We start from the raw sequence: 57,671 nt of genomic DNA on the forward strand, positions 1-57,671 counted from the left end.
TTGCCCTCACAATCGTCTGCATGAACCCATTCATGCATCGCCATTCGATCGAGCATCCCGGACATAAAGTAGTCGTAGTATTTCCGGTTCGGATTTTCTTCAGGAATACCTTCACCCATCCGCCAATCTGCTTCAATTCGCAAGTCGTACATCTGATCAGGCGTCAGATAACACGGACCGATCGCCACGTCATACGCAAGCGCCTTTTCCGCATGGTCCGGGTTGGTCATCGTCGTCGAGTGGTTCGTCGGGCTGTTCGTCGTACCGCGATCAAGCCAATCCACGATCTGTTTGTCTCGCCATTCCTTGTAGCCTTCAGGTAGAGCGCTTTTGCCGTCTTCACCGATGACGTGACCGTCGCTATCGAGCCACTCCGTGTTCAACGTGCGGCGCGCTTCCATCCGCATCAGGGCGCGGTCTTCGTAACGTTGCCCGGCTTCACTCGCGGCCGTACCGTGCGCGTCACCGTCCTTGTTCTTCGCCTTGTACTGGTCGTAAGGATCGTCGACCCGTTTGTCCGCGTCGGCCTTGCTCGCATCGCGCCATGCGGATGGCGGATCGTTGCCTTCGTTGAAGGTACTTGTTGCTTCGCCATCCTCGGTCAGAATCGGCTTGTCGAACCTCAACGCCTGTGGCGTAAACGTCTCGTCCAGCGCCGGTGCGTCCGCCCAGATCTCCCAACCCTTCGGCGGATCGGCATTCACGCGAAACATGTTCATTGCCGAACTGAACCCGGTCGCGACGAACATGATCGGCGCCGAGAACAGCGTTGCCGCCATCCCCCAGATCGACTCGTTTCCCTTGAGCGCACCAACCAGATTGAACTTCGCCGGCGGCGACGGCGGATACCAGAAGCCCCGCTTCGTGCCTTTCTTGCCGTAACGCCAGTCGTCTTCCCAATAGCGATAGCGCTTCTGCACACCGAGATCGAAGCCGGACGCGAACACGCGCTGCGTCAGGACACCGTGTACGCCGATATCCGCCAGTTCGTGCCTGTCGATGCCGCGCCAGCCGATACCCTGCACGGTGATCGCCGAAATCACTTGATCGTGCGGACAGCAATAAGCCGTGACGCGCCCATACGTCGATCCGTTCAGACCGTGGCGTGCACGGTCAGCCTGTGCGGTAAACGACTTGTCGCTGGTCGGCGATACCCGGTTGTTTGCCATGTCGGCATCGACTGTGTCGGGCGACGGTTCATGGTCGGCGCGGTCGCCAATCATGGACAAGAACGTGCGAAGCGTTTGAGTGCGCGACGCGTAGGTCTGCCGGCCGCGACGGCCCGTGGCGTCCTTCGTCAGACGTTGCGACCACGCGTCCATGAACGTGTCGGATTTGTGCGGGCCTTCGCTGTTTGCCAGGCTGTACGGTGCATTCGCCAACACATAGGCATCCGCGACGCAGCGCCCCTTGCGTCCCCACGGATCTTCCACTTCCGGGAACGCGTCACCGAAGAACGCACCCGTGAGGCCGACGATATTCCCCTGGCTGTGACACACGACGGTGATCGGCACGTCGGCGCGCATCTTCCGGATCGACTCGATCAGTTTGGCAAGCCGCAACGCGGCAAGCACGCCATAGGCACGCGGCGGCGCGCGATACAGGGGCCGGTTGGTCGGGTTGATCCCCTGTACGGTTATCCAGCCCATGGCGCGGTCGTCGAGGCCGCCGTGCCAGAGATCGGGCAAGCTCGAACAGCCATTGGTGAACGGGCCGCCTCCCCAATAATCCTTCTCGTTGAGAAAGATCTTGTCGCCGTATTCCTTCAGCTCTTCCAGTGTCGCGCGGTAGCCCCAACGAAAATGGATGACGGGCGAGAACGATGGATCGGGGATGACGTAATTGTCCGGCAGCAAGTCCGGATTCAGAAACCCCTCCGGCGTCACGCTCTCGGTGTACTTCGCAGGCGTCAACTGCCCGGCATCGACCCCGTGATACTTCATCTGGTCGTCCAGCCGTCCCAGCCGACGATTCAGGCCTTTGCACAGTCCCTCTTCGGACGCCTTGTACCATTCGCCCTCGGAGTTGACGCCGTGGACGAAGATGACGACGCCGGGCAACGGCAGTTGCTTGACGCAGATGAGCCGCTTGTCCTTGTCGAACAGCATCGGCCCTTGGGTTCGGCCGACGACGATAGGCGGTGGGAAAGAGCGCGATGCCGTCGCGTCGGGAGCATCAGTCTTCGTGACCGGCGCATGGACGTGCGCACTCGCTACCGGCCGAGGATCGAGAATCGAATCGGTCATGATCTCAACCATCCTTCTTGATGAACTGCACCGACAGCGTGTCGAACCGATCGCCATGCACCGCCGGCAGTTCACCGGCCGCGTCGGTGGTCAGGTGCGACGGCGCACCGGCCCCCCTCTGCGTTTGCCCGTCGAACCCCGCCACCGCATCGCCGTCGGTCGAGCGAACGAGTTTCGGCACACGGCCGAGCGGGGCGTGGTCGAACGCCGGCATATCGGTGCTCATGCTGGCCGGGCCGCCCCACGCATGGCCTGCCGACTTCACCGTGAACGTGCCGGGGCACCCGAGTTCGATGTCGCCGCCGTTCAGCTTCAGGTACGCCCCGCCCGACGTGACGAACACGACCTGATCGTTCGCCATGCCGGCAAGCTTGCCGCCGGCCGCGGTCAGCTGGATGTTCTTCGCGGAATCCACCTGCGTGTCGTCGTCCTGCGACTGGATCGTCACCTTCCCGCGATTCGCGATGGCCGACACGCCGCCGCTGTGCGCGAACATCGCGACGCCATGGCCGGCGTGCAGATTGATGCGTTCGCCGCTCGCGACCTGCACGTGCCGCTGGGCAATCTGGTCGATGTTCTCGCCCGCATACATGACATGCGTCCTGGGCGTGACGTGCAGCGATCCTGCCTGTGCGCCGAACGCCATCAAGGCGGACGTGTCGCCGGCCGAACCGGCTTCCGCAAGGTCGGGCTTCCAGTGACGGAACGCATCGACGATCTTCTCCTGCCCGGCGGTATCCGCGGCCCGTCCGCCGTGCTGGCCGGCATAGTCGCCGAGCGAGTTGAACAGCATCATGCACTGGTCGAGCAACTGAATCAGTTCGTCACGATCGAGCTGACTACCGTTCGCACGTGTGCGCGCATAGGTCGAGAACAGGATGCCCTGGGCCGCGCGCAAGGCCGCCGCGGCATCGGTGCGCAACTCCGCGCCTTCGCCCCGATCGGCACCGTGTCCATCCTTGCGGGGCTGCGTCAGATAACCCAGGTTCAACTGGGTATGCGCATGCTCGCTCGCCAGCTGCGCGGATATTTGCGACGGCGTATCGTCCAGGCGAAGCTGGTTGTACCGATCGCCGTTGATTTCCTTTGTCTTGATCCCGGACACGTAGCGGTTGCCCGGCAGCGCGCCGGTATGCGTGAACGTCGCGGGCGGGTTCGCGCCGTTGCTTAGCACTCCGATGATGACCAGGCGATCCGGATCGCCCGACAGGCAGCCCAGCAAGACTTCCATCCCGACGCGGGGCAGAAAGAGCGTGCCGAAGTTTCCGCCCGCGAGACTCGCGCCGACGCGTATCGGTGCGCTGTCGCCGGCCGATCCGTTCGTTCCGGCGCCTTGCGCGTGTTCGTGATCGGCGGGATCGAAGCCATGAATCCGTACGCGCACGCGGCCGGCCGCGTCGCAGAATACTTCCTCACCCTGCGTGCCGACGATCGTGCCGGTCAGCAGGTGAGCCGGTGGGAGGTCGATTCTCGGATCGTAGGACGGCGTGAGCGGCACGCCGCGACGCACGCACGTGAAATGGTTTTCATAGCGCGTGTCCGACTGCTCCGGCGCATCGCCCGGCGTGGCTGGGTCGGCTTGCGCGAGGTTCCGGCTGGCCGCGTACAGCATGGTCACGCGGCTCGTCAGGTCTTTGGGAAGGTTGTTCCGGACATCGTGCCGTACCGACGTCACGACGAACTGCCGCTGCTCGGCCGGCTTCATGTCGAGTTCAGGGTCGCCCGTCAGCGTGAACCAGCAGCCGACCGGCATGTCGCGGACGTGGCCGATTCCGTCGTAGCGCTCCGCCGCGAACTGGTGGGCGAGTATCCGATCATGCGTGATGCGGTCGTGATCGTTCCACGAGTCGCCGACGTGCGGAATGTCGATCGCGACATCGGTCAGCAGCCGGGCCAGGTCATTGCCGGCGTCGCCCTGATCGGTGCTCGTCGCGATCGCGGAATCGTCCATGCGCGCCTTCTTGTAGTCCCACGACGGACGGCCGGCTTTGCCGGGGGACAGGCGCTGACGATGCGCAAACAACGTCACCGTATCGCGTTGTGCGGTTCCCGAATCGCGCGGATGCAGGCGTACGGTACCGGCAGGCGATTCCGGCAATCGCAGCGGGTCGTCGCAGAACACGAGCGTGTGGACCGGCCGCTCGTCGGCGGAGCCACGCGCGTTGTCGACCGCCCACGCCTTGGCAAAAACGGTGATGCCTTCGCGTCGCAACAGCCGGCGCACGAAACGGGCGTCCGACTCGTTGACCTGCCGCGTCAGTTCGCGCGCCGGATAACGTTCGGCTCGCAATCCCGACAGGTCGAAATCGAACGCGCGCGCGAGTGCGGCGCTGCGTTGCCGCCATTCGTTCAGCAGCGTGCCGAGGATGTCGATGACGTTTCGCGACCGGAAGACGCGGGAATTGATGCGGCGGTCCATCAACGACAGCGCATCGCAGATGCGCAACTGGTACACGGTCAACTCGCCGTCGGATTGGCCGGCCTGCACGTCGTGCACGATCGCATTGATCGCCCGCACGTCGCCCCGGTCGGTCGTCAGCCGGACCGACACCGGCAGGCCGAGAAACAGCGTGGGCGCCAGATGAGCATGGGTGGAGATGCAGGTCAGCTGCCCGTCGATTCCCGACATCAGTCCTTCGCGAATATCGGCGTGATGAAGCGCCAGCAGATGGCCGACCGCGTGTTGCGCCTGCCCGAAGTGCAGGGCGACGGGCCGGGTGTTCCAGTCGACCAGACCGGACGCAAAGTTTCGTAATGCTGTTGCTATCGACATAACGGCAATCTCGTTGCTTTTTTGGCTTGGTTTTTTTTAGTCGGATTCTCGGTGCGATAAAGAAGCGGTGACCGTGATTTCGCTGCGCAGAATATCAAACAATGGGGCTTTTAAAGGTTTATTGGTATTTTGAGATGAAAATCAATTCGCTCTGAAACGGTGTTCGACATTTTTATGACTTGGTTGAGTCATTTGTTTTAATTGGAAAAGTCTTATATCGGTTCGTCAGGGGTGGTATTTGTCGCTATCCCTTTCTGGAAGGCTGGGAGATGAAGGTTGCGGGCAGCTATGCTGAACCGGATTGGATGTTTTTAACTGGAAATTAGATTTGTCTTAATTCGATTATGGATAAGGCGGATTTGAAATATAAAAATCGATGTGTTCAGGATCGTGCTCGTGCATCCGGTATGCGCTATCTGCTTGACAGCAGTTTTGCCGTTTTCGGTTTTATAGTGTGGAAGGCGGTTTCCGTCACGGCCCACCATGGCGTAACTGCATGAGTGCGAAGATCGAAAACGCATCTTTTGTCATACGAAATGTGTTGCCCGCACGTATCGTCCGGCCTCGCCGGATCGGGTGCATGCCGGGCGTGAGCGAACCAGCCCCCGGTCATCCGGATGTCCATGAGGGATTTCCCCCGTGACGCACAATCGCGCGTCACGTCACCCCCACGGCCGTTCCTTGCGCGCCTTCCCACCGTCGCTTCCGCCCACCGCCGCCGATTATTTGCATATCGCGAATGGCGCGTTCGCCGCCCGTTCGATACCCGATCCCTGGCGTTGCACCTATCGTTGTGCCGTCGGCTCGCCGGATTCGATACGTCGAACCGGAGTGGAAGCCGGCGCTTCCCGGCGATTCACATCGCACACAAAAACCATCGGACCTGGCTGATGCGCAGGCGCTCCGTCGCGCGCAGGCGAACCTGTGTCCACGGAGACGGAAATGAAAGCAAACGAGTGGGATACCTCCTATGAGTGGAAGGCGGTCACGCTGCTGGCGCTCGGCTTCGGGCTGGTCGGCCTCGACCGCTGGCTGATCGCGCCGCTGTTCCCTTCGATCATGAAGGACCTCAACCTGAACGCGCAGGACGTCGGCAACTGCATCGGCGTGCTCGGCTTGTCGTGGGGCATCTTCGCGGCGCTGATGGGCGGCATCTCCGACAAGGTCGGCCGCAGGAAGGTGCTGATTCCGGCCATCATCGCGTTCTCGCTGCTGTCGGGCTTCTCGGGGCTCGCGGGCGGGCTGCTCGGGCTGATGGCGATTCGCGGCCTGATGGGTGTCGCGGAGGGCTCGTTCTGCCCGACGAGCTTTGCCGCGACCGCCGACGCGTCGCATCCGCGGCGGCGCGGGCTGAACCTCGGCCTGCAGCAAAGCGGCTTCGCGCTGTTCGGGCTCGCGCTGTCGCCGATCATCGCGACGCAGCTGCTCGGTTTCGTGTCGTGGCGCTGGGTGTTTGCGCTCGTGGCCGTTCCCGGCCTGATCCTCGGCGCGATCATGTTCTTCGTGATCCGCGAGCCGAAAGTCGCGAAGGAAGTCGCATCGGAACATGCGCCGGCATCGCTCGGCCACGTGCTCAGGAGCCGCAACATCCTCGTGGCGATGGCCGCACTGTGCTGCGCGATGACGGGCGTATTCGTGCTCGGTGCGCTGCTGCCGCTGTACCTGACCGACTACCTGGCGCTCGGCACGCAGAAGATGGGCCTCGTCGTGTCGGCGATCGGCTTCGGCGGCTTTCTCGGGCAGTTCGGGCTGCCGGGCCTGTCCGACCTGGTCGGCCGCCGTCTCGCGAGCATCGTCGGCTTCGCGGGAACGGCCGTGATGCTCTATCTGTTCCGCGGCCTCGGCCCGGAGCCGTTCGCATTGTTCGGGGTGCTGTTCGTCGCGTCGTTCTTCACGCTCGGCCTGGTGTCGCTGCTGTCCGGCCCGGTGGCGACGGAGGCCGCGCCCGTCGGTCTCGTGTCGACGTCGATCGGCGTGGTGGTGGGCGTCGGCGAGATCTTCGGCGGCGGCATCGCGCCGGCGCTGGGCGGCTACGTCGCCGCACACTTTGGCATCCAGAACATTCTGTGGCTGCCGATGTGTGCGGTCGTGCTGGGCATCCTGGTCAGCCTGCTGCTGAAGGAAACCGCGCCGGCCGTGCTGCAGCGCCGCGTGGCCGTGCAGCCGGAACTGGCGGCCGGCGAGCAGTCGCGGTAAGGCCCGCGCGAACAAAGCAGGGCATGCGGCGAGCGGCGGGTGCCGCCGCCGGCGATTGACATCGATTGGGTGACACAGTGACGCCTCCCGCATGACACAACCCGATATCCGCACGGGTAGACTGCCGGTTTCGCTGTCGAAAAAGGGCGCGGCATGGACCGGTTTCTGAGCATCGAGGCATTCGTCAGGGTGGCGGAGGCGAGCAGCTTCGCCGAGGCGGCGCGGCAGCTCGGCGTGACCAGCTCGGTCGTGACGAACCGCATCCAGCAGCTCGAGAAGTTCGTCAACGCGCCGTTGTTCCATCGCAGCACGCGCCACGTGCGCCTGTCGGAAGTGGGCGAGGCGTTTTATCGCGAGTGCGCGGAGGTCGTGGGGCGCGTCAACGAGCTGACGGACCAGATGCGCGAGCTGCGCGCCACGCCCACCGGGCGGCTGCGCATCCAGATGCTGCCCGGTTTCGCCCTCGATCATTTCGGCGCGCCGCTGATGGAATTCAACCGGCGCTACCCGGGCATCCAGATCGACGTCATCGTCAACGACCGTGTGGTGGACCCCGTCGAAGAAGGGTTCGACATCGCGTTCCAGATCTTTCCGCCGATCTCCGAGTCGCTGATCGAACGGCGCCTGTTCACCGTCAGGCGCCTCTTTTGCGCGTCGCCCGCCTACCTCGCCGCGCATGGTGCACCACAACATCCGCGCGACCTGCTGCAGCACACGACCGCGCTGTATTCGGGTTATCCGTCGCGCAACCGCTGGACGATGACGCGCGGCGACGAGGTCGTCGAAATGGAGCTGCCGGGCATGATCCGCTCGAACTCCGTCCACCTGTTGCGCGAATACGCGCTGACCGGCGGTGGCGTCGTGTGCCTGCCCACTCTGGTGGCGAGCGATGCGCTCGTCGCGGGCCGCCTGGTACCGATCCTGACCGACTATCAGCTCGCGCCGCTGAACTTTGCCGCCGTGTATCCCGCAACGCAGCGACAGGCGCTGAAAGTGAAGGCGCTGGTCGAATTCCTCGCGGAATATATCGGCGACGAATCCCCGTGGGATCGTCCCCTCGTGGAGCGCGGCTGGGTGCGTTGAACCGTGCGGATTATTCGCGAAACGCAAATGCCGTAATCGCCGTCCGTTGCCTTGTTGCTGCTGTGCGTTGCCCCTAGAGTTGAATCCAACAAGCAGTTCAACTCAGGAGACAGCAATGACCGACACGGCATTCCACACCGTCTTTGGCTCGCTCGACCATTACCGGAAGGGCGAGATCGAAATCACCAGCGGCAGCGCCCGGCACTACGCGTTCTCGAACGTGTTCGAGGTCGCATCGAAATCGGCGCCGTATGAAAAGGTCGTCGCCGGCAAGAACCTCGAATACGTGATCGAAGTGCTGCGGACCGACGGCCAGTCGCCGTGGTTCGCGTGCTCGCACGACGAGTTCGCGATCCAGATGGACGGCGAGGTCCGGATCGACTTCATCAAGCTCGATTCGCCGCCGAAACTGGGGCGCGGCACCGTGAGCGCCGGCGCCCAGCCGGCCGGCCGCAAGATGGGGTATGTCGTGCTGCGCAAGGGCCATCAGGCGCTGCTGCCGGCCGGTTGTGCATACCGCTTCACCGCGAGCCGGCCGGGCGTCGCGCTGGTGCAGACCGTCCTTGGCGAGCTGTCCGTGGAGAAGTGGGCCGAGATCTGCCTGCACTGATTCGTCCGACCTCATTCGACATTCCCAGGAGACACGTTATGGCCACCCTCGACACCCTCGACCTTTCCACGGGCTTTGCCGCCGATCTGGTGCGATCGACCGAAGCCGATCCCGTCACCGGCTACCGCCGCTTCCAGCTCGGCGAATTCGCGTTCCAGCGCGACGAATACTTCGTGAAGATCAGCTGGCCCGCGAAAGGCCGGACGCGCACGCATGCGATGCCGGCGGACGCGTTCCTGCGCGCGATGATGCGCGACGTGGCGTGGGGCTTCTTCTACGGCTGGGTGAATTTCGACCACGTGTTCGGCACGCGCAATCACTACGGCAAGGTGGACATGTATGCGGGCACGTTCAACGGCATCCTGAAGGACGCCGGGGTCGACTACACCGAGACCTTCGAAACGCCCACGATCATGGCGACCTTCAAGGCGATGCTGCACGACTGGACGAACGAAGGCTTCGATCCGTTCGCGGCGCCCGAGGAAACGGGCACGGCGTTCGGGCGCAAGCATGGCGAGAACGGCGCGGCGATCGAGCGCACGCGCATCGCGACGCGCCGCATGCCGGGCCTCGAAGGCGACTCGCCGCTGCGCGACGACCTGCCGGTCAACCGCGCGTTCCTCGACGTCGCGCAGGACGAACCGGAGGTGCATGTCGAGCCGGGCTTCGAGGGCGAACTGCACGCGTTCAACCTGTTCAAGTACCTGTCGCGTTCGGACGTCACGTGGAATCCGTCGGTCACGTCGGTCTGCGGGCGCAGCCTGTTCTGCCCGACCACCGAGGAATTCATCCTGCCGGTGTTCCATGGCAACGACCGCGTCGAATGGTTCCTGCAACTGTCCGACGAAATCGTATGGGACATCGGCGACAAGAACACCGGCGCACCGCGCGCACGCGTCACGATGCGCGCCGGCGACATCTGCGCGATGCCCGCCGACATCCGGCATCAAGGCTATTCGACGAAGCGCTCGATGCTGCTCGTCTGGGAGAACGCGACGCCGGACCTGCCGCAACGCTACGAGAGCGGTGAGCTCGCGCCGTATCCGATCGCGTTCTGAGCAACGCAGCCGCTTCTGCTTCAGCCCTGTACCGAGGACGATTCATGCAAACCCAACTCTTCATCGACGGGCGTTTCGTTGACGCCGTCGACCGCGCCACGATCGACGTGCTGAACCCGCACGACGGCTCCGTCATCACGAAGATCGCCGCAGCCGACGCGGCGGATGTCGATCTAGCCGTCGAAGCCGCCACGCGCGCGTTTCCCAAATGGTCGGCCCTGCCGGCCGCCGAACGCGGCCGGTTGCTGCTGCGCCTCGCCGACGCCATCGAGGCCAACGCGGAGGAGCTGGCGCAGCTCGAATCGCTGGACACCGGCCACCCGATCCGCGATTCGCGTGCGCTCGACGTGCCGCGCACGGCGGCCTGCTTCCGCTACTTCGGCGGCATGGCCGACAAGCTGCAAGGCTCGGTGATTCCGGTCGAAACCGGCTTCCTGAACTACGTGCAGCGCGCGCCGATCGGCGTGGTCGGCCAGATCGTGCCGTGGAATTTTCCGCTGATGTTCACGAGCTGGAAGATGGGCCCGGCACTTGCCGCCGGCAACACCGTCGTGCTCAAGCCGTCGGAGATCACGCCGCTGTCGACGTTGCGCATCGTCGAGCTGATGGCCGAGGTCGGGTTCCCCGCCGGTGTCGTCAATATCGTCCCCGGCTACGGGCATACGGCCGGCCAGCGGCTCGCCGAACATCCGGGGGTCGGCAAGATCGCGTTCACGGGATCGACAGCCACCGGCCGCCGGATCGTCGAAGCGTCGCAGGGCAACCTGAAGCGCGTGCAGCTCGAACTGGGCGGCAAGGGCGCCAACCTCGTCTTCGACGATGCCGACCTCGACGCGGCCATCAACGGCGCCGCATGGGCGATCTTCCATAACCAGGGGCAGGCGTGCATCGCCGGTTCGCGTCTCGTGCTGCACGAACGCATCGCGGATGAATTCCTCGAGCGATTCGTCGCGCTCGCGTCGTCGATCCGCATCGGCAACCCGCTCGACGCCGATACCGAGATGGGGCCGCTGACCTCGAAGCAACACCTCGATCGCGTGCTGTCGTACGTCGACGTCGCGCGCGAGCAGGGCGGCCGCGTGCTCACCGGCGGCAGCGCGCCGCAGGACCCGGCGCTCGCCGGCGGCTACTACGTGCGCCCGACGGTCATCGAAGCGAGGAGCGCGGCCGATCGCGTCGCGCAGGAGGAAGTGTTCGGCCCGTTCGTCACGGTGCTGCGCTTCGGCAGCGACGACGAAGCGCTGGCCATCGCCAACGCGACGGAATACGGGCTGGGCAGCGGCCTCTGGACGAAGGACCTCTCGCGCGCGCACCGGATGGCATCGCGGATCAACGCAGGCATGTGCTGGATCAACTGCTACAAGCGCGTCAATCCGGGCAGCCCGTTCGGCGGCGTCGGCAAGTCGGGTTATGGCCGCGAGATGGGCTTCGAGGCCATGCACGACTACACGGAAGCGCGATCGGTGTGGGTCAACGTCGACGGCAACGTGCCGCCGCACTTCAAGCGCTGAGGTTTTCCATGGATCGCTTCGTCTATCAGGGCACGCCTTCCCGCGTGGTGTTCGAATGGGGCGCGCTCGCGAGGCTGCCGGACGAGCTGTCGACGCTCGGCGCCCGCCGCGCGCTTGTCTTGTCCACGCCCGAGCAGCGGCCGCTCGCCGAGCGCGTGGAGGCGATCCTGGGCGAGCGTGCGGCCGGCATCTGTGCGCAGGCGGTCATGCACGTGCCGGTCGAAGTCGCGCATGCCGCGCGCGAGATGGCAGCCGAGCTGGACGCGGACTGCTGCGTCGCGATCGGCGGCGGCTCGACGATCGGGCTCGGCAAGGCCATTGCGCTCGAGTCGGTGTTGCCGATCCTCGCCGTGCCGACCACATACGCCGGCTCGGAAACGACGCCGATCTTCGGGCTCACGGAAGGCCGGCTGAAGCGCACCGGGCGCGACGCACGGGTGCTGCCGCGTACGGTGATCTACGACCCGTCGTTGACGGTGTCGCTGCCACCGGACATTTCCGCGGCGTCTGGCATCAATGCGATGGCGCACGCCGTCGAGGCGCTCTATGCGGAAGACGCGAACCCGGTGATCAGTCTGATGGCGGAAGAGTCGATCCGCGCGCTCGGTGAAGCATTGCCCGTGATCGTGCGCGATCCTGAACATCGCGCGATGCGCAGCCGCGCGCTGTACGGCGCGTGGCTCGCCGGAACCTGCCTGGGCGCGGTCGGCATGGCGCTGCACCACAAGCTGTGTCACACGCTCGGCGGCACCTTCAACCTGCCGCACGCGCAGACGCATGCGGCGATGCTGCCGCATACCGCGCACTACAACCATGCCGCCGCGCCCGATGCGCTGCGCCGCGTGGCGCGCGCCTTGGGCGGGAACGACGCAGCCGAAGCCGGCCCGCTGCTGTTCGCGCTGAACGCGCGGCTCGGCATCGCGCCAGCGCTCGCCGATCTCGGGATGCCGGAGAGCGGTCTCGACGAAGCGGCCGACCTCGCCTGTCGCAACCCGTATGCGAACCCGCGGCCGATCGAACGCGCGGCGATTCGCGCGCTGCTTCAGGATGCATGGGAAGGACGCGCGCCGCGGTGAGCGGCTCGCGCGTCAATGGAGACAGACATGAGCGATGACCACCATGACGGCGATGCCGGGTTGACCGGGCAGGTCGCCGCCGGCTTCGACGGCACGCGAGGCGCGCGCCTGCGCGTACGGTGCCTCGTACGGCCTCTTCGCGCGTTCGTCCTCGACCGGAGTTGATCGACATGGCGCGATTTTTTGCGGTGTTTGCGACGGACCAGCCGGGCATGCGCGACGTGCGCGACCGCATGCGGCCGATTCATCGAACCTACCTGCGCTCGGTTGACCAGCACGGCGTGGTCGTGCGGCTCGGCGGGCCGACGCTGGACCCGCACGGTGACGCGATGAACGGCACGCTGCTCGTCGTGGAGGCGGACGACATTCACGCGGTGATGCAGTTCGTGGGCAACGATCCGTACGTGAAGGAGGGGCTGTTTTCGCACGTCGAAGTGCGGCCGTGGGACTGGAGCCTCGGCAATCCCGAGCAGCGGGTGTGAGACATGGAAGCCCGACAACTCTGCCGTTTCTCCGATGTGCCCGACGGCGGCGCGCGGGTCGTCGACGAGGCCTGCATCGGACGCCCCGTGATCGTCGTGAGGCGCGGCGGGCAGGTGTGGGCGTACGTGAATCGCTGCCCGCACTTCTCGGTGCCGCTCGATTTCGTCCCGGGTAGCGTTTCCTGTTACCGGTCGCAGGTGTTGATGTGCGCCCATCACAGCGCGCTGTTCCGGTTCGACGATGGCGTATGTATCGACGGGCCTTGCTCTGGTTCGGCGCTGGAGGCCGTGACGGTCGAGGTGGATTCCACCGCGTGGATCATCCATCGGAGCGCCTGATTCACGCGTTTCGATGAGCACGAGCGGGGCCGATTGATGTGGTAGTTGTCGAGTTAATCAATCAGTAAAGCTAATCATGGTTCGGGCGCTGTTCGATTCCGCCTGAATGAGCGCGATTCCTTTGAAGCACCGGGCGAGCACCCGCCACGTAGCGGGTGGCGGCCTCGCATTTTCATAAAAAAGACGGAGACGACATGAAACTCAGGTTTGGAGCGGTGATGATGCTTGCCGTGGCGCACGGTGCATCGGCGCAGAGCAGCGTGACGATGTTCGGTCTGATCGACGCGGGCATTTCTTATGTCAGTAACGAGGGCGGCGGAAAGAACGTCAAGTTCGACGACGGCATATTCGCGCCCAATCTCTTCGGCTTTCGCGGAACCGAAGACCTCGGAGGCGGGTATCGCGCGACGTTCGCGCTCGTGAACCAGTTCTCGATGGCGAACGGCAGCATCGTCGGGACGGGGATTTTCGGACGCAACGCGTATGTGGGCCTCGAAAGCAACCGGTTCGGCAGCATCACGCTGGGCAACCAGTACGACTTCATGGTGGATTCGCTCTTTTCGAAGGGCAATGCGATCGCGCGGGACATCTCGGGGCTGTACGGCTTTCGCAACGGCCCGTTCCTGCGTCTCGCGCTACCGGGCAATCCGACCGGTGCGTTCGATTGGGATCGCACGGCTGGCAGCAAGCCGATCGCGAATTCCGTCAAGTACAGTTCTCCGACGGTCGCGGGTTTTTCCGGCGGCGTGATGTACGCGTTCGGCGGGGTGGCCGGCTCGGTCGGCGCGGACAATGCGGTGAGCGCCGGGGTGAGCTACGAGATGGGGGCGTTCGGGGTCGGTGCGGCCTACACGAACGAGAAGTACGGTCCCGCGCCTGGCGTGCCGTCCACCAGCGTGCGCAACTGGGGTGTCGGGATGCATTACGACTTCGGCGCCGTGACCGCGAGTGCGCTGGTGACGACCGTGCGCAACGCGTTCAACGACGCCGGCGTGTGGATGGCGGAGACCGGCGGGCTGTGGCACATCAGGCCCGATGTCGTGCTGGGCGCGAAGTACATGTACATGAAGGGCAACGAAGCGGTGAACGACAACCACGCGCATCAGGTCAGTGTGGCGCTTCAGTACCTGTTTTCGAAGCGCACGATGGTTTATGTGTCGGCCGACTACCAACGCGCGAACAGCGGCGCGAATGCACAGGTCAATGGCGTGCTCGATCCGAACGGGGCTTCAGGTTCGGCGAACCAGACGGTGGCGCGGGTGGGGCTGCATACGGTGTTTTGACGGTGCCAAGGTCGGCCCGCCAATGGATTACCCCGCCGCTGCGGCCGCCTCTTTGGCCTTGTCCTGTTCCGTCGCCAGGGCGGCATCTGCCGCCTGCGCGCGCTGGATGGCCGGGCGTGTTAGCACGCGGTCGATGTAGGCGCGAATGCGCGGCGTCTCGGGCACCAGCTTGAACATCGTGGTCCAGTTCAGCGCCGAGCCCCACAGCACGTCGACGGCGGTAAAGCGCTCGCCCAGCAGGTAAGGCCCCTTCGCCAGTTGCGCATCGATTGTGTCGACGACGGTATCGAATTCGCCGTAGGGCGACGTCGAGTAGGGCGCGGGCGGGCGATTCATCGATCGGTCGACGACGGCCGGCTCGAAACACGAACCATAGAACGTCATCCAGCGCAGATAGGGGCCGCGCAGCGAATCGCCCGGCGCCGGCGACAGGCCGGCTTCCGGATACAGTTCGGCCGCGTACATGTAGACGGCCGCCTGCTCGGTGACGATCACGTCGCCGTGACGCAGCGCGGGAACCTTGCCCAGCGGATTGATGCGCAGGTATTCGGCGTCGTGGTGTTTTCCGGTGGAGAGATCGAACGCGTGTAATTCATAGGCGGCGCCCAGTTCCTCGAGCAGCATCCGCACGCCGGCCGAGCGGCTGCGCGGAGAGTGGAACAGGATCAGGTGACGGTCTTGCGGCATGGCGGGCTCCGGTGGTGCGTTCGTCGGCAGGGATTCGAATGTAGGACGGTTGCGCGCCCTCGTCTTGGAAAAACCCGCTGTGGCGGTGCATCATTGCGCCTTCACCTCACCGGTTCCCCGACCATGGCCGACCTGCGTAACGTGACCGACACGCCCAAGGGCGTGGTCGGCCCGAAGGCGATCAATCAGCGCTTCCGTCTCAATCGCTATTACCCGCGAGCCGAACTGGCCGGCGTGCTGGATCACCACTGGATCGTCGAATGGGATCTGCGCGGCCAGCCGCCTTACGTGCAGCGCACACTGCCGTATCCGTGCGTGAATGTGGTGTTCGACCGGCGGCAGACGGGGATCTTCGGTGTGGTGTCGGGGGCGTTCGAGACGACGCTCGCGGGCGCCGGCAGGGTGATCGGCATGCGGTTCCGGCCGGGCGCGTTCCGGGCGTTTTTCGGCAAGCCGGTGCATTTGACGACCGACAAGGTGCTGCCGGTGTCGACGCTGTTCGACTGCGGCGATGCGGAAGCCGAAGCGGCCGTGCTCGGCGCCGGGGACGATGCCGGAATGGTGGCGGCGGCCGAGGCGCTGCTGTTGCGGGTGCTGCCGCCGCACGATCCGCAGGTCGAGCGTATTCATGCCATCTTGCAGATGCTGCAGCAGGACATCGGGCTCACGCAGGTGCGCGACCTGGCCGGGCGTGCGGGGTTGAGCGAACGCACGTTGCAGCAGCTCTTTTCCAGCCATGTCGGGGTGACGCCCAAATGGGTGATCCGTCGTTATCGCCTGCACGAAGCCGCGGACAAGCTCGCGGGCGGCGAGGCGGTCGATCTCGCGGAGCTGGCCCAGGCGTTGGGGTATTTCGATCAGGCGCACTTCACGCGCGACTTCCGGAAGCTGGTGGGGAAGGCGCCGGCGGAGTATCGGCGCGAGGACGGGCGGGGATGAGTGTGCGGATTCCTGACGGGGCGCTGCGCGTTTTCCGCCAGTTGTTGTCGCCTGGGCAACACGGTAGTGTGTCCGTTGACCTGCCGCCGTGCCGACGACGAACCTATGATGGGCGCACCGCCCATCCGTGAATGTCGAACGGCGGGTGCGTTGCCGATCATTCCACCCTATAGTGCACGTCGTTGATCGATCTGCAAGAAACTCGGGAGTTCGTCGTGTTTTACCGGAAATCCACATTGGGTCGCTCGAACTTCGCGTGCGTCGTCGCCCTGACGATGATGCTCGCGCCGGTCGCGGCGCATGCAGCGCCGGAGGCTGCGGACGGCACGGCGCGCATCGCGTCGGCTGTCCGTTCCGACACGTCGCCGGCACGACCGATAACCGGCGACGACCCGGTTGCAATCCGGGATGCGCTGAAAAAGCTGCACATCAATAGCCACTCACCTTCGTTGCCCGACCGGGTTCGCGGCCTGGTCTCCAGCGCGGTCGACCGGCATGGCCCGAATCCCGACCTGGCGTCCGTCGATCTGGATCGTGACGTGACGTTCGTGGTGCCGGTGCGGTACGGGCTGAGGTACTCGTCACGCCGGCACCTGTTGACGCTGGACGTCGACCTGTTCGACGCAGAGCGCAACGACCGTGCGGGCATCCTGCTCGGAAAAGTCACGACGGGGCCGCGAGGGCGCGGGCTCGTGATTGCGCCCGAAGCGAAGGCGAAAGGGTACATCCAGCACGTCGACATCATCGAACTCGATTCCGGCCAAGGTAAAAAGACCGCAATTCGTAGCCGCATGCGGCTATCGCCCGCCGAGCACGCACGAGCGGGTGGCGAATTCGCACTCGTTTTCTCCGGGCGGCTGGTTCGGCCTTACCTGACGGAACAAACCGAGCATGCCGATCCGAGTATCGACGAGCCGACCGACATCACGACGAGGATCTCCACGTTGCACATGGATATCCGTGACATCTCGCTGGTGAGTCAGTCGAGCGGCATCGTCGTGTCGAAGAAGCTGCATTTGTCGAAGTAGCGGTTTTCTCGAGCGGGGCTTCGACCGGCCACGAGGCTCCGCATATGACGGCGGACGATGCTTCGGGCGCGGACAGTTGCGTCGCAGCCGATCTGCCGCCCCGGGCATCCGTGAGGCTGCCTCGGCCCTCATGTAAGATGCGCACAGCTTTACCCGGTCTTGAGAGGGGCCGGTTCTCGCGCCACAACGGCAATCAGCCGCACAACAACAAGGAAGCCACGAGATATGCCGGGGATTCCCACAGAAACCTTTACTGTCTGGCACACGATTCTGTCCGTGGCCCGACACGCACCGTCGCCGCACAACGTTCAGCCATGGCGGGTGCAACTGATCTCGGACGATTGCGCCGAGCTGTTCGTCGACGGCGCGCGCACGCTGCCGAAAGAAGACACGACCGGCGCGTTCCTGCTGTCCGCGATGGGCATGTTCATCGACGCGATCGATCTGCTCGCGGCACCGCATGGCTTGCGCATCGAATGGCAACTGCATCGCCCGGTGCAGGAATTCGCGGCCATCCTGTCCCGACCGACGCCGCCGGGGCTGATTCCGTTCGCTGCGTTGCGGCTCGTCGCCAACACCCACGCGGATGCGTCGCGCGACGATCCGTCTGCGCTGATGCTGGCGCGCCGCACGTCGCGCATTTCGATGGATCCGACACCGGTGCCGGATGCCGCCGTCACGCAACTGGCGGCGCTGGCCGACGAATGGGGGCATCGATATACGCACCTGTCGGGTGCGGAACTGATCGAGCCGATCATCGCGGCGAACATCGACGCCGTGTTTCATGACATGAACGTCGCGGACTACCACGATGAAATCACGGCCTGGTTTCGGTTCACGGAACGCTCGACTGCCCGACATCGCGACGGTCTCGACTGGCGCTGCATGAATCTGTCGCGCGCCGAGTTCTGGATGTCCGCGCGCCTGTCGAAGATCCTGACGTTCAAGCCGACGCGCTTCTATTTCAAGCGCCGGTACCGGTCGCAGCTCGGCCATGTGCCGGCGATCGGCGTGTTGAGCGGCGACTTCTTCAATCCGGAGAAGGCGATCGAGTCGGGCCGCTTCCTGCTGCGCTTCTGGCTCGCGCTGACGAGCCTCGGCCTGTACCTGCATCCGTACGGCAACCTGGTCACGAACCCCGACGCCGCCGCGTGGTTCAGCGCGCATGCCGGGGTCGACCGCGCATGGCTCGTGTTCAAGGTCGGCTACTCGCGTACGCCGCCGCAAAGCCAACGCAGGGCGCTCGCCGACATCCTCGTCGATGCGCCGGTTCCATCCCATTCGCCGCAATCCGCATGAACACGCTCATTCGCCTTTTTCTCGAAGCCGTTCTCTGGACGCTCTGGTTCCTTCGCCGCGTGATCAGCGTCGATGGACGTCTCTATGTGTTCCTCAACGCGCCGATTTTTCAGCCCTATCTGGCTTATGTCGGCCGCATGCGCGCCCGCGTCGCGTTCCTCAAGGCGAGCACGTCGTGCCCGGCCTACATCGAGTTCCTGAAGGCCGAAGGCTACAAGGCCGGCGGCAAATGGCGGCTGTCGGACCTGCCCGCCATGACCAAGGAGAATTACATCAAGCGCTACTCGATCGAGCAGCGCTGCTACGGTGGCGCCATTCCGAAGTCGGGTGTCGTCATCGACGAATCGTCGGGGTCGACGGGGCAGCCGAACAACTGGGTGCGCAGCGCGGCCGAACGCAGCGACGTCAAGCGCATCCTGCAACTGAACTATCAGCTGGTGTTCCGCGACTCCGGCAAGATGCTGCTGAACTGCTTTGCGCTCGGGCCGTGGGCGACCGGCATGAACGTGTCGATGTCGCTCGTCGACGTCGGCATCATGAAGTCGATCGGCCCCGACAAGGCCAAGCTGATCAACACGCTGAAGCTGTTCGGGCCGAAATACCAGTACCTGATATTCGGCTACCCGCCGTTCATCCGCTCGGTGGTCGACGAATGCGATCTCGACCTGAGCGCGTACCACATCGATTTCATCGTCGGCGGGGAAGGGTTGTCGGAAGCGTTGCGCGACCATCTGCTGCGCAAGGCGAGCACGGTGATCTCGTCGTATGGCGCGTCGGACCTCGAGATCAACATCGGCGTCGAGACGCCGACGACGATCGGCCTGCGGCGTGCGTTGCTCACGCGGCCCGAGCTGTGCCGCGAGCTGTTCGGCCGCGATACGCCGCCGATGATCTTCCAGTACAACGCGCTCGATTACGTGATCGAAACGAATGACGATGGCGAACTGCTGGTGACTATCGGAAGGCAGTCGGGCGCCGCGCCGAAGATCCGGTACAACATTCGCGATTCGGGTGGGACGTATCGATTCCGCGAGCTGAACAGGCGTCTGTCGGCACATGGCATGCGCCTGCAGGATTTTGCCGCGCGGACCAGCCATTTCCCGTTCCTGTTCGTGTACGGCCGCAACGATTCGAGCGTGCCGTTCTATGGCGCGAAAGTGTTCCCGTCCGACATCGAGCAGGTTCTGTCCGCTTCGCCGGTGCTGCATGACGCGATCAGCACGTTCCAGCTCGCGACGACCGAGGATGCGCAGTTGACGAGTTTCCTGCACCTCCATCTCGAACGGGCGTTGGGCAGTGTAGGGATGCCGCTTGACGATGCGGCGCTGCATGGCGAGATGGTCGAGGGCATGAAGCGCGTGAACCAGGATTTTCGTGAGGTGTCGAGGTTGTTCGATCCGAAACAGGTGGTCGTGCATGTGCATGAGCACGATACGGGGCCGTTCAAGGGGCGGGATATTCGGATCAAGAACAGGTATATCGCGTGAGGGCGTAGGTTTCGGGGTGTTTGGGGCGCGTGTGGTTGGAGGGCGGTGAGGAGGACTGACACAGCTCTTCCTTTCGCCTCGCTTACAAGGGCTGGATCGGTGAGGTCATCCGGCTAAAGTGCCGCTCTCCCGACACTTCTTGCGCTACGCGTGCTTTTCGATATAATGAACCATCGTTCGGAATGTCGAACGAGAGAAACCAAGCATCCAGAGTCGGGTTATCCGACGCCAACCTGCCCTCCCGGGCAAGGTGGACGCCCTTGAGGCGATGCGGCCGATTTACGGCAACGAAACGGGAGCAGCATCGCTGGCACCGGTTCGATAACCACTCAACCGGAGCAATCATGCGCCAGGATACCGCTGCTTCCCGCCAGACCGTCTGTGAAGACTGGTCGCACCTCCTTCCCGGTTTCACGCTCACGCATACGGTTCATCTCGTTTCGGGATTGAATCCGGGCATCGTGTCGACAGCGGCTGCCGTACTCGAAGGTGAAACCGCGACGGTCGACCGATGGGCCATCGCCCGCTGTGGCGACGTTCTCGAGCAGAAGATCGTTCTCGGGGAAATGACGGAAGGGCAAGCGGTTCGACTGCGCGATCGACTTGCCGCGCTCGATGGCGTGCTGCGCACGAGGATGGAGCATCATTTCGTCCGGGCCGGTTCGGCCGCCTCCGGGAATTGACCGGAGGGGTGCCGTCAGGCGATGCCTGATTGTTGTCGCCGTTCGGCTGATGTTGGTGCCAAATGAAAGCGCTCTGCGTCGCGTGTACATTGGACGTCACCGGTATTTTTGCCCGCGGCCTGTCTTTGATCGTCGCGCGGCCAGTGCCAATTCATTGAACATTTCCGAGAGACTTGCGCGGAGCGAAGTTGCGCCGCCTGTTGTTCGTTGCGCGCTTCCCATTCCGCAAGCATGCGACCGACTCAAAGGCCCGCCGACCCTGCACGGTAAAATATCGACGGATTTGCTGCCGGCTCCCTGGCTGGTTGTGGGCGATATTCTCAATCATGAGAGATTGAAGATGACCGATGATGATTTTGTGCGGTCGCGAACGGCGTTGAGATCGTTCATGTCGGAAATGAATCATTGGGAAAAGGATTTTTATAAGCAGAAGCGCAGTGCCTTGGAGCGCGGGCTCGACGTATCGGAAGTCGATGATTGTGCTCGGAAGGCGCTTTTGGGTATTTTCGAGAGATGGACATTGCAGGATAAGGCAAACCAAGGTCGTCTGATTGATTTGGGTTGCTCTGATCCACCGACTTACGATCCTGAAACTGACGTTGAAGATGGCGTGGAAGCCACCGGCGGAGAGGTGGTTTTCATCATTCGTCAAACCGTCGGGATGTTGGCAATATTCCGAATCACCATGAAGAACGACGCGGGCGAATGGAGGGTGAGAAAAAAGGAATTTGTCAATCTTAAGGACAAGTGGCAACGATCAGTGCTGTAGCGAGCGCTACCCGACCTGCTGTTCCGGTTCGGTGTCGATCAAACCGGCGCGCCTCCCGAGGTGCGGGAGAATCGGATGAGAAACTGCTTGCAAGGGCCGTTGGTGCTTCAATCGCGTATGGTGCTGCCCGATCGTGAAATCGACCGTCGTGTTGAGGAGGTAATGTGCCAGTTCTGTATGGTGTAAAGCCCGCGGCGCCGTTTTTCGCTGAGCTGGAATCCCGGATTGGTTTCGGTATTCCGGCCGAGTATGCGAATTTTCTGGCGAAGTGGAACGGCTTGTTCGTCAGCGGCGCCGATTATCTCGATCTCGATTTCTCAGGCGTCGATAATGGAGTGATCTCTTTTTCGTCGTTGTTCGGGCTCGCTGCCAGTAATGAAAATTTTGATCTGATTGAGCAGAATGAGCGCGTCATGGATGAGGTCGGGTTCCTGAGTGAATTCTTTGTGATCGGCGATGATCCGGGTGGAAATTACTATGCGCTTGCGAAGTTCGGCGACGCTCGAAAAGTTCTTTATTGGGATAGAACCAATCTGCATGCCGACGACACCGCCAAGCCGGATATCGCAGAGGTGGCCGAATGTGGCAACCTGTACTGTGTAGCAGATGGGTTCCCGGCATTCCTGGATACTGTTGTCGCCGGAACGAAGCACATGCAGTTCATCCCCGTCGATGACTGGCCCGGCTAAAAGGCGAACATATCGGCTTCCCGGAACGTAGTCGATTTTCGTCGAGTTCAACGACGTGGGAATTCTCCTCCGGCGTATGCATTACCGGATGGCGGGGCGCGCAAACCAATTATTGAGTGTCCTGCTTTGCGCGTTGCTTGCGCTCTGTCGAAACGAGGTTGTAGTTGAGCGCGTGCTGAGTTGCATTAGATTTAGTTGCACGTCGCCATCAGTTCTGGTTTGACGCAGATTTCATTGGAAAATCAATGACTTCCTCGGCTTGCTCGGCCACACCCAAGCCGGTCAGAGTTTGCGTGCACGTCTTGAATATCGGTACCCTCGTTTTTCCAATAGTTTCGGTTACGGCCGGCCTCGCACAGAGCCTCGGTGTGTGCGGCTCCGTCCGAAGACTGGCGAGATGTGGTCTGGGCGCGGTCGCGCTCCGCTCTGGATTCGCGACGCAAAGAGTCGCGACCGTTTCCTCATCGCAAAGTAAGGTGTTAAGTTCGACAAGACCGCGCGCATCAAAATTTGTGCGTGTGGCTTGGAGAACTCGTCTATGCGTCAGGCCTTGCGTTCAAACTCCCAGAGCGCAGGTTGGGAGCGGTATGCACCTGACCGGTCCGGAGCGAACACTTCTGGCATGCGCTCGCCCTGTCGCACCATCACGCCAGGCACATGGTGGCCCTGTGCTTTCCAGATACCGGTCTCCGGGCATACCTGACCGGTACGCACTGTCTTCGGTCCGTTGTTCTGAAGTGCTGGCGGATTCCCCTTCGCGGGGTCGAAGTTGCGCGCAAAGTCGGCTAGGTCCTTCGGATACAGCAGATGGTCCCGGAAGGAACTGTCGTCCAGCTCCAGCAGATACGCAACCGCTGCGGCTTCGATTGCCCAATAGCCAACGTACGTCCCCTTGTCGCCCTTCCGTGCTTCGAGGTGGCCGTCATGCCACACCGCCGCGGCCATGCCCGGATACCAGGCTTCGAGATATTGCGTGATGTCGTCGACACATTCCTGTTTCGCTTCGCGGTAAAGGCTGAAGACGAGCGGCCGATACGGAACATCGTGAAACCAGCTGTCGACGTCAACACGCCCTTCGAGTTCATACGCGAGCAGGTCTTCGTATAGTGTGTCCTTCCCGCGGTAGGCCGGGTCGAACATTGCGACGATGCGCGGCAGCAAGTCACGCCGATGCAGCAGGTAGCAAAAGCCAATCAGCTGCATCGCGGTCTCATAATCGCCGATTTCACTGAACGCGAGCGGCGGCTGCCGATCATCTGCCTGATGCACGCGCTCGGCTATCGTGAGTTGTTCGAATGCGGAGACCACCGAATCGAATTCGTCTCTTAGCAGGCTGATGTCCGCGCCGCCCGTGTACATGAGCAGAAAGCGACGATAGCTGTCGGAGGCAACAATGCCTCTGGTCAGCGCCTTCCTCTCATTTTCAGTATCGCCGATAGGGGTCAGCCTGTCTTCCCAACTCGCGATGTTTTCAGAAAAGGAGGCCAGCAGCCACTTGAAGTAGTCCTCGCCTAGAAAACGCTGTCGTCGCTTCGAATCAAAATCGCTCATTTCGAATATCTCGTGTCAGGTACGCGATTTTAGCCGCTCGGCTTTGCGCTTGACCGCTTCAGCCACCTCGCCGTCCTTGTAGTGGTGAGTGAATGGTAGGTCGTGGTCGGCGTGTCCATGTTCATCACCCGTCGCAAGCGCTTCGACGTGCTGCGCGGCCGAGGGGAGGTAGAACGGCACATACAACAAATGTCGCGAGTAGCCTACATTCAGAATAGACAGCTCGATATCTCGCGACACGGCCTCCGGCAGATTCTTCAGAATCCAGGCGTTGCTCATCTGGACGATGCTGGCTTTCGGGTCCTTCGGAGCCACTGGCTCAGTTGTCGGAACCGCTTCGCCTGGCGCAGCAGCACCCTCGTTTTGCGGCTTTCGTTGGACCTTGACGTCGCTACTGGCGGCAGGCTTTCCTCCCCCGGTGCTCGGAGGTTTTCCACCTCCTCCGCCAGACGTGGGTTTGCCGGACCCTGGCTTACCTGAGCCACCACCAGTGGGAACAGTGGGACCCTCGTCATCGGGCGGCTCGAGAAGGTCGTCTGCGGCGGGCCGCACCTCATCCTTAATTGTCCCGAGTTTGCTCCAGATACTATGCTTTGCATTCGGGTCCTTCAGCTTGCGCTTCGTCGTCGATGCCTTCATTTCGACGATGGCGTAGTCCTTCATCTGGTTGCTGAATGGTGCCGCACGCCATACGCCGTCGATGCCGTGACCGCGTGCCTTGAGTTCGAACAGCTTGTTGAGCTTGCCTTTGTCATTGAGCTTGCCCATGACCCGCAGGCCAGGCTGCTCGCTCCACTTGCCGCTCAGGCCTTTGTCGTGAGTCTGCCAGCCATTGCCCCACTTCAGCTTTTCGTAGCAGTAGTAGTCCCCGATGTGTTCGCCCAGGATGCCGGTGATTTCGGTCGTGATATCGGTCACCGCGAGCTTGGCATTCACTACGCCCCTGGACGGCGTCGGGACCGGGCGGTCATGACCAGCCTTCGCCTCTTCGCCCTTCGCGCCAGGCTTCTCGGTGGTCCGATGCTCATCCAAAGTGCTGACCGCGGACGAATTCGGCTGCTTCTTGCGCCAGTGGAGCAGCTTGCGCTGGACGAACTGCGCGAGCCAGTACGGCAGGTTCGTTTCGACGAAAGTCAGCGCCTGCATGAACGTGACCTGCATTGCGGACGGCATCTCGCGGTACAGCCAGGATTTCTGGATGTGCTCGCGCGCCTCGGTCAGGTACTTCTTGACGCCGGAGGCATCAAACAGCTTGTCAATCAGCGCATCCGGGCTGGTCTGAATGTGGGCTTGCTGGAGGACCAGACGCAGAATGTCGAACAGCAGCGGGCCGTAGATTTCTGACTTGTGATTGACGAGGCGGAACGTACGCTTGACGCCGGCGCCGACGACAGGGACCCAGCCCACGACGGCGAACACCAGGTCGATACCGGCCTCGATTTTCGTCATCTCGTCCGCACTTTCGCGTGCGTTCCACACCGTCCAGACGCTTTCCGTAGTGTCGTAGACGTTCTGCGCGACGTAGAACAATGGCACGGCGTTGGTCGCCATCGACCAGCCAATCTCTTTGACGGCCTCTTCGATTGCTTGTTGGTCGTTTTCGTTCATTTCACGTCCGGCCGGCCAGAAAATCTATTAAACAGGCTGTAGAGGTTTTCCTCCGTAATTCCCTCGTGCCCGGCTGCATGCAGTTCTTTGAGAACATCAGGCTGTGCGAGCTCCGTGGGTGCGGGCATTGGTTGTGGATTGAACGGCCGCGCGTCTTCGCCGAAAAAGACCTTCGCGGTGCCGTCAGGCACGTCGCGCAGGACCGCGTGACCGTTTCCGTCGAGCTTGCCGGCCAAGGTCGTTCCGTTCTCGAACACGACTTTGTAGGGGGCCTGAGGCACGGCCTTCAGGTTGTCGTCCGTAAGATTCAACTCGAGCTTGTTGTGCAGGTCGCCCTTGGGCAGGGCGGGCAAATCGTAGGGTGCGCTCGTGGGGCCGGCGAACGCATGCTGCGCTCCCTTGATGTCTATCTTGCCCGGAGCGTGAATCTCGATATTGCCGCCCTGGATTCGGATGTACGCGCCACCAGAGGTCAGCAGGACGCCCTGGCTTGCCGCGACTTCAACCTTCTCGGTCGCCGACAGCACCTTCACAGCCTTCTGCGCGGTCATCTCGATGTTGTCCGACTGCGCTTGGATTTCCACCTTGCCTTTTGCAGCAAAGAGCTTCATTCCTGCGTTCTGGACGAAAAGGCTGATGCGCTCGGCGACGCTCGCGAGCAGCGACTTTCCGGCAGCGAGGTGTGTGCTCTGGCCGCTGACCAGATTGACCTGTGCGTCCGCGCCCAGGTGCACCGACTGCTGCGTCGATAGCGCGATGCCGGCCGGGCTTGCTGCCAGGAGAATGGGTTTCTTAAATGCGTTGGCTGAGCCAGTACCGCCACCTGCCGTGCGACCACCGCCGCCCGGTCCTTGCCCTTGGACATTGTCGGTCGCGGCGTCCGCCAAATCCTTGAGCGCATCTCGGCCCGCTTTCAGGCTTTCGGCATGGTGCTGGGTGCTGACATCGGAAAGCGACTCGACCAGGTTGTGCGCGCCGGCGAGTTGCTGCTGAGCCTGCTGGACCTCGAGCTGTTGGGTCGCGGCGCCCGAGCCGGGATGCGTCGTAAGGAATAGCCCGCGGTTGGCGCGAATGGCGCCGTAGGCGTCAGTACGCAGGTCGAAACCGCTTCCCAGGTAGCTACCACGAACGTTACCGTCCTGGGCAATCAGGTATCCCAGGTGGAGCATGGAGCTAGCTTGCGACGAGAAGAGTTGCAATCGGTTCTGGCCCGTCGCGTCGTCCATCACAAGTTGGTTGTAGCCCCCACCGCCGTACTCCTTCGAGCTGAAGCCCGAAAGGATGCCATTCGAGTGCCAGCGGGGCTGCGTCGCCCCGTTGTAGACGCGACCTGTCGCAATGGGGCGGTCGCAATCCCCACCGACCCAATCGATGGTGACTTCTTCTCCGACACGCGGCACATGCACGCTGCCGTAACCGCCGCCCGTGTCGGAATAGGCGGCCCGGACCCAGCATGTTGCTCCAAGACCCTCGCGTCGGTCCCAATGCATGCGCACCAGGATGCGGTTCAGTGAATCGGTGTAGACCTCCTCATTCCCAGGGCCAACGACGGTCGCTGTCTGCAGGTGCATGACGGGCTTCCGGTGCTCGAGCGGGCTGCGAAACGGCACCTTCTGACGCTGCGCTTCGACCTCGACGAGGAAGAAGCCCTCGCTGCCCATGGCGTCCTTGACAGTGAATGCCGCCACTGACTCATCGTGAGCATCGCGAACCTCGGCAAGACGGGCGTCCAGACTATGCGGGTAGGGGCGACTTTCGCCCACCGGCAGATTGTTGCGGATGTACCAGTTCGTTTCGACGACGACGAACTTGCGGTCCTCGGCGCTATCCCGGTCGTGCTCTGGATGGTCCAACAAGCTGAACCAGTGCCCCACATCAATGCTCGGTGCGCTGCCTACCGCGTAGAATCGTTTCGCGCGCGACTCCCATTCCTCCAGCTTCAGCTTCGTAAGCTGGTCGCCGCGGTCATCCTCCAGGTACGTGTACGGTCCGGTGTACTCGTAGACCTCGGCCTGCTGCGGCAGGTCGCCCTGGTTTGCGACGGTAGGGAATGACTTTTCCTTGCGCGCTTCGGGGTTCTTATAGTCGAACGTACTTGTCGAATACGATGTGCTCTGAAGAGTTCGCGTGCCCGACCAGTGCACGAGCGCGTCGGGCTGACGCGTGACGCCAGCTCGATAGAACCGGAGTTGCTCAGGCTCAAGCGGTTTGAGCGAATACAGGTCGTCTGTGACGACGAGGGTATGAGATTTGCCGTCGTCGGCGTGCTCGAAGTAATAGAACCAGCCCTCCGACTCCATCAGCCGGTGCACGAAGTTCCAGTCGTCTTCGTACTGCACGCAGAACGAGCGCGCAGGCGAAGGCTTCTGCACATCGATGCGAAAGGCCCCAAGCGCCTGCGGATGACCTTGAAAAACTGTTTCGAGAATGGTCTCGACCGTCTGGTCTTGGAATATCCGCGCGTCCTTGCGGAACTTCAGGAAATGAAGCCACGACGAGAAAATCAGCTGCAGGCTGACCAGTCGCCCGTCGGAACCCAGCCGGCGGGCCGTGTGAACGTACCCATGTCGTGGACGGTAGGTCTTGTCAGACTGCTGAGTCCAAAGGGTGACCGGCTGCGCGATGAGTGATTTCAGCTCGAGCGAGTCCTGCAGCGAAACCACATCGACGGCTATCTCAAAATTACCGCCGAGGCTAGCGGTGCCCACCACGATATGCGGCAGCAGCACATTCGGTCCTGCGGGCGTGTCCAGTTTCACGATTCGGTCAGACTGGAATACCCCGGCATTCATTAACGCGATAAGGTCCTGCGCTCCCATTTGGCTTTCCTTGTGTCGGCTCCCCTCAGAGCCGAGCAAAATCATATAGGGAAGACCCTATGCAGGCAATATGACAAGCGCAACCTTGCACCCACCAGTGCACCGAGATTGAGGCAATCCAGGGATTTATGCTCTATTTTGAAATAATTGGGCTCAGAGAGGGGGTATGGGTACTGTTAATGAACATGTCTGGCGTACCCGGCGTCGTCAAAGTATGCGCCGCGGCCTTCTGCAATCTAACAGCCTAATCTCGCGGCCCGAGCAGAGCGCGGTTAAAAAATCTACGATAGCGTGGGACCACAATGGACTTTGATTTTCGCTATGACGTCGTGTACGTCGCAACTTGGTGGCTTGTCGTCAATCCACGGAGCGCGGCCCACGCCTGTCAGTACGTCGATAATGCGAGCTGAATCGGAGTCAGGCGTTTGGAACGAGTGATTGCCGAAAATTTCACAATATAGTAAAAGAGTTCAGGCTCATGGTCGCACAAGATATCCTGCCAAAATCAACTTGCGCCTGGAGTGATGTGCGAGGTGAAGGGAGAATTGGTTGCAAAGAACAATTATCATTTCATTTTTATTCAAGGTTGATTGATTTTCACCAATATGAAGTATCAAGCGTGTACAGAGACTGTTCGCTTGGCGTAAGAATTGACGTTGCGGGGAAGATTGATGGTCAAATACAGAGTTAGCGCACGCGTGAAGTTCCATGCAGTCGGTCAGGGATTATTTTGTACAGGAATGCTGGGCAATTTTGGTCGGCACGAACGACAAAATTGTTTTACATGGGTTTACGACTGCGGGACCAATTCCGCAAGGCGGTTCTTGGACCAGGCAATTCGGGAATTCGAGCAAAAGGTAACCATTGGGAATACTCGCCCGGTGATTGACCTTCTGGCAGTGTCACACTTTGACCATGACCATATCAGTGGGCTGGTAATGTTGTTGTCGAGGTTTCACATTCGTGAACTCGTGCTGCCCTACGTTCCCTTGTGGCAGCGTCTCGCAACCGTGTTTATGGCGGATGCGGCATATAGGTCTCAGCTCACGCAATTTCTGGTGAACCCGGTAGCGTTTGTCGCGGGCCTGCGGGACGTGAGCGTTGAACGCATCCTGTTCGTGCGCGGTGGCGGCGAAACACCTGAGCTGCCGGATTTTGACGATGGCGATGAGCCGGACTTTCCCAAACCAGACGAAAACCAAGACTTGCCGGAGGGCGGGCGATATCGGTGGCCAGTCACAGTTCACGTAACGGACGAGGCACCCGACGACGAGGGGGATGTTGTCAATTCAAATGACTCGCAGAAAGCGGCTCGGGCGAATATTCGCGTGCAATACATGCAACCGGGAACCGCAATCACAGTTTCTCGAGTGTGGGAGTTTGTTCCCTATAACGATAGCGAGTTGGCGCATATTGCCACGTCGCGTTTCAGGTCCGAGGTTGCGAAGCTTCGAAACAAACTTCTCCTCGCACCAAACAACCTACAGCGTCAAGATATCCTGGACCATCTAAAGGAGAAATACAAAGCGTTTGGGACGAGTGGTTTCCGTCAAAATCTCATATCCTTGTTTATGTACGCAGGGCCTCTTGTAGGGGTGAGCTCAGTTCCGTGGGGGCCAATTTTCGTTGCGAAACGTATCCCCTCAATAGAGTCATTACATCGGGTCATTTACCATCCGAAAATGCCTGCGGCGGTTCTCTATACTGGAGATGGCTTCCTGAACACGGCTCAGCGGCTGAAAAAACTACAAACCTACTTGGGCCCGGTGCGAAACAAGAATATTGTACTGCTCCAGGTGATGCATCATGGCTCTCGTTACAATTGGTTTGATGGAATTGCGGAGAAAATTAAGCCGGCTATAAGTGTATTTAGTTCAGACCCTAGGAGGAAGAAGAGCCATCCACATTCCGAAGTCGTAAAAGATTTTTTGCGGTATGGTCCTGTGCAAGTGGATACGGAAACCAGCTTGTTCGCGCGGATTGATTTTGAATGGGGGCGTTGAGGAATATTCATGATGTGACCGTGACCACGGCAGCGCACCAACTTACTGTTGTTCAGGTGATGATGGAACCTCGGATGGGGTTCCTGTATTATTCCCATGCACGCTCAAGCATGAATTCGAAAATTTCCTTGTCGTCAGAAAACTCTTCCCAGATAGGCTTACCGACAAATTCGATAGCACAGTAGCGCCGCGTACCTGTATTGATGACGTAGAGCTCTTCGTCGCGTTGACCAAAGTAGACAAAGCGATTGTCGAATGAGTCACGAAGGTCGGCATTTGCTTCGAAAATTGTCTGCCTGAACACCGCGCGCTTCTCGATAGGCCATATCGTCAATCCATTGTGGAGAACGCCGTCCGCATGGCGGAGCATCTCTTTGTAGGATGCAGGCAACGGAATTCCGAATTTCGTTGCAAAACGCCTGTCTGTCCCCCCTCACTCCACCGTCACCGACTTAGCCAGATTCCTCGGCTTATCAATATCCGTCCCCCGCGCCAACGCCGCGTGATACGCGAGCAGTTGCATCGGCACCGTATGCAGAATCGGCGAAAGCGGCCCGTAGTATTCGTTGAGCCGAATCACCTCGATCCCATCCCCCGGCACCAACCCGCAGTCCACATCCGCGAACACAAAAAGCCGGCCGTTTCGCGCACTGACCTCATGCATGTTCGACCTGAGTTTCTCGAGCAGCATGTCATTCGGCGCGACCGCAATCACCGGCATCTCGTTACTGACGAGCGCCAACGGCCCGTGCTTCAGCTCCCCGGCCGGATAAGCCTCCGCATGAATATAAGAAATCTCCTTCATCTTCAGTGCGCCCTCGAGCGCGATCGGATAATGCATCCCGCGCCCGAGAAACAGCATGTTGTCGCGCCTCGCGAGCAGTTCCGACCACGCCATGATCTGCGGTTCCAGCGCGAGCACTTTCGACATCGCATCAGGCAGATGCCGCAGTGCCCGCAGATGTTCCTTCTCCGCGTCGTCGCTCAGCCGTCCACGCACTTGCGCAAGCGATAGCGTGAGCAGGAACAGCGCGACGAGCTGCGTCGTAAAAGCCTTCGTCGAAGCCACCCCGATCTCGACCCCCGCGCGCGTGACGAACTGCAGCGCACATTCCCGCATCAACGCGCTCGTCGCAACGTTGCAGATCGCGAGCGTATGCATCATCCCGCTTTGCTTCGCGACATGCACTGCACCGAGCACGTCGGCCGTCTCGCCGCTTTGCGACACCGCGACGACGAGCGTGCGCGGATTCGGCACATTGTCGCGATAGCGAAACTCGCTCGCAATTTCCACGCTGGCCGGCAGCTTCGCGATGCTCTCGATCCAGTACTTCGCCGTGAGCGCCGCGTGATAACTCCCGCCGCATGCGAGCAACAACACCGAATCGACGTCGTTGAACACCCGCCACGCACCATCGCCGAACAGCTCCGGCATGATCGAAGACACATCGAGCAGCGTATCGGCCACCGCCTGCGGCTGCTCGAAGATCTCCTTCTGCATGTAGTAGCGATACGACCCGAGATCGGCCGCGCCGCTATGCGCGGCGACCCGCTGCACCGCGCGCTCGACGCGCTGGCCGTTCGCATCGACGATCCAGTAGCGATGCAGCTGGATATCGGCAACGTCGCCGTTCTCGAGGTACGCGATCCGATCGGTGATCCCCGACAGCGCAATCGCGTCGGACGCCAGAAAATTCTCGCCCTCACCGACACCGACGACGAGCGGCATCCCGTCGCGCGCGCCGACGATCCGGTGCGGCTCGTCGCGGCACATCACCGCGATCGCATAGCTGCCGCGCAGTCGCGCGACCGCGCGCCGTACCGCATCGAACAGATCGCCGTCATACAGGTGGTCGACCAGGTGAGCGATCGCCTCGCTGTCGGTCTGGCTCGCGAACACGTAGCCTTGCGCCTGCAGTTCGGCGCGCAGTTGATCGCAGTTCTCGATGATCCCGTTATGCGACAGCGCGATGCGCGCATTCGCGTCGCTCGGCGAAAAGTGAGGATGCGCGTTGAGCGTGACGGGTGCGCCATGCGTGGCCCAGCGCGTGTGCGCGATGCCGGTGTAGCCCGACAGCGCTTGCCCGGCGATCTCGCGCTGCAGGTTCGCGACGCGGTCGACGCTGCGGGCGCGCGCCAGCGCCCGGTCGCGGTAGACCACCACGCCGCATGAATCGTAACCGCGGTATTCGAGCCGCTTCAGGCCGTCGACCAGGTTCGGCAGGATGTCCCGCTGGGCGACCGCCCCGACAATTCCACACATATCGCGCTCCGTAAATGTCCTGTCTGGATCAGTGAGAGCGATGGTAGAGGGCGTCGGATGGAATTAAATTTCAAAATACACAAATAAATGAAATGGATGGCGGATCGTCTATCATGTTGAAATTAAATTTCACACCCTGACCGGAAGGAGCCGCCGATGGCCGGCATCACCCTCGACGATCTCGACCTGCGCATTCTCGCGATCCTGCAGGACGACGCGTCGGTGTCGAACCTGCAACTGGCCGAGCGCGCGCTGTCGTCGCCGCCCACCTGCATGCGCCGCGTGCGGCGGCTGACGGAGGCGGGCGTGATCCGCCGGCAGGTCGCGGTGCTCGACCCGGTGGCGATCGGCACGGCCGTCACCGCGCTGATCGAGATCAGTCTCGACCGGCAGACGGCGGAAGACTACGACGCGTTCGAAGCGTACGTGTGCGCGGAGCCGGCGGTCACGCAGTGCTACCGCGTGTCGCCGGGGCCCGATTTCGTCGTGGTGGCCGATCTGGCCGACGTCGCCGAATACGACGAGTTCGCGCGGCGACTGTTCACCGGCGCATCGAACGTCCGCAACGTGCGGACGTTCTTCTCGACACATCGCGCGAAATTCGAGGCGAACGCGCGGGTCACGCATGCGATGCGCAAGCGCGCGTGAAGCGATCGCAGGGTTCGCGAGGCGTGCGCGATGCGCTCGCGATTCGATTACGCGGCAGCGTCGGCCGCGTCGGCCGCTTCGATCAGCTGCAGCGGCTTGCCATACCCGAAGCAATGCGCGGGCTCCGGAAACACGTGCTGCCGCACGTCGTGCGCATACTGGCGGATCGCGTCGCGCATCACGGCGTTCGCATCGGCGTAACGCTTCACGAAGCGCGGCGTGTACGCATCGAAAGCGCCGATCATGTCCTCGGTCACGAGCACCTGCCCGTCGCACGCCGGCGATGCGCCGATGCCGATCGTCGGGATCGTCAGCGTTTCGGTCAGGTGGCGCGCGAGCGCTTCGGCGGTGCCTTCGATGACGACGCTGAACGCGCCGGCCCGTTCGGCCGAGCACGCGGCGTCGAACACCTGCGCGGCCGAGCGCGGGTCCATCCCCTGCGCGCGGAAGCCGCCCGTCGCGTTGGCCTGCTGCGGCATGAGGCCGACGTGCGCCATCACCGGGATGCCGCGCTCGGTCAGGAAGCGGATCGTGTCGGCCATCTCGCTGCCGCCTTCGAGCTTCACGGCCTGCGCACCGGTTTCGGCGAGCAGGCGCGCGGCGGAGCGATACGCTTGCGCCGGCGATTCCTGATAAGTCGAGAACGGCAGGTCGACGACGACGCACGCCTGCGCGGCGCCGCGTACGACGGCCGCGCCGTGTGCAATCATCATGTCGAGCGTGACACGCAGCGTATCGGGCATCCCGTACAACACCATGCCGACGGAGTCGCCGACGATGATCACGTCGGCCACTTCGTCGACGAGTTTCGCCATCGGCGCGGAGTAGGCGGTCAGCGAGACGAGGCTGCCGACGCCCTTGGTCGAACGGATCGCGGTGACGGTCTTGCGGGTGGTGCGGGTATGAGCGCTCATGGGCTGAAGCCGTGTGAAAGAAGAGCCGCCAAGGTAGCATCGCGCTCGTTCGTGCAATGACCTTCGGAGGACGTCTTATGTTGCTGGCGGGACAATCGGGTGACCCTTACGCGGTGCCGCCGATGGCACGCCTGCCGAGGCCGCTGTATGTGCGTGCGTTCGAGATTCCCGGCAACGCGAGCGTCGACGCGCACAGTCATCCGTGGGCGCAGCTGATGTATGCGACGAGCGGCGTGCTCGAGGTGTCGACGCCGTCGGGCCGGCAGCTGTTGCCGCCGCACTATGCAATGTGGATACCGCCGCACGTGCCGCATGCGGTGTCGACGCGCGATTGTGTCGCGTTCCACAGCCTGTATCTCGACGCGGCGATCGCGCGTGACGACGTGCACGACGATTGCGCGATCCTCTGCATGACGCCGCTGCTGCGCGAGCTGGTGATCGCCACGGCCGAATTGCCGGTGAACTACGACGAGACGGGGCCGGACGGTGCGCTCGTCTGCCTGATCGCCGACCGGATCGCACGGATGCGGGCGGCGCCGCTGACGGTGCCGCTGCCGCGCGATCCGCGTCTGCTGAAAATCGCGCGTGCGTTGCATGCGTATCCGGGCGATACGCGCAATCTCGACGAATGGGGGCATCAGGTCGGTGCGACGCGACGGACGCTGTCGCGGCTGTTCCGGCAGGACACGGGGCTGTCGTTCACCGAATGGCGGCAGGCGGTGCGGCTGCTGGCGTCGCTGCCGCTGCTCGAGGCGGGCGAGCCGATCGGCGCGGTGGCCGCGCAACTGGGCTACGACTCGACGTCGTCGTTCATCGCGCTGTTCCAGGCGAAGTTCCGCGTGACGCCCGGCGCGTATGCGAAGCGTGAAGCGCGCCGGCCCGTGCTGAGCGCGTGACGCGGCGGCCCGCCCTCGCTCAGAACGCGAGCGCCTGCTGTACCGGATCCCCGGTGCCGCGCTCGAACCCCGCGCCTTCGAGCGACAGCAGCGCACGCTTGCGGTCGATGCCGCCCGCATAACCGGTCAGGCTGCCCGATGCGCCGACCACGCGATGGCACGGCACCATGATCGACACCGGGTTCCGCCCGACCGCGCCGCCCACGGCGCGCGCGCCGCTCATCGGCAATCCGACGCGCTCGGTGATGTCGCCATACGTCACGAGTTCGCCGAACGGAATCGCGAGCAGTTCCTTCCATACACGTCGCTGAAACGCAGTGCCGTGCAAGTGAATCGGCACCGAGAACGTTTCGCGCGTGCCGGTGAAGTACTCGGCGATTTCTTCCGCGACCTTGCGCGCGATCGGAGGCGTCGCGAGCGCGTCCGCTTCGGTCACGATCGCAACCGGCGGGAAGTATTTCTGGCCGACGAAGTAGAGGCCCGTCAGCGCATCGCCCTCGATACGTACGGCGATGTCGCCCAGCGGGCTCGGAATCAGGTGAGCGGGAGTCATCGCAATACATCTCCATGAAGGCGCCACACGTGCAATGTGGCAGACGCGCGCCACGGCGCCCGGCGCGCCGCATGCGGCGCGGATGGCCGCATGCTAGCGCGTTCGCTGCTGTCTCGAGAGAAAGTTCGCCCTGCCCGAGCGTTGGCTTCGCGGCGGCAAGCGCCTCCGCGCGCCGGCCTCGGTGCCGACGATCGCCGTTCCATGGTTGCGCCTATTGCGGCCGCTTGTCGGTCCGAAATTCGATCGTGACGTTCTCGGGTACCTTGCCGGTGCTGTCCGGTGGAAGCGGGACCGACCTCCTGACGGCAGTCAGGACGGCGGCATCCCATTCCGGATTGCCGCTCTTCCATACCACCTCGGTCCGGAAGACCGTCCCGCTCGGCGCGCTTCGGATATGAACGACCGTCACCCATCCTCCGGGAGGTCCGACACCCCCTGACCACACGATATTGGGCCTGATGTGACGTCGCACCTTCTCGGGGTAGGGCATTCCGACAGTGCTCGGCGGTCCGGCACTTTCTTCGCCTGACGAGGGGGCGAGATCGTGCGTGGCGCAGCCCGCCAGGCATCCGGCAACGAGAGCAAAAGCGATTGCAGGGCGTTTCATGTGGCTCACGGGTGTGATTGTTCTTCGCGGCGTCGCGGCAGGCGAGGGGAATCGACCCGCATCAGGCGACTGTAAACCATCCCGGCCCCCGATTCTGGCCAGAATCGGACATGTGTATCGGCGGCCGCTCACCCGCTCCCATCGCGGGAAAATCTCGGAAAAACGGTTAATGCCACATTGCAAAACAGTCGTCTCTTTTGCCGCGACCAATTTGAGATGACTCATCGAAATCCCCGACTGACACGGCGCCGGCTGACGACCTATCCTTTGAAAAACGTTTTCCAGATGGATCGGCGGATTCGGCCGTGCGCGACAGCGTGCCGCCGTCCGCCCCGGCGCCGGTCGCCGGTCAACGAATACCGTGCGGCGCGACGGGCGCGGCCGCGCATCGGAGACATTCATGCAATCTGCCGTCGTCGGCGCCGTGCGCGCGGCCGCCAGCCGCTACCGCTGGACCGTCTGTGCGCTGCTGTTTTTCGCGACCGTGATCAACTACATGGACCGGCAGATCCTCGGCCTGCTCGCACCGATGCTCCAGCACGACATCGGCTGGACCCAGGTGCAGTACGGCCGGATCGTGATGGCGTTTTCCGCGTTCTATGCCCTCGGCCTGCTCGGCTTCGGGCGGATTGTCGACTGGCTCGGCACGCGCGTCTCGTACGCGGTCGCGATGCTCGTGTGGAGCATCGCCGCGATGCTGCACGCGGCGGTCGGCTCGGTCATGGGTTTCGCGTTCGTGCGTGCGCTGCTCGGGATCGGCGAGGGCGGCAACTTCCCGGCCGCGATCAAGACGACGGCCGAATGGTTTCCGCGCCGCGAACGTGCGCTCGCCACCGGCATCTTCAACTCGGGCGCGAACATCGGCGCGGTGTTTGCGCCGGCGATCATCCCGGCCATCGCGGTGGCCTACGGCTGGCGTGCGGCGTTCGTGATCATCGGCGCGATCGGCATCGTGTGGCTCGCGGTGTGGCTCGTGCTCTATCGCCAGGCCGATACGCGCGCGCTCGCCGCGGAATACGACGAGCCGCGCGACGAAGCGGAAGCGCTCGACGCGGCGAACGCGAACGCCGGCGCGCCGCGCTGGGGCGAACTGATCCGCAAGCGCGAAACGTGGGCGTTCCTGATCGGCAAGTTCCTGACCGACCCGGTGTGGTGGTTCTACCTGTTCTGGCTGCCGAAGTGGCTCAACGAATCGCGCGGGATGGACATGCAGCACATCGGCCTGCCGCTCGTCTGCATCTATGCGTTGACGACGGTCGGCAGCATCGGCGGCGGCTGGCTGTCGTCGATGCTGCTGCGCGCGGGCTGGAGCGTGAACCGCGCGCGCAAGACGGCGATGCTGATCTGCGCGTGCTGCGTGCTGCCGATCGCGTTCGTGTCGCAGGTGCAGAGCCTGTGGGTCGCGGTGCTGATCGTCGGCCTCGCCGCCGCCGCGCACCAGGGCTGGTCGGCGAACCTGTTCACGACGGCGTCCGACCTGTTTCCGCGCCGCGCGGTTGCCTCGGTGGTCGGGATCGGCGGGATGGCCGGTTCGATCGGCGGCGTGCTGTTCTCGGAAGTGATCGGCCAGGTGCTGCAGCGCACGGGCCACTACTGGGTGCTGTTCGCGATCGGCGCGTCGGCCTACCTGCTCGCGCTGGCCGTGATGCACATGCTCACGCCGAAGATGAAGCCGGCGCAACTCGACGCGTGACGGGGTGAGCGCGTAGTCACGCCATCGCATGTCCGCAAACGAACGCGCCGCCCTTGGGCGGCGCGTTTCGTTTGGTGGCTCGAGGCGGGGCACTCAACCGGCCGCGGCCGTCGACGCGCGCATGATCAGCCGCGGCTCGAACGTCGAATAACTCGCATCGGTGCGTCCCGCGAGCGCGTCGATCAGCTTCTGCATCGCGAGCTCGCCCATGTTCTCGCTCTGGATGTCGACGGTCGTCAGCGCGGGCGCCGCGTATTCGCCGTACGGCACGTTGTCGATGCCCGCGACCGACACGTCCTGCGGCAGCCGGAAGCCGAGCGACGCGGCTTCCTTCATGAAGCCGAGCGCGATCAGGTCGTTGTAGCAGATCACGGCTTGCGGACGCTGCGGCCCGAGCATCACGCGCGAACACGCGCGCTCGCCGGCCTCGGCGGTCGGCGCATGCGCATCGTGCACGTCGAGCGTGAGCCCGGCTTCGGCGAGGCAGTCGCGCGCGCCCTGGATCCGCTCGTCGTTCACGCGCGCGGTGCCGAAGCCGAGATATGCGATGCGCGTGTGGCCGAGATTGAGCAGATGGCGCGCGAGCATGTAGGTCGACAGCCGGTTGTCGATGCCGACGCTCGGAATCGGCAGGCCGGGGCTGCGGCGCAGCAGCACGAGCGGCTTGTTGAGGTGGAGCATCCAGCCGGCTTCGTCGTCGGGCATCCGCGTGCTGACGATCAGCCCGTCGACGCGCTGCGCGAGCGCCTCGATCAGCGAGCGTTCGCGTGCCTGGCTCTCCTCGGTATCGACGAGCAGCAGCGTGTAGTCGTGCTGCAGCGCGACGCGGTTCGCCCCCTTCACCACGTTCGTGAAGTGCGGGTTGCTGATGTCGAGGATCACGAGGCCGATGGTGCGCGTGCGGCCGGTGATCATCGAGCGCGCGAGCGGGTTCGAACGGTAGCCGAGCCGCTCGATCGCCTCCTTGAGCCGGGCCTCGACGGTCGGCGAAAAGCGCTGCGTGCCGTTCACGTACTTCGATACCGTCGCGACCGACACGCCGGCTTCCGCCGCCACGTCGCGGATCGTCGGGGAAACTTTTTTCATGCGGAGGGTAACGTTTTCGTTCGATAACGCCGGATTGTGGCAGAAAACGGGGTCGTGCGGCCACGCGCCGATATCGGGAAAGTGCGGATGGCTGCGAGCGGGTTCGGCCATTGACGTTCGGCCGCGCTCCCGCGTATAGTTGGAAAACGTTTTCCGATCCAGTCAGATTTCAGGTCAGATTCAAGGAGATTCGATGAACGCCTCATCCACCGGCGCGCGCAAACCGTTCGGGCGCCTGCTGCTGACGGGCGCGGCCGGCAACCTCGGCCGCCAGTTGCGCGGCGCGCTCGCCGACTGGGCCGACGTCGTGCGCGTCAGCGACATCGCGACGCTCGGCGACGCGGCCGCGCATGAAGAAACCCGCGTCGTCGACCTGGCCGATCGCCCGGCCGTGATGCAGCTCGTCGACGGCGTGGACGCGATCGTCCACCTCGGCGGCATTTCGGTCGATGCACCGTTCGACGACCTCGTCGGTGCGAACATCACCGGCACGTACAACCTGTACGAAGCCGCGCGCAAGCATGGCGTGAAGCGCGTCGTGTTCGCGAGCTCGAATCATGCGATCGGTTTCCATCCGGTCACGGAAGTGCTCGATGCCGATTCGCCGCTGCGCCCCGACAGCCTGTATGGCGTGACGAAGTGCTTCGGCGAATCGCTGTCGCGCTATTACTTCGACCGCTTCGGGATCGAGACGGTATGCCTGCGGATCGGCTCTTCGTTCGAAGTACCGAAGAATCCGCGCATGCTGGTGACGTTCCTCAGCTACCGCGACTTCATCGAGCTCGTGCGCTGCTCGCTGCTGACGAACCGCGTCGGGCATGCGATCGTGTACGGCGCGTCGGACAACCCGGTGAAGTGGTGGGACAACACGAAGGCCGGCTTCCTCGGCTTCCGCCCGCGCGACAGTTCGGAGCAGTTCGCCGGGTTGTTCCCGGTGGCGGCGCCGACCGCCGACTACGACGATCCCGCGCAGCGGTTCCAGGGCGGCGGGTTCGTCGTCGGCGAGCCGATGGAGCGCAACGCGTCGTAAGCGCCGCCGGCGTCGCGGCGGCCGCGGTTCAGCGCAGGATGTCGGTCGCGCGGTGCCGCGCGTCGACGCCGTCGATCAGGATCAGCGGGCCGCTCGCGTGACGCGCGCGCAGCGGCTGGATCTGCCGGTACGCATCCGATTCGTACCATGCGCGCGCGGTGGCGAGATCGGGGAACGCGATCGCGATCAGGTCGCCGCGCCACACGCCTTCGCGTATCTCCGGCCGCGCGCCGTGAATCACGAAATGTCCGTCATATGGCGCGAGCGTGCCGTCGATGCGCTCGAGGTACTCGACGATGTCGTCGCACATCTCGACGTCGTGCAGGTGGGCGATGGCGTAGGCGGTCATGGCGGGCTCCGTGGCGTGAGGTGAGTCGATGGAGCCATGATCGCGGTGCGGGCGACGCGCGTCGATTACCTGCGACGTAAGGAAATCCGAACGGCCGCTAACGATGCCACGTGCCGGCAGGCACGCCGCCCGTGTGGTGGGGCAGCATCCACGCATATCGCTTGCCCGCAAGCACGCCCGCACGCACGCCCGCACGCCCGCACGCCCGCACGCCCGCACGCCCGCACGCCCGCACGCCCGCACGCCCGCACGCCCGCACGCCCGCACGCCCGCACGCCCGCACGCCCGCACGCCCGCACGCAGCGTAATTCGTACAGCTACGCATTCGTCAATGCTGCTTGCTGCAAGCCGGATCGGCTCCGCGCCGCTCCGCCGAATCGCACCAGTAACCCGGCCGCCACGCTTCGAACGTGACGGCTTTCGCCGCATCGGCGCGCGTGACGCGCACCGGGTCGGCTTTCAGCGCATCGCCGTTCGGGTCGTCGTTGAGCCGCCAGTTCCGCATGACTTCGCGATGGAACACCCACGTGCGGTGCGCGGCGTCGTAGCGAAACGTCACACGGTCGCGCCAGTGGCTCGGCCCCGCGAAAACGCCCTGTTCGACCGTGAAGGTGCGGGGTTCGACCGTGAGCGCATTCTCGGCGACGCCATCGAGATACGGGTCGCCCATCCCGCCTTCGTCGGCTTTCATGATCACGGTGTCGTTGCGCGCCGCGAGCCGGTAGTGCCCGTCCTTGCCTTGCAGGAAGATCATCAGCGGACGTAGCGATGCGTTGCGCATCGACTCGCCGGGCTGGTGCGCGACGACCACGTAGCCGATGCGGGAGCTGTCGGTCAGGCGCCCCGACGCGGCATCCAGCGCTTCGTAGCCAGCGGGAAGCTGCGCGACGATGTCGTCCGGAAGGGCGGGTGTATCCGGGCAACGGATTGAAGAAGGCGTGTCGCCGCACGTCGCGGCGTAGGTGCCGCCGATGCCGGACGTCAGCAGCGCGGCGACGAGGCATCCTGTGATGCGGGAGATCGTCATGCGGATCGGGTCTGGAGGTCGCACCGCGGAAGCCGGCGCACACGCGTCGACTCGTCTCGCCGCAGCGCGGGTTGATCGTTCGTCCGGGGCGCAGTGTAACCGGTCATGCGCGCTTGCGCGTCGGCCTCGGGGCCGGCACGGGCGCGGGCGCCGGCGGTGCGTCGGCCTGCTCGCACAGCCGATCGAGCATCCGCTGCGCGGCGCCCGCGCAATCCTCGCCCGCCGGCTTGTTTTCGATCTCGTCGATCAGCGTTTCCAGATGCTGCCGGTTCTGCGCGAGACGCCGTTCGAGCAGCGCGATTTCATCGACCTTGTGCCGCAGCGCGACCAGCAGTTCGTCGTGCGGCCATGCACCGAGATTCGGCGGCAGCACCGCGCGGATCTCGTCGAGCGAGAAGCCCGCGCCCTGCGCGCGGTCGATGATCGCCAGCCGCGTCAACGCTTCCGGCCCGTATTCCCGATAGCCGTTCGCCTGGCGGCGGGCCGGCTCGAGCAGGCCGCTCGCTTCGTAGAAGCGGATGCGCGACGCCGCGAGGCCGCTCGCCTTCGCCAGTTCGCCGATTTTCATGGTGGGCTCCAAAAGGGCTTGACCTTAAAGTTGACTTTAAAGTTATCGTTGGCCATCGTCAATCGAGGATGCCCCCACCATGAATCTGTTTGCGCCCCTCGCACTGCCCAACGGGGCGGTGATTCCGAACCGTCTGGCCAAGGCCGCGATGGAAGAAAACATGGCCGATGCGGATCACGCGCCGTCGGACGCGTTGCTGCGCCTGTACCAGGCGTGGGCCGACGGTCAGGTCGGGCTGATCCTGACCGGCAACGTGATGGTGGACGGCCGCGCGATGACGGGACCGAACGGCGTCGTGCTCGAAAGCGACGCGCATCTCGACCGTTTCCGCCGCTGGGCGCAGGTCGCGCGCTCGAACGGCGCGCACGTGTGGATGCAGATCAATCACCCGGGGCGCCAGATGCAGGCGGCGCTCGGCCAGACGACGCTCGCGCCGTCGGCCGTGCCGCTCGCGCTCGGCGCGCTGTCGAAGCAGTTTCCGGTGCCGAAGGAAATGACGGCAGCCGATATCGCGGACGTGCAGCAGCGCTTCGTGCGCGCCGCGCAGCTCGCGGAGCAAAGCGGCTTCACCGGCGTGCAGGTGCACGCGGCGCACGGCTATCTGCTGAGCCAGTTCCTGTCGCCGCTGACGAACCGTCGGCAGGATCAGTGGGGCGGCAGCATCGAGAATCGCGCGCGCCTGCTGCTCGACATCGTGAAGGCGGTGCGCGCGGCGGTGTCGCCGGCATTCGTCGTCGCGGTCAAGCTGAACTCGGCCGATTTCCAGCGCGGCGGCTTCAGCGCGGACGATGCGAAGCGCGTGGTCGAACTGCTGAATCCGCTCGGCGTCGATCTCGTCGAACTGTCGGGCGGCAGCTATGAAGTGCCGGCGATGCAGGGCGAGGCGCGCGACGGCCGCACGCTGGCCCGCGAAGCGTATTTCCTCGAATTCGCGCGCGACATCACGGCCGTCGCGCGGATGCCGCTGATGGTCACGGGCGGCATCCGGCGCCGCGCGGTGGCCGAGCAGGTGGTGGACAGCGGCGTGGCGATGGTCGGCATCGCGACCGCGCTGTCGATCGACCCGAACCTGCCGTGCGACTGGCGGGCCGGCAAGGACAGCGCGCCGGTGCTGCAGCCGATCCGATGGAAGAACAAGGTGCTGGGCTCGCTGGCGAACATGGCCGTCGTCAAGTTCCAGCTGACGCGGCTCAGCGAAGGCCGGCGCACGCATCCGCAGGTGTCGCCGCTGCGCGCGCTGGTCGGGCAGCAACTGGCCGCGCAGTGCCAGACACGGCGCTACCGCAAGTGGATGGCGGGGCGCGCGCAGGCCACGCGTGCGTGATGTGCGCGCCGCCGTGCCTGTGCCGGCGGCACGCGCGCCGCGTCAGAACCGGTAGTTCGCGAGCACTTCGAGCCGCCGGTCGTTGCCGAGCAGGTACTGCGTCTCGTTGTAGTATGCGGACTGCACGAAGCGGCGATTGAACACGTTGTACGCGCGCGCCGTGATCGTCGTGTCCTTGCGCGGCTTCCACGCGAGGCCGAGGTCGACCGTGGTGTACGACGGCATCACGAGCTGGTTCGCGGTATCGGCGAAGCGCTTGCCGACGTACTTGACGCCCGCGATGCCCGTCCAGTCCGGCGCGAAGCGCCAGCTCACCCACAGGTTCGCGAGCCGCTGCGGCACCGACACCGGCACGTTGCCCGCGCGCGAGATCGTCGTGCCGCCGGACGTCTGCTGGAAGTCGTCGTATTTCGCGCGCAGGATCGACACGTTCGCGTCGACGCGCCAGTCCTTCGCGATCTCCGCGCCGACCGTCGCCTCGAGCCCGCGCGACGACTGCCGGCCGACCTGGATCGACTGGTTCGGGTTCAGCGGATCGGCCGTCAGCAGATTGCTCTTGACGATCCGGTATGCCGCGAGCGTCCATTCCGCCTTGCCGTCCAGGAACGACTGCTTCACGCCGATTTCGATCTGCCGGCCGGTCGCGAGCGTGAAGTTCGCCTTCGACGCATTCAGCGACAGCAGCGAGCTGATCGGGTCGGCCGCGACCGAATACTGGCCGTACACGGCGAGGCCCGGCTGCACGTCGTACACGGTGCCGATGCGCCAGCCCGTGTTCGCGAACACCTTCGTGAACGCGCCGCCGTTCACGAGATCGTCGCGATTCACGCTCGCGTGGTCGTAGCGCAGCCCGCCGATCACCGACCAGCGCTGCGTGATGGCCAGCCGGTTCTCGGCGAACAGTGCGTACTGGTTCGCCTGGCTGCGGTACTTCGGATAGGTGCCGGCCGTGTTGATGAAGCTGCCCGGATCGAAGCTGAACGGGTCGACCGTCGACGTGCCCGAATAGGGCGCGTTGTTGTCGTGCTGGAACGTCGTGTGATTGAACTCGACACCCGTCGAGAACGTGTTGCGCATGCCGAGCAGCGCGGTGGTCACGGTCGCCGCCGTCACGTTCCCGTACTGCTCCTGGTCGTGGAAGATTTCCGTGTAGCTGCTGCGCCGGACCTGCGTGGTCGACGGCAGATACGTGTAGTACTCCGCATCCTTCCAGTGACGGTTGCTTTTCATCCGGTACAGCGTGCTCGTCACGTTCAGGCTGTCGCTCGGCTGCCAGTTCGCCGATACCGTCGCCCAGCTGTCGCGGAACGCGATGTCGCTGTCGCCGACGTTGTAGTTCTTCTTGTCGAGCGCACGATCGCGCGCGCCGTTGACGAGCGGCACGCCGAAATACTGCATCGGATGCTGGAAGCCCTGCGCGTACGACGCCGTCACGTACAGGTCGGACGTCACGTCGTAGCGCAGCGCACCGGAGATCGACAGGTTGCGGGAGTTGCCGCGGTCCACCCAGTTCGACGAGCGGTTGCCGCTGATGTCGAAGCGGTACGACAGCTTGTCGTTGATCGCGCCGCCGCTGCCGAACGCGACCCGCGCGGTGCCCTCGGTGCCGCCGCCCGCTTGCAGCTCGTTGCGGATCGGGCCGCGCGTCGGCTTCTTCGGGACGATGTTGACGACACCGCCGATCGCCCCGTCGCCGTAGATCACCGAAGCCGGGCCGCGCAGCACGTCGATATGGTCGACGGACCACGTATCGAACGGAAAGGTGATGCCGATCGCGCCATACGGGCGCACGCCGTCATAGAGCTGCGTGACCGACGACGAGCCGACGAAGCCGCGCGCGCCGAGCTCCGAGCCGCCGTTGCCGGGATGCGGCGATGCGCTGATGCCGGCGGCGCGGCTCACGGCGTCGACGATCGAACTGTCGCCGCGCGTGTCGAGCGTCTTGCGATCGATCTGTTCGACGCTCGCGGGCGTTTCGAGCGACGACAGGCCGAGACGGCTGCCTGTATCCAGCGGTTGCGTGAGCGGCGTTGCCTTCTGCGCGTTGACGCGAATCGGCGCAAGCGTGGCGCCGGCGTTCGCGGCGTCGCTTTCCTGGGCCTGCCCGGCCGGCGCGAAGGCCGCGAGCAAGGCGGCGGGCAGCATCGAACTGAACTTCATGTTTCGGTTTCCTTTGAATCTGTGTAACGAGCGATACCGCAGGCGGCGCATCAGAACGCGTACCGCATGCCGGCGAACACGCTGCGTCCTTCGCCCGGATAGAAGATCGCGGTGTTCGCGGTGCGCGCATTCGCGACGGTGCTGATGTCGCTGACGTAGCGCTTGTTGGTCAGGTTGCGCGCGTCGACGAACAGCGACAGTCCATTGCGGAAGTCGTAGCCGGCCTGCAGCCCGAGCAGCGCGTAGCTCGGCACGCGCAGCGTGTTCGCATCGTCGGCCCATGCGCCCGACGGCACCCAGTCGAGCGTGGCCGCGATGTGGAAGCCGCTCGGGCGCGCGTAACCGAGCGTCGCGCGCAGCACGTTCAGCGGCACGCCCGCGATCCGGTTGTTGCCGTACTGCGGGTCGTTCTTGAAGCGGAAGTCGTTCAGGTTCCAGATGCCGGACAGCGTGATCTTGTCGCCCACGCCGCGGCCGGTGACGTTGCGCAACAGCTCGACCGACGCACCGGCCTCGATCCCCTGCAGCACCGTCCTGTTCGCATTGAACGTCGCGGCCGGCACGTCCGGGTTCGTCGTGTACTGCAGCAACTGGTCGCGCACGAGCGAGCGATAGGCGGTCACGTCCCAGCTCACGCGCTCGCGCGAGCCGCGCGTGCCGAACTCGATCGTCCATGCGTGCTGCGCCGCGAGCGGCGTGAAGCGCGTCGTGTTCGAGAAGGTCTGCGTGAGGTCGGTGAAGTCGGGCACGTCCTGGCTGCGCGTGATGTCGACGTAGGCCTGGGTGTTCGCGTCCGGCTGCCACAGCAGCCCGAGCTTCGGATTGACGCCGCTGTAGCTCGCGTTCGTCGACTTGTAGTTCGGGTTGCGCGGCAGCCCGCCGTTGTCGATGTACTCGCGCACCGAATGCAGCGCCTTCACGCCGGTCATCAGCGCGACGGTCGGCATGAAGAACAGCCGGTTCTCGACGTACGCTTCATAGTTGAACGCCGTCTGCGTCGAGTCGAGTGTCTGCGCGCCCTTGTTGCCGTTGACGTTCACGTACTGGTTCGCCTGCGTGCGGCCACCGAAGAAGCGCGCGCCGACGATCAGGTCGTTGCGCATCCCGCCGAGCGTCAGGCGGCCGGTGTAGCGCGGCGCGAAACCGTAGGTCCAGCCGTCCTGGTCGAGCGCCTGGAAGATCGGGTGATAGAGGCTCTTGTGAATCGCCCATGTGTCGAATTGCAGTTCGCCCGAATCGAGCTTCACCGTCGTGCGGTTGGCGATCCGCTCGGTGCGCGTGTTGCGCGCCTGATCCCCCGATATCGCGTTCGGCGCTGCCCTGGTCGGATTGTTCAGCGCGTCGGACAGCGACAGCGTGCCCGGCAGCAGCTGGTCGACGACGTACACGCCGACGTAGAAGCGCGTCTCGACGGCCGGGCTGAACCGGTAGCCGACGTTCGCGTTGAACTGCTCGTATTGCCCCTTCGAATGATCGCGATAACCGTCCGAATGATTGACGCTGAAGTTCGCGAGGAAGTCGAGCGGGCCGATCACGCGCGAGATCTGCGCGCTCGTGCGCACCGTGCCGTAGCTGCCGCCATCCACGCGCACGATGTTCGGCGCGTCGGCGGTGTGGGCAGTCGGCGTGATGAAGTCGATCGCGCCGCCGAGGGTCGATGCGCCGTACGCGAGGCCGTTGCCGCCCTTGTAGACCTGCACCGCCTGCAGCGCGAGCGGATCGATCTGGTAGTAGTCGCCGCTGCCGTCGGCGAGGTTGGTCGGGATGCCGTCCTGCAGGATCTCGAGGCCGCGCGTGTGATACGAGCGGGCAATCCCCGAGCCGCGGATCGACAGGCGCAACTCCTGGCCGTAGCGGTTCTCGACGAACACGCCGGGCACGTCCTTCAGTACGTCGCGTAGCGTGAAGGCGTAGGTGTTCTGGTAGCTGTCGGCGTCGACGAAGCCCACCGAGCCGACCGTCTGGTCGAGCGCGCGCTTCAGGTCGACGGTCGATTTCGACGTCAGGGAGTCTGCCGCGCGGGTCGCGTTGACGTTGATCGCGGGCAGCGTCGATGCGGCCGGCGCGTCGGCCGGCGCGGCGCCTTGTGCACATGCGGCTGACGCGGAGAGCACGGAGATCGCGCCGGACAGCGCGACGGCAATACGGGTCGAGGGAAACATGTCGTTGTACGTAGGGTTGGAATGACGATGATGAAACGGACACGATGCGCGCCATGCGCGGCGCCGGCCGCCGCGCGTGGTCACGCGCGCGGGCTCGGCATCGGGCAGCGGCAAGGCGGGCAGGCGAAGCGGACGGCGCCGCGCGAGGTGCGGCGACGCGGTCGCGAGGTGCGTCAGGCGCGGGCGGAGGGCGGCCCGCGGGCGGCGAGCGCGTAGCGCTTCGACGGGGGGCGGGCGGCGGGGATCGGTGGCGCGGGCGGCGCATGCCGCACGGCCGGCGCGGCGGACAGGAGCGCCGCGTACTGCAACGGCGGATGGCCGGCGAGCAGGCCGCAATAACCGCAGCGTTCGAAATGCGCATCGGCGGGCGCATGCGGTTCCGCGTGCGTCACGAGCGTATTGCCGGTTGCCGAGCAGATCGGCGCGGCCGGCAGGCCGCCAACGGATTCGGATGCGCTCGCGCGCAGTTGCGAGATCAGCGGCGCGACCAGCGCGAGCACGAGCGCGAACAGCCCGAGCCACGCCGTGGCCCGGGCTTGCCGTGTCGGCGCGCGGCGTGCGCCGGCGCGTGACGAATCAGGCTGCCGCGCGTGCCGCACGGCCGAACAGCAGACGGTCGATCAACCAGACCGCGACGATCGTCGCGCCCATCAGCGGAAAGACGATGCCGAGCAGCACGAGCCCCGCGATCCAGCCGCGCATCGGCGGCGTGCCGCGTTCTCGCGACGGCGCGCCGAGCTTGCCGGCCGGGCGCCGTTTCCACCACATCACGGTGCCGGTGACGGCCATCGCGGCCAGCCCGAGCGACAACACCGCGCAGACGATCTGGTTCGCGAGCCCGAAGTAGCGGCCCATGTGCAGCGACGTGCCATACGACACGGCGCGCGACACCGCGCCGTAGTCGTCGTAGCGGATGTCCTTCAGCACGGCGCCGCTGTACTGGTCGAGGGAGATCGTCCGCTCGGCCTGCGGGTCGTCGGGGAAGTACGACGCGGTGAATACGCCGTCCGCGCCGGACGGCAGCGCGAGCGTGTAGCCGCTCGTCACGCCGAGGCCCGCGACGATCGCGATCGCGCGGGCCAGCGGCAGCGGGGCCGGGGTCGGCGCCGACGGCGAATGCGGGACGGGCACGTTGCCGACCGCCCACGGCGTTTGCGGCAACGGCAGGTCGTCCATCACCATCCCTGGCATCGACTCGCCGGATTCGTGGTGATGGCCCGAGGGTGCGGCGGCCTGCGCGGGCGCATGCTCGGGCGCCGCGGCGGCACCCGGGCGCGTCGAGCGCACCGACGCGCCGCCCCATGCGCCTTCCGGCGCGCCGAGGTTCACGGTCGCGGCCAGCGCCTTGAAATTCTTGCCCCACGAACCCGACCACGGCAGCCCCGTCAGGAGGAACGCCACCGTGCCGGCCGCGAGCCAGATGCCGGCCGTCGCGTGGAGGTTTTTCCACAGCGGCCGGCCGCGCAGCGACAGGTCGGGCCGCAATGCGCGCCCGACGCGCGCCGTGCCGCGCGGCCACCACAGTGCGATGCCGGTGCCGATCATCACGAAGGTCCAGCACGCGGCGAGCTCCATCAGCAGTTCGCCCGTCTTGCCGAGCAGCAGCTTGCGATGCAGCATCCGGTCGATCTGCATGAAGCGGTTCTCGACGCTCAGCGTACCGAGCACGTTGCCGTCGTACGGGTTCACGTACACGCTCTCGCGGCTGCCGTCGCGCAGCCGGAATACGTACTCGGCGCTGCGGTCCGGCGCGGTCGAGACCTGGACGGAAACCGGCGTCGCGCCGGCCGGCATCGCGGTGCGCGCACTCGCGAGCAGCGCGTCGGGATCGAGGCGCGGCGTGGCACGCGGCTCGACGACGAGCCGGTGCGGATACAGCAGCGGCTCGATCTGCGGCTGGAAACAATACAGCGTGCCCGTGATCGCGAGGATCACCAGGAAAGGCATGACGAACAGGCCGGCATAGAAGTGCCAGCGCCAGAGCGTCCGGTAACCCGCGTGGGCGGAATGGGCGGGCGAGAGGGCCCGCTCGACGGTGGTCGACATGGTGTCAGCTCCTCGTGTTCGTTGAGCGGCCACGCCGGCGCGTGCCGGCGGACGTCAACGTGCGTTGCGCCCGCCTGCGCGCAGCGACGGAGCGGGCGGCGCGGCGCCATGCGCGGACGGTGCGCATGACGGCGTCGCGCGCGCGGTGCGGGCAGGCGGATGAACGCTTGAATCAGGTCGTATGAGACGAACGGCGTGCAGGCCCGTGCATATCGATGCGCGCGGGCCGCGAGGCGGAACCGTCAGCAGAACAGGGGAGGCGCGCGGGAAGGAGGGCGATCGTCGAAGATCGATCGCACGAACGGAAGAGGGGCGACATGAATCCGGAAGCGCCGCGGGACGGCGCCCGGAAACAGCAGCACCAGCAGCACGAACGACGCGAGCGCCGTGAACAGCGCGGCGCCGAATGCGCACAGGCTGTCGCCGCCTCCGGCGGAAGCCGGGTTGTCGGCGTGCGCGTCATGCTTGAGCGCATCGGCGAGCGCGAGCGCATCGTTGGCCGGCGTGATCGGCGCGCCGGCATCGAAACGGGCAGCCAGCGCGGCCACGTCGACGATCAGCGGGCCGCGGCCCGAACACAGCACCACCGAGCCCGCATCCGGACCGTCCGGATCGAGCATCACGGCGCCCGACATCAGCGCGCGGGACAGCAGCGTCACGAGGAGGAACCCCCACAGAAGCTGTCGCGCGACGCCTGGCCGGAGCAGGAAGCGGCGAAGTGCGTTCATGGCGCGCGATTGTACCTCCGTTTGCGGTGCGGGGCCGCTCGTCACGCTGATACACGGCATCAGCCCGGCGTGCTGCCGGAAGCGGAGGCGGCGCGCGCGGCGGCTATCCGGAACCGGGCGATCCGCTTTCCGGCGGCGCGTTCGCCGGGCCATACGACCAGGTGCCGTCCGCGCGGGCGGTGAGCACGTTGCCCGAGCGCCGGTCGTAGAGATGCCACTGCTCGTCGGCCGGATCGTCGCCGTATGGCCAGGTCGTCAGCTTGCCGCCGAGGTCGAAGTCGAATGCCCACGAACCCGGCTGGGCGTGCGGCGCGACCGATTGCAGGATCTGTCCGTCGAGACGCTGCGCGGCGGCGGCGATGTCGCCGGAGCGGGATTCGCTGTGCGCGAGTTCGAGGCCGTCGAGCGCGATCGACCAGTGGCAGTAGCAGATCCACAGATGCCCGCTGCCGGCGACCGTCACGTGCCGCGACGCGAGCCTGTCCCGGGACGCCGCGGACAGGCCCGGCGAGCCGGCGAGCGGCTCCCTGACATGCAGCGCGGGCTGCCCGAATTCGAACGTGAGAAAGCTGCCCTGGCCCTTCGTCACCGACCAGGCCGGGGTGTCGCAGATGGCCGGCCAGATCCGGTCGAAGTCGGCGGCGTTCACGGCGTGCGTCTCGTGTCGGCGAAACCGGCCCGGGTGTCGTTTGCGGTGTCGTCATTGCCGGCGAGCAGATCGGACAGGTCGGCGGGCGACATGCGCCGCATCGCCCGCTCGACGTCGCGATCGTAGCGGCGGTCGTTCGGGTCGAGATGCTTTTGAGCCTTGCGCCCGTAGCGTTTCACGAACACGCCGAGCGCGCCGGCCAGCCGGGATGTCCGGTTCCTGATGCTCATGCGGCGAGATTATCGGGCGTGCGCGCGAATCGGGAATGGCCGCCGTGGCCGTGCTTGCCGCCCGCGGCAGCCGCTGCGTCGTGCCGGCTCAGGCCGGATACGCATCGTCGACTTTCAGGTTCGCGAGGCGGAACAGCGTGCGCAGCGTCTGCGGATGAATGTCGCGGTGCGCGGCGAGCGACGTCAGCATGAAGTCGAGCACCTTCGCGTAGCGGAGCAGCACGAGGCAGCGCGCGAGATCGGGCGTGCGGCCGCGCATGTCCTCGGCGAGGTGGACCATTTCGGTCGACAGCGAGCGCGCCATCTCGAGTTCCATCTGCTGTTTTTCGGTCCAGTCGGGCAACGGCTGTTCGAGCAGTTTCGCGAGAAAGAGCTGGAACGACGTGTCGGACGAATTGGGCAGCGCATCCATGAAAGGCCTCGTTGCTTGCGCGAATCGTTCGGGCGTATCGGCTGGACGCGCCCGAGGGTGGGTTTGTGTCCGCGCGATGACCGGCGCGGCTGTCTCGCCCGAATGGAATGCAGGTTCCGTACCAGCGCAGCGGGACGATTGTTGAGCAATGTTGAGCGACGGTGCGATGCAGGGCGGCGAGTCCCGCCGGTACTGGATCGTGGCGGCGATCGAGGAGGCCGTCTACCTGCGCGGCGCGATGCATGTCGGGTGCGCGGGGCGGTCCGGCGAAGCGAAATGCTTCACGGATGTAACGTAACGCGGGGATAAATTGCGTCGCGCGTTCCATGGCGGGCCGACGAAACGGGCAGCCGCGCGCCTGCCGCCTGCGCCTGTCAGGCGTTCGCCCGGCCGGAGGCGGCGCTGCGGGATGGCCGCCACGGTCGGCGAAAACCGGCGGCGAACGTGGCAGGTGTTTCAAAACCGAGACGGATTCGCCCACGGCGAGCCGGCTGCACGACCTGTCCAACTGGCCCAGCGAATTGCCGGCCAATTGTCCATGGGCAGACGGCGCGCGTTTGCCAACAATGCGTTGATCATCCCTGCGAGGTTCGACATGAGCGTCCACTCTTTTTTCTCGGCCAACCTGCTGCTGGCCTACACGGCCTATTTCATCGGGACGGCCAGCCCCGGGCCGAGCAATCTCGCGATCATGTCGGTCGCCGCGAACCAGGGCCGCAAGGCGGCGCTCGCGTTTGCGCTCGGCGTGATTTCAGGGTCGATGGTCTGGGCGACGGTGGCGGCGCTTGGCGTGTCGGCCGCGCTGCTGGCATGGTCGAAGCTGCTGGTCGCGATCAAGATCTTCGGCGGGTTGTACCTGATGTGGCTGGCATTCAAGTCGGGGCGCACGGCATGGTCGGGCAAGGCGGCGGCGTCGCTGAACGCAGCGGGCGAGCAACGGCTGTCGCGTTTCTACGTACGCGGCGCAATGCTGCACCTGACCAATCCGAAGGCGATCCTCGTGTGGGTGTCGATCGTCGCGCTGTCGTCGAATGGCGCGGGCGCGTCGCACGGCGCCGTCGTGCCGGGCTGCCTCGTGATCGGGTGCCTGGTGTTCGGCGGCTATGCGCTCGTGTTCTCGATGAACGGCGCGCGCCGGCTGTATGTGCGCGGCCGGCGCGCGATGGAAGCGTGTCTCGCCGTCGTGTTCGGCGTGGCGGGGATTCGGCTGCTGGTGTCGAACGTGTAGCGCATGCGCTCGACATGCGGGCGCACGGCCGGCGCAAGCGGCTCGCGAGTCAGCGAGCCGTGCCGCGCGGCCGCCGTACTCAGAAAATGAAGCCCGTGTTGATGAACTTCGACGTGTGATCCGACACGATCGAATCGAGCAGCTGCTTGCTGCTGTCGGTCTGCTTCGCCGCGACCATCGAGCGGATCGAGAACGCGCGCAGCGCGTCGCTCACCGACAGCGTGCCTTCCGCCGAATCCTTGCGGCCCGCGAACGGGAACACGTCGGGCCCGCGCTGGCACTGGCAGTTGAGGTTCACGCGGCACACCTGGTTCACGAGCGGATCGACGAGCGCGCCGATCTGCACCGGATCGGAGCCGAAGATGCTGACCTGCTGGCCGTGATCCGACGTCGTCACGTAGTCGAGCGCCGTCTCGACGTCGTCGAACGGCGCGACCGGAATGATCGGCCCGAACTGTTCCTCGCGGTACAGTTTCATCCCTTCCGACACCGGGTACACGACGGCCGGATAGAACAGCGTCTTGCTGAACTCGCCGCCCGAATGGTTGACGACCTGCGCGCCCCTGGCCTTCGCGTCGTCGATCGCGTCCGTCATGTAGGCCGTGCGATGCATGCCGGGCAGCGGCGTGATGCTGACACCCTTCTCCCACGGCATGCCGATCTTCAGCTGCTCGAGCGCGGCGGTGAAGCGCTTCAGGAATTCGTCGACGATCGAGCGGTGCACGAGCAGCATCTTCAGCGCGGTGCAGCGCTGGCCGTTGAACGACAGCGCGCCGAGCAGGCACTCCTTCACGGTGAGGTCGAGATCGGCGTCGGGCAGCACGATCGCCGCGTTCTTCGCATCGAGGCCGAGGATCGCCCGCAGCCGGTGCGACTTCGGGTGCTGCTTCTTCAGGTGGTCGGCCACCTTGCTCGAGCCGATCAGCGCGAGCACGTTGATCTTGCCCGACGCGAGCATGTGCGGCACGACCACCGCGCCGGGCGCGTAGATCGTGTTGATCACGCCCTTCGGGAACGCGTCGCGGAACGCCTCGAGCAGCGGCTCGAACAGCAGCGTGCCGTATTGCGGCGGCTTGAACACCACGGTGTTGCCCATCAGCAGCGCGGGGATCAGCGTCGCGAACGTCTCGTTCAGCGGATAGTTGTACGGGCCCATGCACAGCACGACGCCGAGCGGCGTGCGGCGGATCTGGCCGATCGTGCCTTCCGCGATCACGAAGCGCGAGTTCGCGTTGTCGAGCTCCTTCAGCGCGTCGATCGTCTGCGTCATGTACGTGACGGTACGGTCGAACTCCTTCTGCGAATCGGCGAGGCTCTTGCCGATCTCCCACATGATCAGGTTCACCACCAGTTCGCGCTGCGCGACCATCCGCTTGATGAAGTCCTGCATGCACGCGATGCGCTGCTCGACCTTCATCGTCGGCCACTCGCCGCGGCCCGAGTCGTACGCGCGCACCGCGGCGTCGAGCGCCGCGTCGCTTTCCGGCTCGCCCATCACGGGATAGCTGCCGATCTCGACCTGCTCGACGCTGCCGTCCGCCTGTCGCACGCACACGGGCGACAGCACGGTCTTGGTCGCGCCGTCCCACGGGCGCAATTCGCCGTCGACGAGCGACACGCGCTGGTGGATCGGCGAAGCGAGCCGGTACTCGGCGGGAATGTCCTCAAGGGCGGGAAACAGCTGTTGCAGGGAAGCGGAATCGGGCATGACGGTCTCGTTTGACGGGGTGTCCGGGAAGGACGGGCGATGCGAATCCTGAGCTGAGCGATCCTCGATCCTGAATCGGCATGATGACGCGCGCACGACGAAGCGTCACGGGGAAACATGGCCGAATCAGCGAATGGAACCAGTTCCATTAAAAAGGAACGCCGGCATGAATGCAAGATTTGCCGAATCGTGCCGCATGCCTTGAAAGCATCCGGAAAGACTGTTGCGGAATGCTGGATATAACACGCTGCAGGCACCCGCAAACGTTTCCCTGTGGCCGGATTGCGCGGATAATGGCTCGGCGCGGCGAAGAAAAAAATGTAGCGAACCTGAGAGCACACGCAGTGAACAGAAGAAGATCCGCCGCACCGCCGATGCGAGGTCGGCTGCCCGGAGCGCCGGGTCGGGGTTGCCCGGTCCGGCGCGCACCGGACTTTGAATGCATGCCGTCTGCTCCGACGGATGCTTCGTGATCCTCTCCAGTCTCTTCGTCGTCGAATCCCGAATCCCGCTTGGCTCCCGGCCCTTCATCGCCCGATCGGGGGAATGAATTTCTTTCGTTTTAATTACGTCAAAGCCGCACCAAAGCGCGAAACAGAAAGGTATTCGTCAGGAATGCAGAGCGCCAAGCGCATGTACGTTGCGGGCAGGCGACATCTCGAAAATTTACTAAAAACACGAATCATTCTCGTTTAATATTTCGCTCCGTTACAAGTCGCGACAGAAAGCCGCGGCTCGTTTCGTGCCGGTTCCGCCGGCCGGCAGCCACCCGCGCCGGCTGTGCGTCGGCCGGCGGATGCGACGGGGAGATCCCCCGCGCATCGTCTCCTTCACGGAACGTTTCGTCGGTCGATTCGCCGCGTGATGCGCGCGCTGGCCGGATGCGTTTTCGTTCGCCGTTTTTCCTTCAGCCCCTACGTTCACGATGAAACTCAACAAGAGCGCCTGCCATGCGCTTCTGATCGCCACGTCGCTGGCCGGCGCACGCACCTCGTTCGCGCAGGCGAGCGACGCTGCGGCGACCCTGCCCGCGATCTCCGTCAATGCGGCTGCCGAGCACGCGTCGTACGACGGCGGCCACTCGCGCGCGGCGACCAAGACCGACATGTCGCTGATGGACGTGCCGCAGACGGTGAACGTCGTTCCGCACGCAGTGATCGAGGACCAGAACGCGACGTCGATGCAGGATGCGCTGCGCAACGTGCCGGGCATCGGTTTTTCGGTCGGCGACGGCCAGCGCGACCAGATCACGATCCGCGGCTTCAACAGCATCACGGACCAGTACGTCGACGGCATCCGCGACGACGCGCTGTACTACCGCGACCTGTCGAACGTCGATCGCGTCGAGGTGCTGAAGGGGCCGGCGGCCGTGCTGTACGGGCGCGGCTCGGCGGGCGGCATCGTGAATCGCGTGCTGAAGCGGCCGGAAGCGAACCCGGTGCGCGACGTGGGCGTGACGCTCGGCACGCGCGGCGAGCGGCGCGGCGAATTCGACCTCGGCTGGAACGCGAACGATGCGGCGCGTTTCCGCATGACCGGCGCGGCCGAGAATTCGAACAGTTTCCGCGACCAGTTCCAGCTCAACCGCCAGGCGATCGCGCCGTCCGCGCAGTTCAAGCTCGACCGCGACACGGTGCTGAACGTCGAATTCGACTATCTGCACGACCGCCGCACGTCGGACCAGGGGCTGCCCGCGTATCTCGGCCGGCCGGTCGACGTGCCGATCAACACGTATTACGGCTCGGCGGACGCGGCGAACAGCTCGTACAACGACATCTCCGCGAAGAGCGCGACGGTGTCGCTCGATCACCGCTTCAGTGATTCGCTGTCGTTTCACGGCACGATCCGCGCGTACGACTTCTCGCTCGAACGCAAGAACTACGTGACGTACGAGCCGATCAAGACCGCCGCACACCCGGTCGTCACGCTCGACCAGTCGACGCGCCAGCGCACCGACCACGGCATCGACGGCCTGTTCGAACTCACGCAGAAGACCTCGCTGTTCGGCATGCGGCACGAGCTGCTGTACGGGCTCGAGCTGTCGCAGCAGCAGAAGTTCGACACGATCTACAGCGTGTCGAAGGTCGCGACCTACGATCTGTTCAATCCGCAGCAGGTGATCCTGCCCGGCGTGCCGACCGGCGCGCGGGCGAAGACGAACGCGTCGACCGTCATCGGGCTCGCGGGCGTCTACGCGCAGGACCTGATCTCGCTGACCGAGCACTGGAAGGTGCTCGCGGGGCTGCGTTTCGACTACCTGAACCAGATCCGCCACGACTACACGTCGTCGAACGTCAACCTCGACCGTACCGATCACGCGTGGAGCCCGCGCGTCGGGCTGATCTACGAACCGCTCGACTGGCTGACGCTGTACGGGTCGTTCAGCCAGTCGTTCTCGCCGCTCGCCGATACGCTGATCAGTGCCGGCGCGTTCGCGAACGGCGCCGCGCTCGCGCCGCAGAAGACCACCGCGTATGAAGTCGGCTCGCGCTTCGACCTCGGCGGCAAGGCGACGGCGAGCGTCGCGCTGTTCGACATGCGCCAGACCAACCAGCAGATCGGCGATCCGAACAATCCTGGCTACGCGCTGCCGATCGGCACGCAGCACGTGCACGGGATGGAGCTGGGATTCACCGGCGAGATCGCGCCGAAGTGGTCGGTGTATGCGGGTTACGCGTACCTGAACGGCACGGTCGACGGCTCGGCGCAATCGACGGCAGCGGGCGTCACGGTGGCGAGCAACACGCCCGGGCTGATGCCGCGCCACAGCGCGAACCTGTGGATCAAGCGCGAGTTGCCGTACGGCTTCTATGCGGCGGCCGGCATGCAGTTCCAGTCGGCGCGTTATACGTCGGCGAGCGATCTCGTCACGCTGCCGTCGTTTACCGCGTTCAATCTCGGCGCCGGCTATCGCAGCAAGAAGGTCGACGTGACGCTCACGCTCGACAACCTGTTCGATCGTCGCTACTTCATTGCCGCGCACGGCAATGCGGACCTGTACAACATGCCCGGCGACCCGCGCACGCTCACCGCGACGGTGAAGTGGCACATGTAACGCTCGTCACGCATCACGCGTGCGTTGCGCGACAATGCGGGTCGTCGTCACGATGGCCCGCCTTTCGCTACCCATGATCCGCCAAGCGCTTGATGTATCGAACCTGACCGGCTGCG

49 protein-coding genes, 2 pseudogenes and 1 riboswitch (2 of these 52 cut by a window edge) are annotated in these 57,671 nt (G+C 64.4%); of the genes and pseudogenes, 27 read left to right on the plus strand and 24 right to left on the minus strand.

Annotated features, from left to right (window positions below; translation table 11 throughout):
* Together AB3K92_RS09770 and AB3K92_RS09775 are read right to left on the minus strand one after the other, a co-directional pair.
* Positions 1-2,246, minus strand: partial view of a hypothetical protein gene (locus AB3K92_RS09770; RefSeq protein WP_081062592.1) — the 5' portion only. 67 nt of this gene lie to the left of the window's left edge; the window shows 2,246 of its 2,313 coding nt (coding positions 1-2,246); the start codon lies at positions 2,244-2,246; its stop codon lies off the left edge, out of view.
* Positions 2,247-2,250: 4 nt separating this feature from the next.
* Entirely contained in the window at positions 2,251-5,019 is a 2,769-nt protein-coding gene (locus AB3K92_RS09775) for a type VI secretion system Vgr family protein (protein WP_369464920.1), read from the minus strand.
* A gap of 942 nt (positions 5,020-5,961) precedes the next feature.
* Here AB3K92_RS09775 and AB3K92_RS09780 point away from each other — a divergent pair.
* The 10 genes from AB3K92_RS09780 to AB3K92_RS09825 all read left to right on the plus strand — a co-directional run bounded on the left by AB3K92_RS09780 (position 5,962) and on the right by AB3K92_RS09825 (position 14,657).
* Complete coding sequence (locus tag AB3K92_RS09780; RefSeq protein WP_059589287.1) at positions 5,962-7,215, plus strand: MFS transporter; 1,254 nt, start codon at positions 5,962-5,964, stop codon at positions 7,213-7,215.
* A 153-nt stretch (positions 7,216-7,368) separates the two neighbouring features.
* Positions 7,369-8,298 carry a LysR family transcriptional regulator gene (locus AB3K92_RS09785; RefSeq protein ID WP_059618977.1) on the plus strand — a complete coding sequence of 310 codons (930 nt, stop codon included), beginning with the start codon at positions 7,369-7,371 and terminating at the stop codon, positions 8,296-8,298.
* 115 nt (positions 8,299-8,413) lie between these two features.
* Positions 8,414-8,908 carry a hydroxyquinol 1,2-dioxygenase gene (locus AB3K92_RS09790; RefSeq protein ID WP_369464921.1) on the plus strand — a complete coding sequence of 165 codons (495 nt, stop codon included), beginning with the start codon at positions 8,414-8,416 and terminating at the stop codon, positions 8,906-8,908.
* 38 nt (positions 8,909-8,946) lie between these two features.
* Positions 8,947-9,966 (plus strand): hypothetical protein, encoded by a 1,020-nt coding sequence (locus tag AB3K92_RS09795; protein WP_059488819.1) that lies wholly within the window; start codon positions 8,947-8,949, stop codon positions 9,964-9,966.
* A gap of 44 nt (positions 9,967-10,010) precedes the next feature.
* Positions 10,011-11,477, plus strand: a complete 1,467-nt coding sequence (locus AB3K92_RS09800) for an aldehyde dehydrogenase family protein (protein ID WP_021160028.1) — start codon at positions 10,011-10,013, stop codon at positions 11,475-11,477.
* 8 nt (positions 11,478-11,485) lie between these two features.
* Positions 11,486-12,553 (plus strand): maleylacetate reductase, encoded by a 1,068-nt coding sequence (locus AB3K92_RS09805; protein WP_369464922.1) that lies wholly within the window; start codon positions 11,486-11,488, stop codon positions 12,551-12,553.
* A gap of 27 nt (positions 12,554-12,580) precedes the next feature.
* Complete coding sequence (locus tag AB3K92_RS09810) at positions 12,581-12,718, plus strand: hypothetical protein (RefSeq protein WP_155630089.1); 138 nt, start codon at positions 12,581-12,583, stop codon at positions 12,716-12,718.
* 5 nt (positions 12,719-12,723) lie between these two features.
* Positions 12,724-13,035: a YciI family protein gene (locus AB3K92_RS09815; protein ID WP_369464923.1), complete on the plus strand. Its 312-nt coding sequence runs from the start codon at positions 12,724-12,726 to the stop codon at positions 13,033-13,035.
* Between the two features lie 3 nt (positions 13,036-13,038).
* Entirely contained in the window at positions 13,039-13,374 is a 336-nt protein-coding gene (locus AB3K92_RS09820; protein ID WP_226192595.1) for a Rieske 2Fe-2S domain-containing protein, read from the plus strand.
* Between the two features lie 194 nt (positions 13,375-13,568).
* Positions 13,569-14,657, plus strand: coding sequence for a porin (locus AB3K92_RS09825; RefSeq protein WP_369464924.1), 1,089 nt, complete (start codon positions 13,569-13,571; stop codon positions 14,655-14,657).
* 27 nt (positions 14,658-14,684) lie between these two features.
* Here the strand turns inward: AB3K92_RS09825 and AB3K92_RS09830 are convergent, their stop codons facing one another.
* Positions 14,685-15,344, minus strand: coding sequence for a glutathione S-transferase family protein (locus tag AB3K92_RS09830; RefSeq protein ID WP_369464925.1), 660 nt, complete (start codon positions 15,342-15,344; stop codon positions 14,685-14,687).
* Between the two features lie 123 nt (positions 15,345-15,467).
* Between AB3K92_RS09830 and AB3K92_RS09835 the strand changes: the two genes are divergently transcribed.
* The 8 genes and pseudogenes from AB3K92_RS09835 to AB3K92_RS09870 all read left to right on the plus strand — a co-directional run.
* The gene (locus AB3K92_RS09835; protein WP_369465773.1) at positions 15,468-16,283 is read left to right on the plus strand and encodes a DUF6597 domain-containing transcriptional factor; all 816 of its coding nucleotides are present in this window, start codon (positions 15,468-15,470) and stop codon (positions 16,281-16,283) included.
* 215 nt (positions 16,284-16,498) lie between these two features.
* Positions 16,499-17,311, plus strand: a complete 813-nt coding sequence (locus tag AB3K92_RS09840; protein ID WP_059676918.1) for a hypothetical protein — start codon at positions 16,499-16,501, stop codon at positions 17,309-17,311.
* A gap of 159 nt (positions 17,312-17,470) precedes the next feature.
* The gene (locus tag AB3K92_RS09845) at positions 17,471-18,610 is read left to right on the plus strand and encodes a nitroreductase family protein (RefSeq protein ID WP_269112499.1); all 1,140 of its coding nucleotides are present in this window, start codon (positions 17,471-17,473) and stop codon (positions 18,608-18,610) included.
* Complete coding sequence (locus tag AB3K92_RS09850) at positions 18,607-20,097, plus strand: phenylacetate--CoA ligase family protein (RefSeq protein ID WP_226192592.1); 1,491 nt, start codon at positions 18,607-18,609, stop codon at positions 20,095-20,097. The genes AB3K92_RS09845 and AB3K92_RS09850 overlap by 4 nt, the downstream gene beginning before the upstream one ends.
* A gap of 198 nt (positions 20,098-20,295) precedes the next feature.
* A riboswitch (SAM-I-IV-variant riboswitch) is annotated at positions 20,296-20,399 on the plus strand.
* A 42-nt stretch (positions 20,400-20,441) separates the two neighbouring features.
* Positions 20,442-20,780 carry a hypothetical protein gene (locus AB3K92_RS09855; RefSeq protein WP_148668956.1) on the plus strand — a complete coding sequence of 113 codons (339 nt, stop codon included), beginning with the start codon at positions 20,442-20,444 and terminating at the stop codon, positions 20,778-20,780.
* Positions 20,781-20,934: 154 nt separating this feature from the next.
* Complete coding sequence (locus AB3K92_RS09860) at positions 20,935-21,549, plus strand: NTF2 fold immunity protein (protein WP_185735578.1); 615 nt, start codon at positions 20,935-20,937, stop codon at positions 21,547-21,549.
* 164 nt (positions 21,550-21,713) lie between these two features.
* Entirely contained in the window at positions 21,714-22,238 is a 525-nt protein-coding gene (locus AB3K92_RS09865) for an SMI1/KNR4 family protein (protein ID WP_153490115.1), read from the plus strand.
* Between the two features lie 373 nt (positions 22,239-22,611).
* A pseudogene (locus tag AB3K92_RS09870) lies at positions 22,612-22,713 on the plus strand (H-NS family nucleoid-associated regulatory protein); the annotation flags it as partial.
* A 68-nt stretch (positions 22,714-22,781) separates the two neighbouring features.
* Here AB3K92_RS09870 and AB3K92_RS09875 read toward each other — a convergent pair.
* The 3 genes from AB3K92_RS09875 to AB3K92_RS09885 are packed head-to-tail and all read right to left on the minus strand — an operon-like array spanning position 22,782 to position 28,216.
* Positions 22,782-23,789: a PoNe immunity protein domain-containing protein gene (locus AB3K92_RS09875; RefSeq protein WP_042975409.1), complete on the minus strand. Its 1,008-nt coding sequence runs from the start codon at positions 23,787-23,789 to the stop codon at positions 22,782-22,784.
* A 15-nt stretch (positions 23,790-23,804) separates the two neighbouring features.
* Positions 23,805-25,397 (minus strand): hypothetical protein, encoded by a 1,593-nt coding sequence (locus AB3K92_RS09880; RefSeq protein ID WP_124922513.1) that lies wholly within the window; start codon positions 25,395-25,397, stop codon positions 23,805-23,807.
* Positions 25,394-28,216: a type VI secretion system tip protein VgrG gene (locus AB3K92_RS09885; protein ID WP_318834656.1), complete on the minus strand. Its 2,823-nt coding sequence runs from the start codon at positions 28,214-28,216 to the stop codon at positions 25,394-25,396. The genes AB3K92_RS09880 and AB3K92_RS09885 overlap by 4 nt, the downstream gene beginning before the upstream one ends.
* Before the next feature lie 824 nt (positions 28,217-29,040).
* Between AB3K92_RS09885 and AB3K92_RS09890 the strand changes: the two genes are divergently transcribed.
* Positions 29,041-30,219, plus strand: a complete 1,179-nt coding sequence (locus tag AB3K92_RS09890; RefSeq protein WP_175893975.1) for a hypothetical protein — start codon at positions 29,041-29,043, stop codon at positions 30,217-30,219.
* Positions 30,220-30,307: 88 nt separating this feature from the next.
* Here the strand turns inward: AB3K92_RS09890 and AB3K92_RS09895 are convergent.
* Positions 30,308-30,625, minus strand: a pseudogene (locus tag AB3K92_RS09895) (SMI1/KNR4 family protein); the annotation flags it as partial.
* Between the two features lie 27 nt (positions 30,626-30,652).
* Positions 30,653-32,482: a glutamine--fructose-6-phosphate transaminase (isomerizing) gene (gene glmS / locus AB3K92_RS09900; protein ID WP_059488851.1), complete on the minus strand. Its 1,830-nt coding sequence runs from the start codon at positions 32,480-32,482 to the stop codon at positions 30,653-30,655.
* Between the two features lie 156 nt (positions 32,483-32,638).
* Between glmS and AB3K92_RS09905 the strand changes: the two genes are divergently transcribed.
* On the plus strand, positions 32,639-33,130 hold the full coding sequence (locus AB3K92_RS09905; protein WP_021160045.1) for an Lrp/AsnC family transcriptional regulator: 492 nt from the start codon (positions 32,639-32,641) through the stop codon (positions 33,128-33,130).
* A 47-nt stretch (positions 33,131-33,177) separates the two neighbouring features.
* On the opposite strand, the gene panB is transcribed toward AB3K92_RS09905, so the two are convergent.
* Positions 33,178-34,044 (minus strand): 3-methyl-2-oxobutanoate hydroxymethyltransferase, encoded by an 867-nt coding sequence (panB, locus tag AB3K92_RS09910; RefSeq protein WP_226167651.1) that lies wholly within the window; start codon positions 34,042-34,044, stop codon positions 33,178-33,180.
* Positions 34,045-34,121: 77 nt separating this feature from the next.
* Between panB and AB3K92_RS09915 the strand changes: the two genes are divergently transcribed.
* The gene (locus AB3K92_RS09915) at positions 34,122-34,940 is read left to right on the plus strand and encodes a helix-turn-helix domain-containing protein (RefSeq protein ID WP_021160047.1); all 819 of its coding nucleotides are present in this window, start codon (positions 34,122-34,124) and stop codon (positions 34,938-34,940) included.
* A 19-nt stretch (positions 34,941-34,959) separates the two neighbouring features.
* Here the strand turns inward: AB3K92_RS09915 and AB3K92_RS09920 are convergent, their stop codons facing one another.
* Together AB3K92_RS09920 and AB3K92_RS09925 are read right to left on the minus strand one after the other, a co-directional pair.
* Entirely contained in the window at positions 34,960-35,493 is a 534-nt protein-coding gene (locus tag AB3K92_RS09920) for a methylated-DNA--[protein]-cysteine S-methyltransferase (protein ID WP_369464930.1), read from the minus strand.
* 211 nt (positions 35,494-35,704) lie between these two features.
* Positions 35,705-36,502, minus strand: coding sequence for an energy transducer TonB (locus tag AB3K92_RS09925; protein ID WP_369464931.1), 798 nt, complete (start codon positions 36,500-36,502; stop codon positions 35,705-35,707).
* On the opposite strand from AB3K92_RS09925, the gene AB3K92_RS09930 reads away from it, so the two are divergent.
* Positions 36,501-37,793: an MFS transporter gene (locus AB3K92_RS09930; RefSeq protein ID WP_059589565.1), complete on the plus strand. Its 1,293-nt coding sequence runs from the start codon at positions 36,501-36,503 to the stop codon at positions 37,791-37,793. The genes AB3K92_RS09925 and AB3K92_RS09930 overlap by 2 nt on opposite strands.
* A gap of 93 nt (positions 37,794-37,886) precedes the next feature.
* On the opposite strand, the gene AB3K92_RS09935 is transcribed toward AB3K92_RS09930, so the two are convergent.
* Entirely contained in the window at positions 37,887-38,990 is a 1,104-nt protein-coding gene (locus AB3K92_RS09935; RefSeq protein WP_369464932.1) for a LacI family DNA-binding transcriptional regulator, read from the minus strand.
* 82 nt (positions 38,991-39,072) lie between these two features.
* Between AB3K92_RS09935 and AB3K92_RS09940 the strand changes: the two genes are divergently transcribed.
* Positions 39,073-39,909: an NAD(P)-dependent oxidoreductase gene (locus AB3K92_RS09940; protein ID WP_021160051.1), complete on the plus strand. Its 837-nt coding sequence runs from the start codon at positions 39,073-39,075 to the stop codon at positions 39,907-39,909.
* Between the two features lie 28 nt (positions 39,910-39,937).
* Here AB3K92_RS09940 and AB3K92_RS09945 read toward each other — a convergent pair whose 3' ends face one another.
* From AB3K92_RS09945 to AB3K92_RS09955, 3 genes are all read right to left on the minus strand, one after another.
* Positions 39,938-40,258 carry a DUF1330 domain-containing protein gene (locus tag AB3K92_RS09945; protein ID WP_021160052.1) on the minus strand — a complete coding sequence of 107 codons (321 nt, stop codon included), beginning with the start codon at positions 40,256-40,258 and terminating at the stop codon, positions 39,938-39,940.
* Positions 40,259-40,586: 328 nt separating this feature from the next.
* The gene (locus tag AB3K92_RS09950; protein WP_369464933.1) at positions 40,587-41,285 is read right to left on the minus strand and encodes a hypothetical protein; all 699 of its coding nucleotides are present in this window, start codon (positions 41,283-41,285) and stop codon (positions 40,587-40,589) included.
* A gap of 103 nt (positions 41,286-41,388) precedes the next feature.
* Positions 41,389-41,853, minus strand: coding sequence for a MerR family transcriptional regulator (locus AB3K92_RS09955; protein ID WP_059817525.1), 465 nt, complete (start codon positions 41,851-41,853; stop codon positions 41,389-41,391).
* Between the two features lie 79 nt (positions 41,854-41,932).
* Between AB3K92_RS09955 and AB3K92_RS09960 the strand changes: the two genes are divergently transcribed.
* Positions 41,933-43,177: an NADH:flavin oxidoreductase/NADH oxidase family protein gene (locus tag AB3K92_RS09960; protein WP_369464934.1), complete on the plus strand. Its 1,245-nt coding sequence runs from the start codon at positions 41,933-41,935 to the stop codon at positions 43,175-43,177.
* Positions 43,178-43,219: 42 nt separating this feature from the next.
* Here AB3K92_RS09960 and AB3K92_RS09965 read toward each other — a convergent pair whose 3' ends face one another.
* From AB3K92_RS09965 to AB3K92_RS10000, 8 genes are all read right to left on the minus strand, one after another.
* Complete coding sequence (locus tag AB3K92_RS09965) at positions 43,220-45,337, minus strand: TonB-dependent receptor (protein ID WP_369464935.1); 2,118 nt, start codon at positions 45,335-45,337, stop codon at positions 43,220-43,222.
* A 50-nt stretch (positions 45,338-45,387) separates the two neighbouring features.
* A complete protein-coding gene (locus tag AB3K92_RS09970; protein ID WP_369464936.1) occupies positions 45,388-47,499 on the minus strand; it encodes a TonB-dependent receptor family protein in 2,112 nt (703 codons plus the stop codon).
* 173 nt (positions 47,500-47,672) lie between these two features.
* Entirely contained in the window at positions 47,673-48,098 is a 426-nt protein-coding gene (locus tag AB3K92_RS09975) for a DUF2946 domain-containing protein (RefSeq protein ID WP_369464937.1), read from the minus strand.
* The gene (locus tag AB3K92_RS09980; protein ID WP_369464938.1) at positions 48,076-49,545 is read right to left on the minus strand and encodes a PepSY-associated TM helix domain-containing protein; all 1,470 of its coding nucleotides are present in this window, start codon (positions 49,543-49,545) and stop codon (positions 48,076-48,078) included. Before AB3K92_RS09980 ends, AB3K92_RS09975 begins: the two co-directional genes overlap by 23 nt.
* A gap of 242 nt (positions 49,546-49,787) precedes the next feature.
* Positions 49,788-50,273 (minus strand): hypothetical protein, encoded by a 486-nt coding sequence (locus AB3K92_RS09985; protein WP_042977181.1) that lies wholly within the window; start codon positions 50,271-50,273, stop codon positions 49,788-49,790.
* A 103-nt stretch (positions 50,274-50,376) separates the two neighbouring features.
* Entirely contained in the window at positions 50,377-50,922 is a 546-nt protein-coding gene (locus AB3K92_RS09990) for a hypothetical protein (RefSeq protein ID WP_027789773.1), read from the minus strand.
* Positions 50,919-51,152, minus strand: a complete 234-nt coding sequence (locus AB3K92_RS09995) for a hypothetical protein (protein WP_048021591.1) — start codon at positions 51,150-51,152, stop codon at positions 50,919-50,921. Before AB3K92_RS09995 ends, AB3K92_RS09990 begins: the two co-directional genes overlap by 4 nt.
* Positions 51,153-51,240: 88 nt before the next feature.
* The gene (locus AB3K92_RS10000) at positions 51,241-51,564 is read right to left on the minus strand and encodes a hypothetical protein (RefSeq protein ID WP_021162626.1); all 324 of its coding nucleotides are present in this window, start codon (positions 51,562-51,564) and stop codon (positions 51,241-51,243) included.
* A 595-nt stretch (positions 51,565-52,159) separates the two neighbouring features.
* Here AB3K92_RS10000 and AB3K92_RS10005 point away from each other — a divergent pair.
* Entirely contained in the window at positions 52,160-52,792 is a 633-nt protein-coding gene (locus AB3K92_RS10005; RefSeq protein WP_060275560.1) for a LysE family translocator, read from the plus strand.
* Between the two features lie 79 nt (positions 52,793-52,871).
* On the opposite strand, the gene AB3K92_RS10010 is transcribed toward AB3K92_RS10005, so the two are convergent.
* Positions 52,872-54,500 (minus strand): NADP-dependent glyceraldehyde-3-phosphate dehydrogenase, encoded by a 1,629-nt coding sequence (locus AB3K92_RS10010; protein ID WP_048021595.1) that lies wholly within the window; start codon positions 54,498-54,500, stop codon positions 52,872-52,874.
* A gap of 925 nt (positions 54,501-55,425) precedes the next feature.
* Between AB3K92_RS10010 and AB3K92_RS10015 the strand changes: the two genes are divergently transcribed.
* Both AB3K92_RS10015 and AB3K92_RS10020 read left to right on the plus strand, forming a co-directional pair.
* Positions 55,426-57,555, plus strand: coding sequence for a TonB-dependent receptor (locus AB3K92_RS10015; RefSeq protein WP_369464939.1), 2,130 nt, complete (start codon positions 55,426-55,428; stop codon positions 57,553-57,555).
* Between the two features lie 34 nt (positions 57,556-57,589).
* Positions 57,590-57,671, plus strand: the start of a protein-coding gene (locus tag AB3K92_RS10020) for a hypothetical protein (protein WP_369464940.1). 452 nt of this gene lie beyond the right edge of the window; the window shows 82 of its 534 coding nt (coding positions 1-82); the start codon lies at positions 57,590-57,592; its stop codon lies off the right edge, out of view.

This window comes from Burkholderia sp. Bmkn7, assembly GCF_041103175.1.
Taxonomy (GTDB): domain Bacteria; phylum Pseudomonadota; class Gammaproteobacteria; order Burkholderiales; family Burkholderiaceae; genus Burkholderia; species Burkholderia cepacia.

Bases quoted from the DNA above. Each gene is read 5' to 3' on its own strand.
- AB3K92_RS09915 (WP_021160047.1), top strand. From the start codon at position 34,122: ATGTTGCTGGCGGGACAATCGGGTGACCCTTACGCGGTGCCGCCGATG.
- glmS (WP_059488851.1), bottom strand. From the start codon at position 32,482: ATGTGTGGAATTGTCGGGGCGGTCGCCCAGCGGGACATCCTGCCGAAC.
- AB3K92_RS09985 (WP_042977181.1), bottom strand. From the start codon at position 50,273: ATGAACGCACTTCGCCGCTTCCTGCTCCGGCCAGGCGTCGCGCGACAG.
- AB3K92_RS09950 (WP_369464933.1), bottom strand. From the start codon at position 41,285: ATGACGATCTCCCGCATCACAGGATGCCTCGTCGCCGCGCTGCTGACG.
- AB3K92_RS09795 (WP_059488819.1), top strand. From the start codon at position 8,947: ATGGCCACCCTCGACACCCTCGACCTTTCCACGGGCTTTGCCGCCGAT.
- AB3K92_RS09790 (WP_369464921.1), top strand. From the start codon at position 8,414: ATGACCGACACGGCATTCCACACCGTCTTTGGCTCGCTCGACCATTAC.
- AB3K92_RS09920 (WP_369464930.1), bottom strand. From the start codon at position 35,493: ATGACTCCCGCTCACCTGATTCCGAGCCCGCTGGGCGACATCGCCGTA.
- AB3K92_RS09960 (WP_369464934.1), top strand. From the start codon at position 41,933: ATGAATCTGTTTGCGCCCCTCGCACTGCCCAACGGGGCGGTGATTCCG.
- AB3K92_RS09830 (WP_369464925.1), bottom strand. From the start codon at position 15,344: ATGCCGCAAGACCGTCACCTGATCCTGTTCCACTCTCCGCGCAGCCGC.
- AB3K92_RS09885 (WP_318834656.1), bottom strand. From the start codon at position 28,216: ATGGGAGCGCAGGACCTTATCGCGTTAATGAATGCCGGGGTATTCCAG.
- AB3K92_RS09850 (WP_226192592.1), top strand. From the start codon at position 18,607: ATGAACACGCTCATTCGCCTTTTTCTCGAAGCCGTTCTCTGGACGCTC.
- AB3K92_RS09775 (WP_369464920.1), bottom strand. From the start codon at position 5,019: ATGTCGATAGCAACAGCATTACGAAACTTTGCGTCCGGTCTGGTCGAC.
- AB3K92_RS09855 (WP_148668956.1), top strand. From the start codon at position 20,442: ATGCGCCAGGATACCGCTGCTTCCCGCCAGACCGTCTGTGAAGACTGG.
- AB3K92_RS09970 (WP_369464936.1), bottom strand. From the start codon at position 47,499: ATGTTTCCCTCGACCCGTATTGCCGTCGCGCTGTCCGGCGCGATCTCC.
- AB3K92_RS09995 (WP_048021591.1), bottom strand. From the start codon at position 51,152: ATGAGCATCAGGAACCGGACATCCCGGCTGGCCGGCGCGCTCGGCGTG.
- AB3K92_RS09815 (WP_369464923.1), top strand. From the start codon at position 12,724: ATGGCGCGATTTTTTGCGGTGTTTGCGACGGACCAGCCGGGCATGCGC.
- AB3K92_RS09800 (WP_021160028.1), top strand. From the start codon at position 10,011: ATGCAAACCCAACTCTTCATCGACGGGCGTTTCGTTGACGCCGTCGAC.
- AB3K92_RS09880 (WP_124922513.1), bottom strand. From the start codon at position 25,397: ATGAACGAAAACGACCAACAAGCAATCGAAGAGGCCGTCAAAGAGATT.
- AB3K92_RS09780 (WP_059589287.1), top strand. From the start codon at position 5,962: ATGAAAGCAAACGAGTGGGATACCTCCTATGAGTGGAAGGCGGTCACG.
- AB3K92_RS09835 (WP_369465773.1), top strand. From the start codon at position 15,468: ATGGCCGACCTGCGTAACGTGACCGACACGCCCAAGGGCGTGGTCGGC.
- AB3K92_RS09805 (WP_369464922.1), top strand. From the start codon at position 11,486: ATGGATCGCTTCGTCTATCAGGGCACGCCTTCCCGCGTGGTGTTCGAA.
- AB3K92_RS09825 (WP_369464924.1), top strand. From the start codon at position 13,569: ATGAAACTCAGGTTTGGAGCGGTGATGATGCTTGCCGTGGCGCACGGT.
- AB3K92_RS10005 (WP_060275560.1), top strand. From the start codon at position 52,160: ATGAGCGTCCACTCTTTTTTCTCGGCCAACCTGCTGCTGGCCTACACG.
- AB3K92_RS09935 (WP_369464932.1), bottom strand. From the start codon at position 38,990: ATGGCCGAACCCGCTCGCAGCCATCCGCACTTTCCCGATATCGGCGCG.
- AB3K92_RS09955 (WP_059817525.1), bottom strand. From the start codon at position 41,853: ATGAAAATCGGCGAACTGGCGAAGGCGAGCGGCCTCGCGGCGTCGCGC.
- AB3K92_RS10010 (WP_048021595.1), bottom strand. From the start codon at position 54,500: ATGCCCGATTCCGCTTCCCTGCAACAGCTGTTTCCCGCCCTTGAGGAC.
- AB3K92_RS09945 (WP_021160052.1), bottom strand. From the start codon at position 40,258: ATGACCGCCTACGCCATCGCCCACCTGCACGACGTCGAGATGTGCGAC.
- AB3K92_RS09965 (WP_369464935.1), bottom strand. From the start codon at position 45,337: ATGAAGTTCAGTTCGATGCTGCCCGCCGCCTTGCTCGCGGCCTTCGCG.
- AB3K92_RS09875 (WP_042975409.1), bottom strand. From the start codon at position 23,789: ATGAGCGATTTTGATTCGAAGCGACGACAGCGTTTTCTAGGCGAGGAC.
- panB (WP_226167651.1), bottom strand. From the start codon at position 34,044: ATGAGCGCTCATACCCGCACCACCCGCAAGACCGTCACCGCGATCCGT.
- AB3K92_RS09925 (WP_369464931.1), bottom strand. From the start codon at position 36,502: ATGAATGTCTCCGATGCGCGGCCGCGCCCGTCGCGCCGCACGGTATTC.
- AB3K92_RS09905 (WP_021160045.1), top strand. From the start codon at position 32,639: ATGGCCGGCATCACCCTCGACGATCTCGACCTGCGCATTCTCGCGATC.
- AB3K92_RS09785 (WP_059618977.1), top strand. From the start codon at position 7,369: ATGGACCGGTTTCTGAGCATCGAGGCATTCGTCAGGGTGGCGGAGGCG.
- AB3K92_RS09820 (WP_226192595.1), top strand. From the start codon at position 13,039: ATGGAAGCCCGACAACTCTGCCGTTTCTCCGATGTGCCCGACGGCGGC.
- AB3K92_RS10015 (WP_369464939.1), top strand. From the start codon at position 55,426: ATGAAACTCAACAAGAGCGCCTGCCATGCGCTTCTGATCGCCACGTCG.
- AB3K92_RS09940 (WP_021160051.1), top strand. From the start codon at position 39,073: ATGAACGCCTCATCCACCGGCGCGCGCAAACCGTTCGGGCGCCTGCTG.
- AB3K92_RS10000 (WP_021162626.1), bottom strand. From the start codon at position 51,564: ATGGATGCGCTGCCCAATTCGTCCGACACGTCGTTCCAGCTCTTTCTC.
- AB3K92_RS09810 (WP_155630089.1), top strand. From the start codon at position 12,581: ATGAGCGATGACCACCATGACGGCGATGCCGGGTTGACCGGGCAGGTC.
- AB3K92_RS09930 (WP_059589565.1), top strand. From the start codon at position 36,501: ATGCAATCTGCCGTCGTCGGCGCCGTGCGCGCGGCCGCCAGCCGCTAC.
- AB3K92_RS09980 (WP_369464938.1), bottom strand. From the start codon at position 49,545: ATGTCGACCACCGTCGAGCGGGCCCTCTCGCCCGCCCATTCCGCCCAC.